The organism is Nonomuraea polychroma (genome assembly GCF_004011505.1).
Lineage (GTDB): Bacteria > Actinomycetota > Actinomycetes > Streptosporangiales > Streptosporangiaceae > Nonomuraea > Nonomuraea polychroma.
The window spans coordinates 2,570,373-2,626,341 of record NZ_SAUN01000001.1 but is presented as its reverse complement, the minus strand read 5'-3'; the positions used below and the strand labels follow the sequence as shown (position 1 = coordinate 2,626,341).

At 69.0% G+C, this 55,969-nt stretch carries 52 protein-coding genes and 2 pseudogenes (1 of these 54 running past the window's edge); 22 read left to right on the top strand and 32 right to left on the bottom strand.

Features of this window, described 5'->3' with window-relative positions; translation table 11 throughout:
• The 12 genes from chrA to EDD27_RS11535 form a co-directional block, all read right to left on the bottom strand.
• Positions 1–793: the 5' portion of a chromate efflux transporter gene (gene chrA, locus EDD27_RS11590; protein ID WP_127932416.1), read on the bottom strand. 563 nt of this gene lie to the left of the window's left edge; only the first 793 of its 1,356 coding nucleotides appear in the window; the start codon lies at positions 791–793; its stop codon lies off the left edge, out of view.
• A gap of 43 nt (positions 794–836) precedes the next feature.
• Positions 837–1,268 carry a chromate resistance protein ChrB domain-containing protein gene (locus EDD27_RS11585; RefSeq protein WP_127932415.1) on the bottom strand — a complete coding sequence of 144 codons (432 nt, stop codon included), beginning with the start codon at positions 1,266–1,268 and terminating at the stop codon, positions 837–839.
• Positions 1,265–1,762, bottom strand: a complete 498-nt coding sequence (locus EDD27_RS11580; RefSeq protein WP_206641363.1) for a Chromate resistance protein ChrB — start codon at positions 1,760–1,762, stop codon at positions 1,265–1,267. Before EDD27_RS11580 ends, EDD27_RS11585 begins: the two co-directional genes overlap by 4 nt.
• An 86-nt stretch (positions 1,763–1,848) precedes the next feature.
• A complete protein-coding gene (locus tag EDD27_RS11575; RefSeq protein WP_127932414.1) occupies positions 1,849–3,384 on the bottom strand; it encodes an amylo-alpha-1,6-glucosidase in 1,536 nt (511 codons plus the stop codon).
• A complete protein-coding gene (locus EDD27_RS11570; protein WP_127932413.1) occupies positions 3,384–4,205 on the bottom strand; it encodes a carbohydrate ABC transporter permease in 822 nt (273 codons plus the stop codon). The genes EDD27_RS11575 and EDD27_RS11570 overlap by 1 nt, the downstream gene beginning before the upstream one ends.
• Positions 4,206–4,215: 10 nt before the next feature.
• Positions 4,216–5,142, bottom strand: coding sequence for a carbohydrate ABC transporter permease (locus EDD27_RS11565; RefSeq protein WP_127932412.1), 927 nt, complete (start codon positions 5,140–5,142; stop codon positions 4,216–4,218).
• 2 nt (positions 5,143–5,144) lie between these two features.
• On the bottom strand, positions 5,145–6,428 hold the full coding sequence (locus EDD27_RS11560) for an ABC transporter substrate-binding protein (RefSeq protein WP_127932411.1): 1,284 nt from the start codon (positions 6,426–6,428) through the stop codon (positions 5,145–5,147).
• 57 nt (positions 6,429–6,485) lie between these two features.
• Entirely contained in the window at positions 6,486–7,247 is a 762-nt protein-coding gene (locus EDD27_RS11555) for an SDR family NAD(P)-dependent oxidoreductase (RefSeq protein ID WP_127932410.1), read from the bottom strand.
• Positions 7,244–8,473 carry an ATP-NAD kinase family protein gene (locus tag EDD27_RS11550; RefSeq protein ID WP_127932409.1) on the bottom strand — a complete coding sequence of 410 codons (1,230 nt, stop codon included), beginning with the start codon at positions 8,471–8,473 and terminating at the stop codon, positions 7,244–7,246. Before EDD27_RS11550 ends, EDD27_RS11555 begins: the two co-directional genes overlap by 4 nt.
• Positions 8,470–10,011: an aminomethyl-transferring glycine dehydrogenase subunit GcvPB gene (gcvPB, locus tag EDD27_RS11545; RefSeq protein ID WP_127932408.1), complete on the bottom strand. Its 1,542-nt coding sequence runs from the start codon at positions 10,009–10,011 to the stop codon at positions 8,470–8,472. The genes EDD27_RS11550 and gcvPB overlap by 4 nt, the downstream gene beginning before the upstream one ends.
• A complete protein-coding gene (gene gcvPA, locus EDD27_RS11540; RefSeq protein WP_127932407.1) occupies positions 10,008–11,333 on the bottom strand; it encodes an aminomethyl-transferring glycine dehydrogenase subunit GcvPA in 1,326 nt (441 codons plus the stop codon). The genes gcvPB and gcvPA overlap by 4 nt, the downstream gene beginning before the upstream one ends.
• Positions 11,330–13,300, bottom strand: a complete 1,971-nt coding sequence (locus EDD27_RS11535) for a beta-galactosidase (RefSeq protein WP_127932406.1) — start codon at positions 13,298–13,300, stop codon at positions 11,330–11,332. The genes gcvPA and EDD27_RS11535 overlap by 4 nt, the downstream gene beginning before the upstream one ends.
• Positions 13,301–13,407: 107 nt before the next feature.
• Between EDD27_RS11535 and EDD27_RS11530 the strand changes: the two genes are divergently transcribed.
• Entirely contained in the window at positions 13,408–14,055 is a 648-nt protein-coding gene (locus EDD27_RS11530) for a GntR family transcriptional regulator (RefSeq protein ID WP_127932405.1), read from the top strand.
• A 911-nt stretch (positions 14,056–14,966) separates the two neighbouring features.
• On the opposite strand, the gene EDD27_RS11525 is transcribed toward EDD27_RS11530, so the two are convergent.
• Positions 14,967–15,185 carry an EF-hand domain-containing protein gene (locus EDD27_RS11525; RefSeq protein ID WP_127932404.1) on the bottom strand — a complete coding sequence of 73 codons (219 nt, stop codon included), beginning with the start codon at positions 15,183–15,185 and terminating at the stop codon, positions 14,967–14,969.
• 27 nt (positions 15,186–15,212) lie between these two features.
• Complete coding sequence (locus EDD27_RS11520) at positions 15,213–16,427, bottom strand: MFS transporter (RefSeq protein WP_127932403.1); 1,215 nt, start codon at positions 16,425–16,427, stop codon at positions 15,213–15,215.
• A gap of 459 nt (positions 16,428–16,886) precedes the next feature.
• On the opposite strand from EDD27_RS11520, the gene EDD27_RS56430 reads away from it, so the two are divergent.
• Positions 16,887–17,081, top strand: a complete 195-nt coding sequence (locus EDD27_RS56430) for a hypothetical protein (protein ID WP_241563977.1) — start codon at positions 16,887–16,889, stop codon at positions 17,079–17,081.
• On the opposite strand, the gene EDD27_RS58610 is transcribed toward EDD27_RS56430, so the two are convergent.
• Positions 17,044–17,481: a hypothetical protein gene (locus EDD27_RS58610; RefSeq protein ID WP_421917273.1), complete on the bottom strand. Its 438-nt coding sequence runs from the start codon at positions 17,479–17,481 to the stop codon at positions 17,044–17,046. The genes EDD27_RS56430 and EDD27_RS58610 overlap by 38 nt on opposite strands.
• 65 nt (positions 17,482–17,546) lie before the next feature.
• Here EDD27_RS58610 and EDD27_RS58605 point away from each other — a divergent pair.
• Positions 17,547–17,873, top strand: a pseudogene (locus EDD27_RS58605) (hypothetical protein); the annotation flags it as partial.
• 12 nt (positions 17,874–17,885) lie between these two features.
• Positions 17,886–18,314: a YybH family protein gene (locus tag EDD27_RS11495; protein ID WP_127932401.1), complete on the top strand. Its 429-nt coding sequence runs from the start codon at positions 17,886–17,888 to the stop codon at positions 18,312–18,314.
• A 382-nt stretch (positions 18,315–18,696) separates the two neighbouring features.
• On the opposite strand, the gene EDD27_RS11490 is transcribed toward EDD27_RS11495, so the two are convergent.
• Positions 18,697–19,431, bottom strand: a complete 735-nt coding sequence (locus EDD27_RS11490; RefSeq protein WP_127932400.1) for a TetR family transcriptional regulator — start codon at positions 19,429–19,431, stop codon at positions 18,697–18,699.
• 83 nt (positions 19,432–19,514) lie between these two features.
• Between EDD27_RS11490 and EDD27_RS11485 the strand changes: the two genes are divergently transcribed.
• Positions 19,515–20,414: an alpha/beta hydrolase gene (locus EDD27_RS11485; RefSeq protein ID WP_127932399.1), complete on the top strand. Its 900-nt coding sequence runs from the start codon at positions 19,515–19,517 to the stop codon at positions 20,412–20,414.
• 229 nt (positions 20,415–20,643) lie between these two features.
• Positions 20,644–23,334, top strand: coding sequence for an ATP-binding protein (locus tag EDD27_RS11480; protein WP_127932398.1), 2,691 nt, complete (start codon positions 20,644–20,646; stop codon positions 23,332–23,334).
• A 102-nt stretch (positions 23,335–23,436) separates the two neighbouring features.
• On the opposite strand, the gene EDD27_RS11475 is transcribed toward EDD27_RS11480, so the two are convergent.
• Both EDD27_RS11475 and EDD27_RS11470 read right to left on the bottom strand, forming a co-directional pair.
• On the bottom strand, positions 23,437–24,930 hold the full coding sequence (locus EDD27_RS11475) for an FAD-dependent monooxygenase (RefSeq protein ID WP_164903576.1): 1,494 nt from the start codon (positions 24,928–24,930) through the stop codon (positions 23,437–23,439).
• 15 nt (positions 24,931–24,945) lie between these two features.
• Positions 24,946–25,409: pseudogene (locus tag EDD27_RS11470) on the bottom strand (TrmO family methyltransferase domain-containing protein).
• 98 nt (positions 25,410–25,507) lie between these two features.
• Here EDD27_RS11470 and EDD27_RS11465 point away from each other — a divergent pair.
• The 6 genes from EDD27_RS11465 to EDD27_RS11440 all read left to right on the top strand — a co-directional run bounded on the left by EDD27_RS11465 (position 25,508) and on the right by EDD27_RS11440 (position 29,087).
• Positions 25,508–26,062, top strand: a complete 555-nt coding sequence (locus EDD27_RS11465; RefSeq protein ID WP_127932397.1) for an AAA family ATPase — start codon at positions 25,508–25,510, stop codon at positions 26,060–26,062.
• A 40-nt stretch (positions 26,063–26,102) separates the two neighbouring features.
• Positions 26,103–26,699 carry an HXXEE domain-containing protein gene (locus tag EDD27_RS11460; RefSeq protein ID WP_127932396.1) on the top strand — a complete coding sequence of 199 codons (597 nt, stop codon included), beginning with the start codon at positions 26,103–26,105 and terminating at the stop codon, positions 26,697–26,699.
• Positions 26,700–26,831: 132 nt separating this feature from the next.
• The gene (locus EDD27_RS11455; protein ID WP_241563975.1) at positions 26,832–27,296 is read left to right on the top strand and encodes an SAM-dependent methyltransferase; all 465 of its coding nucleotides are present in this window, start codon (positions 26,832–26,834) and stop codon (positions 27,294–27,296) included.
• A gap of 22 nt (positions 27,297–27,318) precedes the next feature.
• Positions 27,319–28,137: an SDR family oxidoreductase gene (locus EDD27_RS11450; RefSeq protein ID WP_127932394.1), complete on the top strand. Its 819-nt coding sequence runs from the start codon at positions 27,319–27,321 to the stop codon at positions 28,135–28,137.
• A 12-nt stretch (positions 28,138–28,149) separates the two neighbouring features.
• Complete coding sequence (locus tag EDD27_RS11445; protein WP_127932393.1) at positions 28,150–28,827, top strand: carboxymuconolactone decarboxylase family protein; 678 nt, start codon at positions 28,150–28,152, stop codon at positions 28,825–28,827.
• Positions 28,824–29,087, top strand: coding sequence for a hypothetical protein (locus EDD27_RS11440; RefSeq protein WP_127932392.1), 264 nt, complete (start codon positions 28,824–28,826; stop codon positions 29,085–29,087). Before EDD27_RS11445 ends, EDD27_RS11440 begins: the two co-directional genes overlap by 4 nt.
• A 36-nt stretch (positions 29,088–29,123) precedes the next feature.
• On the opposite strand, the gene EDD27_RS11435 is transcribed toward EDD27_RS11440, so the two are convergent.
• From EDD27_RS11435 to EDD27_RS11420, 5 genes are all read right to left on the bottom strand, one after another.
• Positions 29,124–29,942: an amidohydrolase family protein gene (locus tag EDD27_RS11435; RefSeq protein WP_127932391.1), complete on the bottom strand. Its 819-nt coding sequence runs from the start codon at positions 29,940–29,942 to the stop codon at positions 29,124–29,126.
• A 118-nt stretch (positions 29,943–30,060) separates the two neighbouring features.
• Complete coding sequence (locus EDD27_RS11430) at positions 30,061–30,834, bottom strand: enoyl-CoA hydratase/isomerase family protein (protein ID WP_127932390.1); 774 nt, start codon at positions 30,832–30,834, stop codon at positions 30,061–30,063.
• Positions 30,835–30,976: 142 nt separating this feature from the next.
• A complete protein-coding gene (locus tag EDD27_RS57680) occupies positions 30,977–31,099 on the bottom strand; it encodes a hypothetical protein (RefSeq protein ID WP_277750703.1) in 123 nt (40 codons plus the stop codon).
• Positions 31,096–31,854, bottom strand: a complete 759-nt coding sequence (locus tag EDD27_RS11425) for a class I SAM-dependent methyltransferase (protein WP_206641362.1) — start codon at positions 31,852–31,854, stop codon at positions 31,096–31,098. The genes EDD27_RS57680 and EDD27_RS11425 overlap by 4 nt, the downstream gene beginning before the upstream one ends.
• Entirely contained in the window at positions 31,851–33,071 is a 1,221-nt protein-coding gene (locus EDD27_RS11420; RefSeq protein ID WP_127932388.1) for a riboflavin synthase, read from the bottom strand. The genes EDD27_RS11425 and EDD27_RS11420 overlap by 4 nt, the downstream gene beginning before the upstream one ends.
• 220 nt (positions 33,072–33,291) lie before the next feature.
• Between EDD27_RS11420 and EDD27_RS11415 the strand changes: the two genes are divergently transcribed.
• The 3 genes from EDD27_RS11415 (at position 33,292) to EDD27_RS11405 (ending at position 35,307) form a co-directional block, all read left to right on the top strand.
• Positions 33,292–33,792 (top strand): HAD family hydrolase, encoded by a 501-nt coding sequence (locus EDD27_RS11415; protein ID WP_206641361.1) that lies wholly within the window; start codon positions 33,292–33,294, stop codon positions 33,790–33,792.
• Between the two features lie 185 nt (positions 33,793–33,977).
• On the top strand, positions 33,978–34,955 hold the full coding sequence (locus EDD27_RS11410) for an alpha/beta fold hydrolase (RefSeq protein WP_127932386.1): 978 nt from the start codon (positions 33,978–33,980) through the stop codon (positions 34,953–34,955).
• Between the two features lie 154 nt (positions 34,956–35,109).
• Complete coding sequence (locus EDD27_RS11405; protein WP_127932385.1) at positions 35,110–35,307, top strand: hypothetical protein; 198 nt, start codon at positions 35,110–35,112, stop codon at positions 35,305–35,307.
• A 350-nt stretch (positions 35,308–35,657) separates the two neighbouring features.
• On the opposite strand, the gene EDD27_RS11400 is transcribed toward EDD27_RS11405, so the two are convergent.
• From EDD27_RS11400 to EDD27_RS11380, 5 genes are all read right to left on the bottom strand, one after another.
• Entirely contained in the window at positions 35,658–39,464 is a 3,807-nt protein-coding gene (locus EDD27_RS11400) for a type I polyketide synthase (RefSeq protein ID WP_127932384.1), read from the bottom strand.
• A 23-nt stretch (positions 39,465–39,487) separates the two neighbouring features.
• Positions 39,488–40,531 (bottom strand): ketoacyl-ACP synthase III family protein, encoded by a 1,044-nt coding sequence (locus EDD27_RS11395; protein ID WP_127932383.1) that lies wholly within the window; start codon positions 40,529–40,531, stop codon positions 39,488–39,490.
• A 13-nt stretch (positions 40,532–40,544) separates the two neighbouring features.
• The gene (locus EDD27_RS11390; protein WP_127932382.1) at positions 40,545–40,805 is read right to left on the bottom strand and encodes an acyl carrier protein; all 261 of its coding nucleotides are present in this window, start codon (positions 40,803–40,805) and stop codon (positions 40,545–40,547) included.
• 64 nt (positions 40,806–40,869) lie between these two features.
• Positions 40,870–41,907, bottom strand: a complete 1,038-nt coding sequence (locus EDD27_RS11385) for a ketoacyl-ACP synthase III family protein (protein WP_127932381.1) — start codon at positions 41,905–41,907, stop codon at positions 40,870–40,872.
• Positions 41,908–42,283: 376 nt separating this feature from the next.
• Positions 42,284–43,606, bottom strand: a complete 1,323-nt coding sequence (locus EDD27_RS11380; protein ID WP_164903575.1) for a cellulose binding domain-containing protein — start codon at positions 43,604–43,606, stop codon at positions 42,284–42,286.
• A 547-nt stretch (positions 43,607–44,153) separates the two neighbouring features.
• On the opposite strand from EDD27_RS11380, the gene EDD27_RS11375 reads away from it, so the two are divergent.
• Positions 44,154–44,372: a hypothetical protein gene (locus EDD27_RS11375; RefSeq protein ID WP_127932379.1), complete on the top strand. Its 219-nt coding sequence runs from the start codon at positions 44,154–44,156 to the stop codon at positions 44,370–44,372.
• A gap of 173 nt (positions 44,373–44,545) precedes the next feature.
• Here the strand turns inward: EDD27_RS11375 and EDD27_RS11370 are convergent, their stop codons facing one another.
• Complete coding sequence (locus EDD27_RS11370) at positions 44,546–45,544, bottom strand: pectinesterase family protein (protein ID WP_127932378.1); 999 nt, start codon at positions 45,542–45,544, stop codon at positions 44,546–44,548.
• 186 nt (positions 45,545–45,730) lie between these two features.
• Positions 45,731–46,957, bottom strand: coding sequence for a pectate lyase family protein (locus EDD27_RS11365; RefSeq protein WP_206641360.1), 1,227 nt, complete (start codon positions 46,955–46,957; stop codon positions 45,731–45,733).
• Positions 46,958–47,164: 207 nt separating this feature from the next.
• Between EDD27_RS11365 and EDD27_RS11360 the strand changes: the two genes are divergently transcribed.
• From EDD27_RS11360 to EDD27_RS11335, 6 genes are read left to right on the top strand one after another with little or no spacing between them, the layout of a single operon-like run.
• A complete protein-coding gene (locus EDD27_RS11360; RefSeq protein ID WP_127932376.1) occupies positions 47,165–48,466 on the top strand; it encodes an ABC transporter substrate-binding protein in 1,302 nt (433 codons plus the stop codon).
• Between the two features lie 11 nt (positions 48,467–48,477).
• Complete coding sequence (locus EDD27_RS11355; RefSeq protein WP_127932375.1) at positions 48,478–49,398, top strand: carbohydrate ABC transporter permease; 921 nt, start codon at positions 48,478–48,480, stop codon at positions 49,396–49,398.
• A complete protein-coding gene (locus EDD27_RS11350) occupies positions 49,388–50,251 on the top strand; it encodes a carbohydrate ABC transporter permease (protein WP_127932374.1) in 864 nt (287 codons plus the stop codon). Before EDD27_RS11355 ends, EDD27_RS11350 begins: the two co-directional genes overlap by 11 nt.
• On the top strand, positions 50,252–51,625 hold the full coding sequence (locus EDD27_RS11345; protein ID WP_127932373.1) for a Gfo/Idh/MocA family protein: 1,374 nt from the start codon (positions 50,252–50,254) through the stop codon (positions 51,623–51,625).
• 53 nt (positions 51,626–51,678) lie between these two features.
• Positions 51,679–52,530, top strand: a complete 852-nt coding sequence (locus EDD27_RS11340) for a DUF6807 domain-containing protein (RefSeq protein ID WP_206641359.1) — start codon at positions 51,679–51,681, stop codon at positions 52,528–52,530.
• Complete coding sequence (locus EDD27_RS11335) at positions 52,527–53,741, top strand: ROK family transcriptional regulator (RefSeq protein ID WP_127932371.1); 1,215 nt, start codon at positions 52,527–52,529, stop codon at positions 53,739–53,741. The genes EDD27_RS11340 and EDD27_RS11335 overlap by 4 nt, the downstream gene beginning before the upstream one ends.
• 352 nt (positions 53,742–54,093) lie before the next feature.
• On the opposite strand, the gene EDD27_RS11330 is transcribed toward EDD27_RS11335, so the two are convergent.
• Together EDD27_RS11330 and EDD27_RS11325 are read right to left on the bottom strand one after the other, a co-directional pair.
• Positions 54,094–54,975, bottom strand: coding sequence for a carbohydrate ABC transporter permease (locus tag EDD27_RS11330; RefSeq protein WP_127932370.1), 882 nt, complete (start codon positions 54,973–54,975; stop codon positions 54,094–54,096).
• A complete protein-coding gene (locus tag EDD27_RS11325; protein ID WP_127932369.1) occupies positions 54,975–55,907 on the bottom strand; it encodes a carbohydrate ABC transporter permease in 933 nt (310 codons plus the stop codon). The genes EDD27_RS11330 and EDD27_RS11325 overlap by 1 nt, the downstream gene beginning before the upstream one ends.
• Positions 55,908–55,969 lie beyond the last annotated feature (62 nt).

Below are 55,969 nucleotides of genomic sequence, written 5' to 3'. Positions count from 1 at the left end.
CGCCGCCGAAGGTGACCAGGGCGGTGCCGGAGAAGAACAGGCCTTGGGTGGTGAAGACGCTGTCGGTTCCCAGCAGCAGGGCGACGGCGGCCACCGGCAGCCACCACGCGGCCAGACCGACCGCGAGGATCTTGCCCGCGGAGCGCCGGCTCGGCGGGGCGTGGTGCAGGGCGTCATCGGAGATCAGCGGAGCGGGCCCGCCCTCGCCGCCGTGCCCGTTGCCTTTCGTGAAGATGTGGGGAGCCAGCCTGTGCACGGTCCAGCCAACGACCGCGGCGACGGCGATGACGACGGGGAACGGCACGCCGAACAGCGCCAGCGCGGCGAAGGCGACCACCGCGACGGCGACGAACAGCGGGTGAGTGAGCGAACGTTTCGCGACCCGGATGACGGCCTGCGCGACAATGGCCAGGACCGCCGGGGCGATCCCGGCGAACAGCGCCGTCACCACGGCGGTGTCCCGCCAGATGACGTAGACGGCCGACAGGGCCAGCAGCGCAAGCATGCCGGGCAGGACGAACAGGGTGCCCGCCACCAGGCCGCCGCGGGTGCCGTTCAGCAGCCAGCCCACGTAGATGGCCAGTTGCTGGGCCTCTGGGCCGGGCAGCAGCATGCAGTAGTTCAAGGCGTGGTTGAAGCGCTGCTGACCGATCCAGCGCTTCTCTTCCACGAGCGTGCGCTGCATGACGGCGATCTGCCCGGCCGGGCCGCCGAAGGTCTGCAGCGAGATCAGAAACCAGGCGCGTACGGCTTGCCGGAACGGGATCACATCGCGTGACACGTCAGTCGTCATCTGGGCCTCATCAGGGGAATGGTGGCCAGTGGGCCGGTCTGGGTCATGCCGGCTCTCGCCCCAGCAGCAGCGCCCGCCGGTGGAACTCATACAGCCCGTCGAAGATGGGCCCGGAGATCTCCAGGACGCGCTCGTCGCCGCAGATCATCGACAGGCCCCGCAGCACCACGTCCAGGCCGCGCGCCTCGGGCGCGTCATAGCGCTCATCGTCGATGTCGGCCTCGTGCACGATCTCGGCGAGCTTCCACAGCACCGGATCGTCAAGCTCGTAGCGGCGCAGGATCGTCTCGAAGCTGCAGTCGTCACCGTGGTGCGACAGCTCAGCCCCGCGCATGTCGAACGCGGTCGCATCGGCGGGCACCAATGCCGGGTCGTCGACGAACACGAACTCGGGCTCAGGGTCGATGTGGCGGCGGATCAGCCAGGCACAGGCCGCCCGGTCGATGTGTACGCCGGCGCGGGTGGCCCACCTCATCGCACGGCCTCCGATGCGACAGCGTCGGCCAGGGCCCGCACCGCCCGCTGCGCCGCGTCCCGTTCGGCGGGCGGGAAGTAGTCGCGGCGGCCGATCCTGCGCAGCTCGGCCTGCAGCCGCTTGACCACCCGGCTGCGCTCACCGGGGCGGGCCTGAGCGGCGTCCTCGGCCTGTTCGATCACGGACCGGTACTCGGCGGCGCGCGCCCGCCGCATCTCGGCCGCGAGGGCCTTCTCCTGCGCGACGTTGCCGGCCGTGGCCAGCCAGACGGTCGAGGAGCCGCCGACCTCGCCGATCTCCTCGGCGATCCACTCCAGCTGCTCCCGGGTACGGGCGTCGGCCGGCAGCGCCACCAGCCCATCACCGAGCCGCGCCACGCCGAGCCGGTCCAGCTTGCGCCAGATCGTGATGCGCAACGTCGACGGCTGGCGCGGAATCCGGTAGGCCAGCAGCACCCACTGCCCTGCCGTGTCTCTCGCTGCGGTGTCCTCCACGACGACCCCTCCTTCATGCAACCCTGGTTACAGTAACTGTGGTTGCATTGATATGGCAATCGCCGACGCCCTGTGGTGGGATCCGGTCAGCCCTCCTGGGCGAGGTCCAGGAAGAGGGCGGCCGACCAGCCGAAGGCGGTCGTCGCACGGCCCGCGCGGCGGCCGGTCAGCGAGTTCCAGTATTCGTGGAGACCGCCACCGTCGCGGACCATGGCCAGCGTGCGCTCGCGTAATTCGGCGGCCGTCCCCTGATGCCCCGAGCGGCGCAGGCCGTCGATGAGCAGGTAGTTGACGTTCAGCCAGACCGGTCCGCGCCACATGGCCTCGGGGTCGAATCTCGGGTCGTCGAAGGCGACGGTCGGTACCGGGTGCTCGGCCCAGAAGCTGGGCGAGCGTAGGTCGGCGACGAGCCGGTCCGCGATCCCTGCGGGGAGCCTCCCGGTGAAGAGCGGCATCAACTCCAGCGGGGTGCGCACGCCCGCCTCGCGCCCGCCGACCACGGTGGCGAACCTCGTGCCGTTCCACCGGCGCGCGATCACGCGGTCCACCAGCGCCTGCGCCCTGGCTCGCCACGGTACGGCATCCTTGCCGAGCGCCTGCGCGATATCGCCCAGGCGGTCGTACTGGAGAGCGAGGTAGGCGTTCAGGTCGGGCGGCTCGGCGCGGGGGCCGGCGTCCCAGATGGGGCTGTCGTCCAGGCCGGACGAGTACGGGTGCAGGTACTCGGCCAGGCCGTCGCCGTCCGGGTCGGAGTGCCTGAACCACCACTCCTGGGAGCGGGCCAGCGGCTCGTAGACCTCGGCGAGGAAGGCGGGGTCGGGGTTCACCTCGTGGATCTTCCACACCGCCCAGGCGGTGAGCGGCGGCTTGGTGACGGGGACGACGTCCCCGATCGGCTCGCCGCCCACGTGGGCGGCCAACCTGACGAGGTCGGAGCGGGGCAGGTCGGTGGTCTCGGCCAGTACGCCGTGGTCGTGGACCACGTCGGGGATCAGACCGTCGGGGCGCTGGTTGTCGAGCAGGATGCGGATCTGCTCCCTGGCCAAAACGGGGTCGGCGTGCCGGAGCGCGATGGCGTGGAAGTAGGAGTCCCAGTTCCACAGGCCGACGTAGCCGTTCTTGGAGGGGACGAGTGCCTCTCGGTCCTGGATCCGCACCACGTTCACCGCCAGCGTCCACCACGCGTCCTCCGCTCGTTCGCGCAGGTCCGCGGGCACGGCGGGCATGCGGGAGAACCAGTCACGCCACCGTGCGGCGGCCGCGCCGAGCACCGCCGCCGCGTCGTGCGTCGCCCGATCCGGGCCGACGAGGGTGACGCAGCCGTCGATGTCGGCCTCGCCGCCGTCCCACACGGCCCGCGCGCCCGCACCGGTCAGGACGAGCGTGTCCGGTCCCGCGAAGGCCATGGCCACGCCGGCCGCGAACTCCACGCGGTCCGGCAGCACCCGCAGCACCGGCAGCTCGCCGCTCCCCGACAGGATCCGCAGGCCGGTGAGCACGGTCGCGTCGGCGAGCCTGGTCTCGTACAGGGCTCTGGCGATCCAGAGCGAGCCGTCGTCCGCCGCCATCACCAGCAGCCGCGAGCCGCAGTCGGTGAACGGGCGTTCGCGAAGGTCCGGCATCAGCGACCTCCCAGGCCGGAAGCGGCCATCGAGTTGATGATCTTCCGCTGGCCGACGAGGAAGGCGATGAGCGTCGGCACGACGGCGATCGCGGAGGCGGCCAGGATGAGCCCGTAGTCCACGGCCGTGCGCTGGCCCGAGAACTGGCTGAGCAGCAGCGGCACCGTGGCCAGCTCGGGCGAGTTCAGGAAGATCAGCGGGAAGAAGAAGGCGTTCCAGGACGCCAGGAAGGCGATGATGCCGAGTGCGCCAAGGCCGGGGCGGATGTTCGGCAGCACGACGTGCCAGAAGCAGCGCCAGCGGCTCGCCCCGTCGATCCTGGCGGCCTCCTCCAGTTCCACGGGGACGGCCCTGATGAACTGGCGCAGCAGGAACACCGCGAACGGGTTCGCGATGGTCGGCACGATGAGCGACAGGTGCGAGTCGATCCAGCCGAACCTGGCCAGCATCAGGTAGAGCGGCACGACCGTCACCTGCGCGGGCACCATTTGGGTGGCCAGGAACACCACGAACAGCGCACCTGAGCCGCGGAACCTGATCCGGGCGAAGGCGTAGGCGGCCATGGCCGAGGTCAGCAGCGTGAGCGTGACGTTCAGCACGGCGATGTAGAAGCTGTTCCAGTACGCGGTTCCGAACGGCATCGCCCCGAGCGCGTCGGGGTAGTTCTCCCAGCGCCACGGGTGGGGCAGCCAGTCGAGCGGGTTGTTCAGCATCTGCCGCACGCCCTTGAACGACGTCAGCAGCATCCAGACGAACGGGAACAGCATCGCCAGCCCGCCGAGAGAGAGCGCGGCGTGCAGGGCTACCTGCCTGGGTCGCATCCCGGCCCCCTCACGAGTCGTAGTGGACGAGGCGCTTTTGCGCCGCGAACTGGACGAGCGTCACGAGCAGCGTCAGGACCAGGAGGATCAGCGCGGCCGCGCTGCTCATGCCGAACCGGAAGTCCTTGAAGCCCAGCTCGTAGACCTGGTAGACGATCGTCCTCGCGCCCTCGTTGTCCGCCGGGTCCACCAGCACGTAGATCTGGTCGAAGGCCTGGAACGAGCTGATCACCGCGACGACAGTGGAGAAGAAGATCGTCGGCGAGAGCAGCGGCAGCGTGACCGAGCGGAAGATCCGCAGGCTGCCCGCGCCGTCCATGCGGGCGGCCTCGACGATCTGCGGCGGGATGGTCTGGAGCCCGGCCAGGAAGATCACCACGTTGAGGCCGAGCGACGACCAGATCGTCACGACGGCGACGGCCACGATCACCCAGCCGGGGCCGCCGAGCCAGTCGGGGGCGCTGATGCCGAACCAGCGCTCCAGCGACGCGTTCAGCACGCCGTAGTCGTCGCCGGCCAGGATGATCTGCCACATCAGCGCGACGGCCACCGAACTGGTGACCACCGGGAGGAAGTACAGCACCCGGTAGAAGCCACCGCCCTTGACGTTGTTCAGCGCGACCGCGATGAGCAGCGCGAGGCCGAGCCCGAAGGGCACGGTCAGCAGCGCCAGCTTGACCGTGTTCCAGACCGCCAGCCCGAACTCGGGATCGGAGAGCTGGGCGGCGAAGTTGTCGAAGCCGACCCATTCCTTCTGCCCGAGCCCGTCCCAGCGCATGAACGCCAGCACAACGGCGAAGCCGAGTGGGAAGGCGAGGAACACCAGCAGCGCGGCGACCTGCGGCGCGAGGAAGAACGCGGCCCACCAGCCGTCGCGGTTGCGCACGGACCGCGCCCGGTGGACCGTGCGGGGCCGGGCCCGCGTGAGGACGGTCACGGCTAGCCCAGCTTGCCGTCGACGAGCTTCTGGAGCTGGGTCATGCCCTCGTCGAAGCCAACCTTACCGGTCCACACCTTCATCAGGTGCTCGTTGATGTCGGCGGTGAGGCCGGGCACGGCGACCTCCTCGGGGTAGTTCGCGAAGCCGGTGTCGCGCACGTCGAGGAAGGTCTGGGCGTGGGCGGGGTAGCCGCCGGCGAGGACGATCTGCTCGGCGCCCTTCACGGACGGCACGGCACCGCCGTCCTTGAGCCTGATGAGCTGGCCATCCTTGCTGACGAACTCGGTGAGGAAGGTGTACGCCTGCTCGGGCAGCTTGGTGTCCTTGTTGAGCGCCAGGTAGGAGGCGGCCACCGCGCCGGGCATGGGTTGGCCGGTCTGCGAGGGGAACGGCACGATGTCGTAGTCGTCCAGCTCGCCGCCCTTCTTCAGGGAGTCGATCATCCACCGGCCGCCGGCGTAGAAGCCGGCCTTGTGCTTGAGGAACTGCGTGCTCGGGCCGTTGCTGTCGGGCAGCAGGTCTGCGCTGAGGAAGGTCTTGTCCTGGTAGCCCTTGGCCAGAGCCTGCAGGGCCGCGCGTGCCTTGAGGTCAGTGGTGGCGACGAACTTGCCGCCGTCCCAGACCTTCCCGCCGAAGCCGTTGATCATGGAGTACGTGGAGCCGTACCAGTTCCAGAAGATCGACCCGGCCTTGCCCGCGGCCTTGAGCTTGGCGTTCATGTCGAGGTACGTGGCCATGGTCCACCGTCCGGCCTCGTTGAGCGCGGCGGGGTCCTCGGTGATCCCGGCGTCCTTGAGCGCCTTCTTGTCGAACCAGAGCACCTCGGGGTTGGTGTCGTTGGGGACACCGTAGATCTGGCCGTCCTTCTTGGCGCCGCCGTAGATGCCCTCGAAGAAGTCCTCGGGCTTGCTCTTGGAGGAGGGGCCGGCCAGCTTGTCGTTGAGCGGTGTGAGCACCCCGGCGGAGACGAACTTGCCGATGTTGTCGTCGCCCACGAAGAACACGTCGGGGGCGGTCTTGCTGGTGAGCTGGGCGAGCAGTTTGGGGTGGTAGTCCTCGTACTTGGCGACCGGCTCCAGCTTGAGCTTGATGTCGGGGTGGCGCTTCTCGAAGTTCTCGGTGAACTTCTCGTAGAGCTTGATGTCCTCGGCCGATCCCCATGTGGACCAGCGGATGGTGACCTGGCCCGATCCGCTGCTCATGCCCGGGACGTTCCCGCCACTGCCGCTGCACGCGGTCGTCGCGACGGCGAGGATGCCCAGGACTGCCAGGGCACGGTTCATGGTCGGCTCCTTCGGGGGTTGCGTGGGGGGTGTGGGTGAGGCGGGTGGATCGGAGTGTCAGGCGAGCCCGCCGCCGTCGACGACGAGGGCGGACCCGGTGATGTAGCTGGCCGCGTCACTGGCCAGGAAGAGCACGGCCTGGGCGATCTCGTCCGGGGTGCCCGCGCGACCCATCGGCCGGTCTGCCGCGTCGGACTTGAAGGCGGCCCAGTCCTCACCTAGCTGGCGGGCCTCGTCGCGCAGCATGGGCGTGTCGGTGTCGCCGGGGTTGACGGAGTTGACCCGGATGCCCGCCTTGGCGTGGTCGATGGCGAGCGCGCGGGTCATGTTGACCACGGCCGCCTTGGAGGCGCAGTACGAGATGGCGTTGCCGCCGCCTTTGAGGCCCCATCCCGACCCTGTGTTCACGATCGAGCCGCCCTGGCTCATCGCGGGGATGGCGTGCTTGCACATGAGGAACACCGAACGGACGTTGACCGCCATGACGCGGTCCCACTCGTCGACGTCGAGGTCGAGCGCGGTAGTGCGGCGGATGATGCCCGCGTTGTTGAACAGGACGTGCAGGCCGCCGAAGGTCTCGACGGCGGCGCCGACGACGCGTCGGCAGTCCTCGGGGTCGGAAACGTCGGCCCGCACCGCCACAGCGGTCGCGTCTCCCGTCTCGGCGACGATCTGCGCCACGGTGGCGTCCGCGCCGGCCGCATCGATGTCAGCGACCACCACCCGGGCGCCCTCCCTGGCGAAGAGCAGGGCGGTGGCCCGCCCGATGCCCGAGGCGCCGCCCGTGACGATCGCAACCTTGCCTTCGAGCGTCTTCATCCGTCGAACTCCTCACTTGCCGCACAAATGCGATAAATCGTGCTTTCGCGGTATCCAGTGATCACCTGGACGTGCCCGCCGAGCTTCTTGTCGAGGTCCTCGTCGCCGCTGTCGGCCAGCAGCGGCCGTCCCTTCAGCGCCGCGAGCTTCTGCTGGGTGGCCAGGACGAGCAGCCGCTCGCTCGAGCCGGAGCCGTCCTTCTGGCCCCCATTGAGCACCGCGTCCAGCACCCGGGGCGACACCTGCTGATTCCCGCGCCCCAGCACGAACCCCTGCCCGCCGATGACCGACAGAACCAGCACCGACTCCTTGCCGCTGACCAGGCCGAACAGCTCGGTCTCCGCGACGTCCGCCGCCACCAGACGGCCGCCACGACCGCCCTCGGGCGCGCGTTCGACCACGTCCACGCCGAGCAGCGTGGTGGCGAGGCCCAGCGCACGGCCGACGGCCCGCGTGGTCGCGCCCGGCCCGAGAACGTAACGGACGCCGGGCCACATCCTGGCCACGACCTCCCGTGCGACGCCCTCGGCTGTGGCGGGCGCCACGCCGGACGACCCGGCCTTGCGCCCCGACAGCGCGGCGCGGACGGCGGGGACGCGCAGGCTGCCGTACAGCCGGGGGCTGACCAGGCCGCGGCGGTAGGCGTCCTCGTCGAGATCCACCACCTCGGCCTCGGCCGTGCGCGCCGGGTCGAACTCCGCCGCGACGAATCCGGCGGCGGCCGGGCTGACGGCAAAGCAGCCGGAGTACACCTTCACCCCGGCCGGGACGCCCAACACGGGCGGCGCCTGGCCACCGAGCGCGCGGACCGCGTCGAGCACGTCGCGTGCCGTCCCGTCGCCGCCCGCGAACAGCAGCAGGTCCACCCCTGCCAGCGCGGCCACGGCGCGCCGCGTGTCCTCCGCGCTCGTCCCGGCGGCGGACCAGCCGGAAGACGCCCCGGCAGATCTGTCAACGGACAGTGTCCGGACCAGGCCGCACGGGACCCCGGAGGCGCGCGCGCTGTCCTCGCCCATCGGGCCCGGCGCCGTGACCACCCGGGTGCCGGGACAGCGGGCCATCAGCGTGCGGACAGCACGCGCCGCCCGCTCGCCGGCCCGGGGCGTGGCACCCCTGGCCAGGGCCGCGCGCTGCACCTCCACGCCGTCGCTGCCTTTGAGCCCGGCCGCGCCGCCGAGACCGGCGACGGGGTTGACGACCAGCCCGACCACCGCCGCGCCCGTCATGACAGGTGCTTGCGGACGTAGGCGCGCCAGGTGGGAGCCCACTCCTTGGGGTCGTCGAGCGGTGTCATGTCGATCTTGTGGACGGTCTGGTTGTACGGCGCCCCCTTGACGAACTCGGGATCGCGCCGCGCCTCTTCGGCCACGTGCGCCAGGATGAGCGCGTACTCGTCGAGGTCCTCCTTCGAGTACGACTCCGTGGGCTCCAGCGTGAACGGCTCGGGCACCACGTACGGGTGGTGGCTGGTCCAGTAGTGCACCCCGAAGTCGGCGGCTCTGACGCCGATCTCCTCCGAATGCACCCCGGTCTGCTCCGACAGCTCCTGCCACGAGTAGCGCACCTGCTCGACCCTGCGCCTGTCCCACGGTGCGGACGCGCCCGGGATCTGCAGGATCTTGTGCATCAGGTAGTTGTTGTTGAGTACGGCCGTCTCGGCGACCTGCCGCAGGCCCTCGGCGCCGAGGGCCATGATCCAGGCGTAGGCGCGCACGATGTTCGGGGTGACGCCGAGGAACGGCCGCACCTTGCCGATGGAGGCGGGCGGCGTCTCCAGGCGGTAGGACTCGCCGTCGAAGGCGACGACCGGGCCGGGCAGGAACGGCGCCAGGTCCTCCGAGACGCCGCACGCCCCCGCCGCGGGGCCGCCGCAGGCGTGCGGCGTGGAGAACGTCTTGTGCAGGTTGAAGTGGCACAGGTCGAATCCGGCGTCGCGAGCGCGGGTGATGCCGAGGATGCCGTTGGCGTTCGCCTGGTCGTAGCAGGCCAGGCCGCCTGCCGCGTGCACCAGGTCCACGAACTCCCTGATCCGGGGGTTGAAGATCCCGGTGTCCTCCGGGTTGGTGATCATCAGTGCGGCGGTGCGCGGGCCGACGGCGGCGCGCAACGCCTCGATGTCGGGCAGGCCTTCGGCGTCCGGCATCAGGGTGATGACCTCGTAGCCCGCGGTCTTGGCGCAGGCCGCGTTCGAGGGGTGGGAGAACATCGTGGTGATCACCTGGTCACGGCGCGCCTCGCCGCGGGCCGCGTGGTACGCGCGGATCATGGCGATGTTGGCGTAGATGGCTGCCGACCCGGAGCCCGGCTGGAGTGAGACCCGCGCCATGCCGGAGATCTCCCCCAGCATGCGCTCGAGCCGCCAGTAGATCTCCAGCACGCCTTGCACGGTGTCCTCGTGCTGGAGCGGGTGCAGCTCGGCGATGGCGGCGGCGAACCTGTCGTTGACCTTGGGGCTGTACTTCATCGTGCAGGTGCCCTGCCCGACGTCGATGTTGAGGTCGACGCCCAGGTTCTCCTGCGACAGCCGCAGGTAGTGTCGCAGCACGTGCAGCTGGGACATCTCGGGCAGCTTCGGCGGCTGGGCGCGGCTCACGGAGTCGGGCAGCTCGACGCGGGGCGCGCCGGGCTCGGGCACGGCGATGCCTCGGCGGCCGGGCGCGGACAGCTCGAAGATGATCGGCTCGTCCCAGCGCGCCTGGTGGAAGCGGCGCAGCGGCGGCTTCGGCGTGACGGGGAGCTCCCCGAAGGACTCCGTGGTGTTCACAGCGTCTCCTGTACGGCTGCGGCGAGCAGGTCGATGTCGGCGATGGAGTGGCGTTCGGTCACACAGACCAGGACCGTACGGTCGTCGAGTGCGACTCCGCCGTAGATGCCGCGCTCGCGCAGCCCGTCAAGCAGGGCAGCGCTGGAGGGCACCTCGATGGCGAACTCGCGGAAGTGGATCGCGTCGCGGTGCAGCACCGTGACCGACGCGGCCAGGGCGTCCATGGCGTATCGGGTGCGGGCCAGGATCGTCTCGCCCAGATCCCGGATGCCTTGTGGGCCCATGAGCGCCAGATAGACCCCGGCCGTGATGCCCCAAAGGGCGGCGGCTGTACCGACCCACTCCTTGCCCTCCTCGCGGTGCGCGAAGGAGGTGCGGTCGTAGTAGACGTCGCCGAAGCCGTACTCGCCGGGCACCTTCGTGGGTGCGATGCCGAACAGCCGGGACGGGAACTCCGCGACCAGCGGCTCGTGGTCTTGGGTGGCGATGTAGCCGGCGTGGCCGCCGCCGTGGCTTTGATGCATACCGAGCGACTGGATGTCGCCGCAGGCGATGTCCGCGCGGTAGGAGGCGGGCGGTGCCAGCACGCCGAGGGAGATCGGGTCGGCACCGACCACGAGCAGCGCGCCGTGCGCGTGCGCCAGGTCGGCCAGCTCGCGGCCGCGCGTCTCGACGACGCCGTAGACGTTCGGGGTCTCCAGGTAGATCGCGGCGTAGGAGTCATCGAACGCCTCGACCGTGATCTCGCCGCCCTCCCCCACTGGAGCCAGGACGATCTCGATGTCGGGGGCGAGGAAGTCGCGCAGCTTGCTCATTTTGTCGGCGCTGACGGCGGCGCTGAGGAGGACCTTCGAGCGCTCGGTGTAGCGGCACGCCATGCGCAGGGCGGTGCCGGCCGCCTGGAAGCCGTCGTAGGTCGGGACGTTGACGACATCCATCTCCAGCAGTTCGCCCATCATGCTGACGTACTCGAACAGGGCCTGGAAGCGGCCGTGGTCCTCGTACGGCTCGCCGGCGTACGCGGTGAGGAACTCGCTCCTCGCGTTCACCTCGTCACACACCGCCGGGACGTGGTGCGGGTAGCAGCCGTGGCCGAGGAAGCTCAGCGCCTGCTCCGTGTCGGTGACGCGGTCCAGCAGACCTTTCATGTGGCGTACCAGGTCGTGTTCCGCCGTGAGCGGCGCGGGCAGATCTAGCGGCCGGGCCAGGCGCAGCTCCGCGGGAATGTCGGCGTAGAAGTCCTCTACGCTCGACGCGCCGATCGCGGCGAGCATCTCGGCCCGCACGCCGGATTCGGCGTTCGGTATGTACGGGTGCGTCACGTGTCTCCTTCGATCCTGAGCACTACGGCGTCACGCGGGGCGAGTTCGATGTCGCCGCGCAGGCGGGTCTGGGTGAGCAGGTCCGTGCCGGGGTGCGGCAGCATGACCCGCTGCCGGGTGGTCGTGTGGTTGAGCAGGAAGAGGTGGCGCCGGCGGCGGACGGCCTCCACGCCCGCGGGCACCTCAACGGCCGCGACGCCCCCGAGCACCTCGCCGAGCACGGGCGTCACGTCGTCGAGCAGGCAGCTGACGTAGGTGGCGTTGCCCTTGCGGGTGATCGCGGGCAGGCCGTCGAGGTCGCCGCCCTCGTACGTGGCCAGCACCGCCGCGGGATCGTCGCCGTCGAGGCGCACCCACTCCGTCCAGGTCCTGGCCACGCCGGTGGCGCCGCCCGCGTACCGCACCGGCTGGATCGCGTCGTCGGTGAGCGGCCAGAACTCGTCGATCGAGACGCCGAGCAGGTCGCGCAGCGGGCCGGGCGCGCCGCCGTCGTGGACGCGGTCGGCGGCGTCCACGACGCCGCTGAACGGGCCGACCACCAGATCGCCGGTGACGGACGCCAGCCTCCCGGCCTGCTCCTGCGTGCACAGGTAGAGATTCGGGACGATCACCACGCGGTAGCCGGACAGGTCGCGGTCTGGCGGCGCGAGATCGACCGTGATGCCGCGGGCGCGCAGCGGCGCGTACCAGGCGAGCAGCAGGTCCTTGAGCTTGAGCCGGTTGGACGGCATCGACTCCGGCGCCTCCAGGCCCCACCAGCTGTCCCAGCCAATGACGAGTGCCACCTCGGCGTGCGTGCCCGTGCCCGCGACCTCCGCGAGCCGCCGCAGGTCGGAGCCGAGGCGGAGGGTGTCCTGCCAGCCGCGCGTGCGCGTGCCGCCGTGCGGGAGGAGGGCCGAGTGGAACTTCTCCGGGCCGTACTTGGCCTGACGCCACTGGAAGAACATCACGCCGTCGGCGCCGTGCGCCACCGCCTGAAGGCTGTGCAGCCGCATCATGCCGGGCGGTTTGGGGACGTTCACCTCGCGCCACGACACCGCCGACGGTGCCGACTCCAGCAGCAGCCAGGGGCGCCCCTTGAGCGAGCGCATCAGGTCGTAGCTGAGCGCGACCGCCACGTGCGACTGCCCGTCGGCCGGGTCGGGATAGGCGTCGTCGCTCACCAGATCCTCGGCCGCGGCCCACGCCCAGTAGTCGAGGCCGTGCAGGATGCTCATGAAATTCGTGGTGACGGGAACGTCCGGGGTCATCACGCGCAGCACGTCACGCTCGGCCGAGAACAGCTCCAGGAGCGCGTCGCTGCAGAAGCGGCGCCAGTCGAGGAGCTGGGCCGGGTTGATCGGGCCTGGCGCCTTGCGCGGCGGCTCGATGTGGCCGAACGCGGTGTAGTGCTGGCCCCAGCAGGACGTGCCCCAGGCGGCGTTCAGCGACTCGATCGTGCCGTAGCGGGCCTCCAGCCAGGCGCCGAAGTGCCGGGCCGACTCCGGGCAGAAGCACTCCAGCGTATGGTCGGCGTACTCGTTGCCGACGTGCCACATGGCCAGGGCGGGATGGCCGCCATACCGCTCGGCCATGGCCGTGGCCAGCCGCACGGCGTTCTCGCGGAAGACCGGCGAACTGGGGCAGTAGCCCTGGCGCGAGCCGAACTCCAGCCGCACCCCCTGCGCGTCGACCGGCATGACCTCTGGGTGGTCGCGGACCAGCCACGGAGGTGGGGTCGCGGTCGCGGTGGCGAGGTCGGCCGCGATGCCATGCTCGTGCAGCAGGTCGAGGACGCGGTCGAGCCAGCCGAAGTCGTACGCGCCCGGCCGCGGCTCCAGCCGCGACCACGAGAAGACCGCGACGGTGACCATGGTGACCCCGGCCTCGGACATGAGCCGCATGTCCTCGGCCCAGACCTCCTCGGGCCACTGCTCGGGGTTGTAGTCGCCGCCGAACAGCAGCCCGGGCACGCGGGTCAGGCTCACTCCTGCTCCCTTGTCAGACGGTGTATTATGTATTCAGAATTCATAGTGCAGTATTTTGTATCGCGTCAAGCGGTAGGCTTGGCCCGGCCGAACAGCGAAGGAGCGTCATGCCCATCGAGCGGCGACCGCTGCGCGAGCAGATCAGGGAAGAGCTACTGACCAGGCTCGACCGGGGCGACTTCGCCGCGGGCACCGACATCAACGAGGCCGCACTCGCGGCGGAGTTGGGCGTCAGCCGCACACCCCTGCGCGAGGCGCTCATCACCCTCGCGGGCGAGGGCGTGCTGGAGAGCAACCAGGGTCGCGGCTTCAGGTTCGCGCCAGTGACCCGCAAGGAGTTCCGCGAGCTGTGCGAGATCGTCGCGGCGCTGGAGTCGCTGGCACTCGACTGCTCCGACCCCGCCCACCTGCGCCGCATCGCGCCCAAGCTGCTGACGATGGCCCAGGAGTTCCCCGACCGGATCGCGGAGCAGCAGGAGATAGAGCGTCACGACGACGAGTGGCACGACCTGCTGCTGAGCGGCTGCCGCAACGAGCGGCTGCTCGACCTCATCACCAGCGTCAAGGCGGGGATGCGGCGCTACGCCCACCTGCTGGCGGGCGACGACACCCCACTGGAGCGGGAGGCGACCGAGCATCGCCGGGTGGCCGAACTGCTCATCGCCGGAGACCTTCCCAAGGCCGCACAGGCCCTGCGCGACAATTGGGTCAATGGCATGGCGCGCATGATGTCCCGCATCCCCTCGGCCGATTAGCCCAGCAGGCCCACGGGAACCTCCTCGGGCCGTCCTTCCTCACCTTTGCACCGGCAGCTCGACGAGCCGGCCGACGCGGCCCGAGAGCGGTCCGACGTGATCGCGGAACGGGCGCTCACCATCGGCGGCGTCCCGGACGGGCGCGCGGCCACCGTGGCCACCAGCGACCGCCTGCCTGTCGTGCCGCTCGGCCCGCTCAACGATCGGGATGTCGTCAAGTTCTTCTGTGACACCCTGGCCGCCGTCATGCCACGCCGCGCAGCGCGATCTCCGCCACGGCCGACGCCGGCCCGGTTCGCAGGACGCGCTGTTGGCGGCGGCCCGCGGTCTTCGAAAAGCACTACTGGATGTTCCAAGCGGAACTCGCCTGACTGATCACCCCCACCCTCCACCGCATAGGTAAGGAGCAGCACCAGTGCCGCGATCGCTGACGGGAGCAGCGGCATCCCGACCAAGTCGGCCGTCATCCGGTGCGGTGTCCGTCCGGGGAGAGGACCGCGACCAGCAGCAACAGCGCCGTGGCGGCCAGTCCGAGGGCAGATACAGCACTCGCCAGCCATAGGCGTCCACCATCAGTCCACCCAAGGCATGCATGACCAGTCCACCCGCACCAGTGGCCGATCCCACAGCGCCACGGCACGGCGACGGCGCCGCTCATCATCGTGGCTCAGCAGTAGCGCCAGTGCTGACGGAATCATCAGAGCCGCTCCGAGGCCCTCGGCCCAGCCGTCAGGCCACCAGCATCGACCAGAGCGGCCCGAGGGCCATCATCAGGGCTGCACCGCTGAACGTGGCTAGACCCCGCCGCGCCCTGCCGGCCCGGGTTCCGTAGGTCGACGGGCCGCCTTTACGTGGCCAAAGGCTAGGGCCCGCCCCGGGAGTTTCGGGGTAACGAGCGCGCACGCGCGCCGTCACTTCTTCCAGGCCACCAGGAACTCCGTCAGCGAGATGCGCCCGTCCACATCCCCATCGTGCTCGTCCGAGGCCTTGAAGATCGAGTCGAGCTCGGCGGCGGTGACTTCCTCGCCGCGCGCGTTCATGGCGAGCGCGAACTCCTCGCGCGTGATGTATCCGTCCCCGTCGCGGTCGAACTCCTGGAACGTGGCGGTCGGGCCGTCAAGATCCGGCATGGGTGACCTCTCGGGGACGGTACCTGGCTATGACGAGGGTGCTCTGCGGGTCCGATGTTCACGCTGCGGGGATGCAAGGCTGGATGACCATAGGGAGGCGGCCATGAGCAGCGCGGCCAGCCCTCCGCAGATCATCACGGTGGAGACCGAGAAAGCGTCGACGACGCGGCCGCCGAGGAACGCGCCGAGAGCGAAGGTCGCCTGGAAGGAGGAGGTGAAGACGACCGTGGCGGCTTCGGGCGCGTGAGGGGCGGCGGTGATGAACGATGCCTGCGAGCAGACGGGCACGCCTCCATAGGCCAGGCCCCAGACCACGAGCAACACCAAGGCCCCGATGGTTGTGCCGCCGACCGAGGGCAGCAGCAGGGTGGTGGCCGCGATCAGGCCGCCGCAGGTAGCGAAGACGGCTCGCAGGCGCGTGGCAGCGGCCTTGCCGGCCAGGAAGTTGCCGGCGATTCCTGCGATGCCGTACGCCAGCAGGACGGCGCTGACGGCGGCGGGATGCAGGCCGGTGACGTCCTGGAGGAAGGGCGTGACGTAGGTGTAGGTGCCGAAATGGGCCAAGACGATGAGAAAGGTAGCCAGCAGGGCGGTTTTGGCGCCCCGGGTACGCAGCAGGCCGAGCAGGACGCGAGGGCTGGTGACCTGGTGAGCGGGCAGCGGCGGCAACAGCATCAGCAGAGCTACCAGGACCAGGGCGGCCAGCGCGGCGAGGACCAGGAAGGCGGTTCGCCAGCCGGCGAGCTGGCCGATGAGGGTTCCGGCCGGTACGCCGAGCACGGAGCCCAGCGGCACGGCGGAGAAGATCACAGCGGTGGCGGTGCCGACGGCGTGCGGCGGCATGAGACGGCCGGCCAGCCCGGCCCCGATGGACCAGAAGCCGCCGATCGTGAGGCCGACCAGCACCCTGGAGATCAGCATGACCCAGTAGGAGGTCGCCACGGCAGCCAGCACGTCGGCCACGGCGAGCACCGCCATGAGGACGCCCAGCATCACGCGGCGGTCCAGGCGCGCGGTGGTCAGTGTGACGGCGGGTGCGGCGATCGCGGCGACGATGCCGGGCAGGGTCATGGTCAGCCCTGTGATGCCGTCGGAGATTCCGAAGTCGGCGCCGATGGCCGTCAGCAGGCCGATGGGCAGGATTTCGCTGGTGACGATGGCGAAGATGCCCAGCATGAGCGACGTGACCGCGAGCCAGTTGATGAGGGGCGAGCGTGGCCGGGTGAGCGTGGTGGCTGACATGGTTTCCGTTCGGGCAGGTGCGCGTGGCGTGCAGGCACTCAGCCAAGCAGGGATGAAGCAGCAGGCACTGGCACGTTTCAGACGCAACCGTCGCCGTGACGACGTCTGGTGAGCCCGCGAGGTCTCCGGTTCAGCCGTCGCTTGGACTCGGCGAGTATGGAAAGGCCGGTCTCCCTGGGCTTCCACCCAAGACGACCGGCCCCATGCCACCGTCGGGACTACGTGGGCGTGTGAGCACGAGGCTCAGGAGGAAGCGCGTTCACGGACGACCACGGGCCGGACCGCTCGTCCAGCGCCGTCTCGGGAGCGCTGGGCCTGATCCTGATGATCTTCTCGGACAACGCCGTGCCGGCCGGAGCGGCTGTTCTGGTCTGAGGACTCGGTGCATCACTGGGCTTCCCCGTCGCGCTGCCGGCCGCGGGAGAAACCGGACCGGAACAGACCGCCCGCGTCAGCCTGGTGGCCACCATCGGCTACGTCGCCTTCCTCGTCGGCCCACCCGGCCTCGGCTTCCTCGGCGAGCACTGGGGCCTGCGCTCAGCCATGCTGGTGGTGCTCGCCTTCGTCGCCTCCGTCGCCTTCCTGGCACCTGCGGTCGACACACGCCGCCGTTCCGCTACGGCAGCAGCCGTACACGCTGACGACACTGCCTGAACCACGCGAGGCGTTGGCGTGGGCAGGTGAGCGGACCGTGCCCAAAACTGCTCCGTCCCATGATCGCCCCGCGCTTGCGAGCTCGAGCTGGCGGTGACCTCGACCGCCGAGCTGGGCAGTGCGGGCGGTGCCGAGGACGGGATCGAGTGTGCGGCCCAGCAGATACTTGATCGTCGCGTTCATGTTCACGCCGATGCCGCGGCGGGGCCATCGTCCGCAACGTCGCCTCGGGAGTGAGGTCACCGTGGATGACGGCGTGGCGCGGGTCCCCGCCACGCCGTCCCATCGCCTTCACGTATCCCGCGACGACCGCGTCGATGGTGACGTCCCCGGTGGCGTGCGTACCGACCTGGAACCCCTTGGCGTGCGCGATGGCGATGAGTTCGTGCAGGTTCGCCACCTGCTCCTGCACAGTGGAGCCGGCGATGACCAGGCTCCCGTAACTGCCGGCCGAAGCGACCTGGACGTCCACCCACGGTCCGTTCCATCCGCGCTCTCATCCTGCACCTGCTCCGGGAGAACCCGGGCTGGGGATATCGGCGGGTGCACGAAGAGCTCGCCACGCTCGGCATCACAGTCGCGCCCTCCACTGTCTGGAAGATCCTCAAGCAGGAAGGGCTCGACGGTGACCTGGGCGGCGGCACGTCACCAGGCCCGCCGCGTCGTCGACATCGCGGCCGCCCTCAAGGCCGGCCGCACCGCCTGATCCAGCGTGGCACCTCACATTCTGCAGGGCTGCGTCGTCGGGACTACTGGAACCACAAAGGCCGCTCTGCGGTCAGAAATTGTTGAATGGAGGATGCAATGACTTCGAACGATTCCGAAGTTAGAGCGCTCTTGGAGAGTCGAGTCGATGCCAGCCAGGAAAAGGACATCAATGCACTCATGTCACTCTATTCTTCCGACATCGTTTACTACGATGTCGTACCCCCTCTCCAGTTCATCGGGACCGAAGAAGTCCGCCGCAACTTTGTGCGGTGGTTCGATGGATACGACGGGCCCATCAGCCTGAAAACGCACGACCTCGCCATTGCGATAAGCGAAGATGTCGCCTTCGCGCACATGCTTCACCTGGACACCGGGAAGCGCACAAACGGGGTTAAGAGCGCGATATGGGCACGATCGACCGTTTGCTGCCGACGGATGAGCGGCACGTGGCTGATCACCCACGAACACATCTCTCTGCCGATTAATCCGGAGAACCTTCAAGCTTGGTTCCCGCCAGACATGTGAGCAAGTGTGCTCGTTTATCCGAGACAGCCGGTTGGATGAGGACAGCAGCCGTCCTCATCCAACCAGTCACAGAAAGCACGTTTCCGATGTGCGATCCTGCCCGCTGCGCCGCTGGCCTGGTTTTCAGCGGTGCTCCCGCCGACTGTCGGCCTCTCCCCCGCCGGGACGGACCAGGGAGGTGCCTTACGTTCACTCCTACCCTCTGACGGCAGGAACGCCGCGATGAGGGGCCTGGATGAGGGACCGGGTGTCCATCTCGGGAACGCCGAGGGTGATGCGGACGAAGGTCCACTCCGGTCAGCGGGGAGCTGAGGGGCGTCGAGTTGCTCGTCGGTGGCGGCCCGAGGCGTTCGCCGATCACCTAGTTTCGAAATCAAAATCTCTAAATCTCGTTTTTGAGACAGCGATAGATCGTCGCGCGGGAGACGTCGAAGCGGCGGGCGATCTCCTCGACGCCATGCCCTGACGCGTACATGCGCCTGGCATGGGCCGCTTGCTCCTCACTGAGGGCGGCAGGGCGGCCGCCGCTCCGTCCGCGCGCTCGCCCGCGGGAGGGGGGCGGGAGTGCCCCGGATCCGAGGAGGGCCCTGGCTCCGTCAAGGATGAGCTGCTTGAGCCGGTCGGCGGGCACGTCGCGGAAGAGCACGACAGGGTCGGCCAGGCCCGCCACCACCTGCGAGGCGCGCACACGATGTTCGAGGCCGCGCTCCGGGCCGGCGACCAGGTCGTTCGCCAGCGCGATCGCAGCGCGGAACCGATCCGCCACCGGCGCTTGGACCAGCAGCGTCATGTCCTTGACCAGCATGGTGAGCGTCTCCCGGTGGCGTAGGTGGACGTCGACGTAGCCCTCGATCGCCCGCCAGCGCACGGTCTCCGGATCGCCGTGCGACTCCGCCTCGGAGAGCGCCCCTTCGAGCTCGTCCAGCAGGGGCAGGGTAAGGCGGTGCAGGATCTCGTCCTTGGAGGCGAAGTGGTAGTAGAGGGCAGCCTTGGTGATGCCCACCCGATCCGCGATGGCCTGCATGGACGTGGCGCGGTAGCCGCCGGTGGCGAACAGCGTGCGAGCGGCCGCGAGGATCCGCTGGGGGGTCGCCTCGGCGGAGTCAGTAGCGCTCATAACACTCCTCTAGGACTTACCTTTGGTCAGGTGATCGGCTACGCTACTTACCCAGGGTCAATTTATGCCTTGGGGTGATCGGGATGTTTGAACGAGTCAAGGTGTCCTTCTCTTCGGCAGGCACCCGCTGCGCAGGCTATCTTTACCTGCCCGCCGGCCGTCCAGGACGGATGCCGTGCGTGGTGCTCTGCCACGGGTTCAGCGGGACGATGGACCGCCTGTTCCCGTACGCCGAGCGGTTCGCCGCTGAAGGGATTGCGGCCTTGGTGTTCGACTATCGCAATTTCGGCGAGAGCGACGGTGAGCCGCGGCAGCTCGTCGACATCGAGGGCCAGCAGGACGACCTGCGCGCCGCTGTCGCCTTCGCCCGCGGCCATGAGCACGTCGACCCCGGCCAGGTGATGATCTGGGGCAATTCACTCGGTGGAGGCCACGCCGTGTCCGTGGCAGCCGACGATCCCGCGATCGTCGCCGTGGTCGCGCAGATCCCGTTCAACGGATTCCCCAAAAGAGTCGAGGGCCGCTCCGTGGGGCAGACCCTCCGCCTCCAGGCCGCCATCCTCTGGGACGCCGTACGCGGCAAGCTCGGCCTGTCGCCCTACTACATCCCCATGGTGGGAAAGCCGGGCGAGCTCGCCGTCACCGCCACCGCAGAAGCGGACCAGCACATCAGGACCCTCACCGGCGAGCACGGCACCACCCTCTGGCGCAACAGCGTGGCTCCCAGGGCGTTCCTCGACATGGCGCGCTACCGGCCAGGCGATGCGGCCGAGCGGCTGAGCATGCCGCTACTCGTCTGCATAGCCGCCGATGACCGGGAGACGCCGCAAGAAACGACACGAGCACTGGCCGATCGCGCGCCGCACGGTGAGCTGCGGATCTACCCTGGCACTCATTTCAGCTTCTACAACGACCCCGAGACCAGGGAACACGTGCTCACCGACCAAATCGCCTTCCTTCGGCGCCACCTTCCCGCGAGTTGACATCCGCCGTCCGCGAGGGCGCGCGCCGGATCGCCGGCGGTTGCCGACCCGGCTGAAGCTGATCCGGATGATCCTGCTCGCGCGGGCTGCTTCGAGCTGCTCCTGCCGCCCTGCCCGCACGACCGACCGACGGCGGATCGTGAGGTTTCCGGCTCGCGGCGCGTAGCCATCGGCAGGCGCTACGTACCTCATACGTCACAATTACGGACAACCGTTTTCTTGGAGTGCCATGTTGTACGGGCGTCAGGCGGAGCAGTCGGTCATCGGCGAGTTGCTGGAGGGCCGGTGCGGCGCTCTGGTGGTGCGCGGCGAGGCGGGCATCGGCAAGTCGGCCCTTCTGGAGTGCGCCGCGGCGAACGCGCGGGTGCGGGTGCTGCGGGTGTCCGGGGTCGAGTCCGAGGCGGATCTGCCGTTCGCTGCCTTGCACCTGCTGCTGCGCCCGGTCGTCGATCACATCGAGGCGCTTCCGCCGCAGCAGGCGGAGGCGTTACGTGGCGCGCTCGGCCTCGGCGGCGCCACCCGGGGAGACCGCTTCCTTGTCGGGCTGGCGACGCTCAGCCTGCTTGTGGAGCTGTCGGCGACAGGCCCGGTAGTGTGCCTGGTCGACGACGCGCAGTGGCTGGACGGTGAGTCGGCCGACGCGCTGCTGTTCGCCGCACGCCGCCTGCATGACGAGCCCGTCGTCGTCCTGTTCGCCGCGCGTGAGGGCGAGTTCCCCACGCGGGGTCTGCCCGAGCTGCGGCTGAGCAAGCTGGACATCAAGGCCGCTCAGAAGCTTCTCGCCGAGCAGGCGGCGGATCTGCCGCCTGTCGTACGCGACCAGCTGGTGGCCGAAGCCGGGGGCAACCCGCTGGCGCTGGTCGAGCTGCCCCGCATGCTCACCCCGGAGCAGCGCAAGGGCGCCTTCGTCCCGCTTTCCTTCTCCCTCGGTACAGCGCAGCCGGTGACCGACAGGGTGCTGACCGGTTTCCGCGACCGGATCGCGGCGCTGCCCGACGCCACCCGCTCCTGCTTGCTGGTGGCGGCCCTCGATCACCACGACGAGCTCGACGTGCTCGCGCGCGCCGTCGGCCTGCTCGGAGCATCGCTGGCCGACTTCGCCGAAGCCGAGCGAGCCGGCCTGGTCCGGGTGGGCTTAGGGGGCGTGGCCTTCCATCACCCGCTGGTGCGTACCGCTGTGCTGCTGGTCTGTGACATCGCCGCCCGGATGGCCGCGCACCGGTCGCTGGCCGAGACCGTCGGCGACGACCGGCGAGCCTGGCACCTGGCGGCCGTCACCCTGCAGCCCGACGAGGAGGTGGCCGGGAGGATGGAGAGCCTGGCGCTGCGCGCCCGGCAGCGCGGTGGGCAGACGACGGTGTCGGCGGCCTACGCACGCGCGGCAGAGCTGTCCGCCGATCCTGCCGAGGCCGCACGCAGGTGGACGGCCGCAGCCGAGGCGGCGGCCGAGGCAGGCCTGTGGCAGCGTGCTCGTGAGCTGGTCGACAGGGCGCGGCGCCTGGGAGCCGAGTCTGCGCTGCACGGCCTGGCCCAGGTGAGAGCGAAGCTGGAAATCGAGGCGGGCCGGCCTCTGGAGGGCGTCCGCCTGCTGCTCGAGGGCGCCGAGGCGATCGATGACCTGCCCGCCAAGCTCTCGCTGCTCAGCCTGGCGGGCTTCTACACCTGGGCCAGCGCGTCCCACCCCGACCAGCTCGCGCTGGCCCGCCGTACCGAGGAACTGTGCCCGGACGGCGACGGGCTGGCCGCTGTGGTGCGCACGTTCACCCACGCCTTCCGCCTGATCCTCGAGGGTGACGCCGTGACCACGCTCACCTACCGGATGCCGGACCGGGCCGAGCGCATACCGTTCGAGCTGCGCTTCATCATCGCCTACCAGAGCATCGTCCGCGCCGACATCGAGGGCATGCTGAATGACTCAGCCCAGATCGTCGAGGAGTGCCGGGCCGAGGGACGTCTGGGCCGCATGCCCCAGGCCATGACGATCTTCACCATCGCGCAGCTCCTCAGCGGACACCACCGGTCCGCACGGTCCGCGGTGGCCGCGGGTCTGGCCCTGGCCGCCGACGTCGGCCAGCCGCAGTGGGGCAGCTACCTGGCGGGTGTGCACGCCTGGCTGTCCGCGATCGCCGGGGCGGAGGAGGAATGTGTGGCGATGGCCGCGCAAGCCATCCGGGACGCCGGCCACCGCAGGTGGATGCCGGGAGCGTGCTGGGCCGAGTTCGCCCTCGTGGCTCTGGACTTCGGGCTGGGCCGCTACGACGCGGTGCTCGACCGGGTGGATCGGGCCATGTCCGGTCCCACGCGCCATGCCTTCCTGTGGCGGTATTCCTGGCCGGACTACATCGAGGCCGCCGTACGGGTCGGAGATCCGCGGCGTGCCCGGGACCATCTGCGCCGCTACACGGAGTGGGCCGAGGCCACCGGCCGGTCCAGGCCGCTTGCCGTACTGCATCGGGTCCGTGCGCTGCTGGCCACGGACAGCGCGGCCGTGGGCCTGTACGAGCGGGCGCTGGCCCTGCACGCCGAGGGCGAGCAGCCCTTCGACGAGGCACGCACCCGCCTGGCCTATGGAGAGCGGCTGCGCCGAACCAGGCGGCGCGCCGAGGCGCGCGGCCAGCTCCAGGCCGCCATGGAGGCCTTCGACCGGCTCGGCGCGGTTCCGTGGTCTGACCGTGCGGCCGCCGAGCTGCGCGCCACCGGGATCTCCCTGCCGGACCGCTCCCGTGCCGGAGATCCACTGGACGTGCTGACACCGCAGGAGCTCCAGGTGGTACGGCTGGCCGTCACCGGCGCATCCAACCGCGAGATCGGCGCGCAACTCTTCCTGAGCCCGCGCACGGTCGCTTCCCACCTGTACAAGGCCTTTCCCAAGCTAGGGGTCTCCTCGCGCGCCGAGCTGGCCAGGCTGGAGCTGGCGTAGGTCAAATCCGCGCCTGGCCGGCCCCTGAGGTACGCCGTCGATCTTGCTGGTGCTTTCCTGAGCAAGCGGGCTGTGGTCAACCGCAGGGTCGGCAGGTCACCGCTACCGCCGGCGGGATGCACGCAGGCTGGGGGGAGGGCCCGCCCAGGTGGTCAGTGCGGCTTGGAGCGCGGCCTCGGCGTTCGGCTTGTCTGTTGCCCAGCAGAAGTAGCCGTCGGGGCGGACGAGGGCTGTGGTGCGGCGGTCGCCGGTCCAGTGGGCGCGTACGACCTGGTCGGGAACGGGCGCGTCCGCGTGCTGCCCGGCGGGAGTGATCAGCACGAACCTGCCGCCGCGCTGCAGCTCGTTGAGCCGTCCTTCCGCAAGCTGCAGGTCGGGGGCGCGTCGTCCGGTGAGCTTGTGGGCGCCGCGCGGGGCTTTGTAGGCGATGCCGATGCCGGAGATCATGGAGGCTGCTTTGTCGGCGAGTGGGCGGACGTTGCTGAGGATGGTTCCGGCGGTGGCGCGGAGCAGCCGGGCGGCGGACCCGTGCAGCAGTGCTGCGCGTACCAGCATTCCGCTCATCCGTAGCACGATCTTGCCTACGGCGTGCCGTTCGGTTTGGTAGGTGTCCAGGAGGTGGTCGTCTGCTCCGTCGCGCAGTACGGCCACGAGTTTCCAGCTGAGGTTGGCGGCGTCTTGCAGGCCGGTGTTCATGCCCATGGCGCCTGCCGGGGAATGCACGTGCGCGGCGTCGCCGGCCAGGAAGACCCGGCCGACGCGGTAGGCGGGCGCCTGCCGTTCGTCGCTGTGGAAGCGAGACTTCCAGCGGACTTCGGTGATGCGGTAGTCGGTGCCGAAGTTGAGCCTCAGCAGTTCCTTGATTTCTTCGACGTCCAGTGGCGCGTCGTCGGGCAGCTGGTGGTGCCGGTTCCATCCGGTGAGCCGGTGGAAGCCGTCGCCCATTTCGGTGAGCAACGCGAACCCGTCGGGGACGGCGTTCACCGTGAACGGCTGATCCGGCGCCTGCTCGAGCTTGAGGTCGGCCAGGATCAGCGAGCTCAGAATCGACTTGCCGGGGAAGGGCAGGCCGATCGCCTGCCGGATGGAGCTGTGCACGCCGTCTGTCCCGACGAGGTAGGAGGCGTGGTAGGTGGTGGACGGGCCGTTCGGATCCGCGTCCTTGCCGGGGACCGCGCGGGCCGTGACACCGTTCGGGTCCTGCTCCAAGCCGACGACCTTGGTGTCGTAGGCGAAGGTGACGCCGGCCGCGCGGGCTCGCCGTTCCAGCACGCGCTCGACCTCGTACTGCGGGATGAACAGGACGAACGGGTAGCGGCTGGGGAGGCGGGAGGGATTGAGCTGTCCCCGCTCGAACAGCTGCAGCCGGTTGATGGGGTGCCCGAGCTTGACGACCTCGTCCGCGATCCCGCGGGCGTCGAACTGCTCCAGCACGCGGGCGTGGACGACCAAGGCCCGGGACAGGTTGCTGATCTTGTGGGGGCGGGCCTCGAGGAGAGTGACGGACAGGCCTGCTTCGGCGAGGTCGCCGGCGAGCAGCAGCCCGGTCGGGCCTGCGCCCACGACCAGCACATCGGTGGTGTGTTCGGCGATCATATGGGACCCCTTGTCTCAGTAGTGGTTGCGCATCAACTCGGTCGCCCGATCCGGCTGCACGGCCTCGCCCTGCGGACCGAACTCGGCCATGTACGGCTTGAGGTCGAGGACCGGGCTGCCGTCGATGGCGTCCAGGCCTCGTACGCGCACGTCGAGGCCGTCGACGGCGAGCAACTGGCAGCGGGAGACGCCCAGCCTGTTCGGCGGTTCTTGGCTCGCTGCGCGAGAATGCCCACCCGCGGCCACTCCGGCTTGCCCCTGGGGCGCCGGGCCGAGGTGTGCACCGAAGCCGGCTCCACGAGGTGAAAGAGGAACACCACCTCCAGGTGCGAGAACGCGTCCAGCCCGGCGAGGGCGTCAGGCTTGAAGCGGGTCTCGTAGAGCCGGATCAACGCCTCGACGGTGTTCCAGTCGTCGTCGCACGCCTCGCTCCGCCCGCCGACGACGGTTCCCGCCGGCTGTGTCTCCACGATCTCCATACGACCGACCGTACGAGAGCGCAGCCGCTGCCGAATAGGTCACGATGACTGAAGTCGCACGCAGCCCTGGGGAGCCGGTTAGGTAAGGTCAGGGCATCATGATCGGCCGGAATGCGGAGATCGCCTTTCTGCAGAGGATGATCGCTGAGGCCGGCAGCGGCCGGGGCGGCACCGTTGTCGTGCGTGGAGAGGCGGGCATCGGCAAATCGGCGCTGCTGGAGGAGGCCGCGCGTACGGCTGGAGATGATCTGCTGGTGCTGCGGATCACCGGCGTCGAGGCCGAGGCGGAGCTGCCCTTCGCGACCCTGCACATATGGCCGTCCGACCTCGGCGATGGGCGCCGCGCCTTCCGGCTGGGCCGCGGGCAGGTACGGCCGCAGCAGCATCACGACGACCGCGACCGCCGCGGATGCGCTCGCGGCGCCCACGACGGGCCTGGACAGGCGGCCGGTGAGCACGCCACCACCAGCAGCCCGGCCGGCAGGAACGCGCCGTCGGTCAGCGAACGCAGCTCCAGGCGCACGTTCGCGGGATGGACGGCCTGCGCGCTCACCCGCAGCGGTGCCGGCACCTGCGAGACCCCGGCGATGACGAGTGTGACCTCGCCCGTCCCGAAGGTCTGTGTCACCCGACGGCGCACATCAGTCACGTGACGGAGGCGACTGATGGCGCCATCTTCCTACGGTTTCGGCCATGACCAAACGACCTGAACCCTACTCGGCGACCGTGATGGCGATGCTGGCCGCCGCCTTCTGCACCTGGGCACTGCTCACCCTCCCCATACAAGGTGCCGTCATCCTGGTGATCGCCAGCGTGCTGGGCTGGAGTGGGTGGATGACCTTCAGCTACACCCGCCCGGTGAAGTCCAGGAAAGTGATCGCCATCTACCTGTGCGCGGTGGGCTTCCAGCTCATCCACATGGCCGAGGAGTACACCGGCGGCTTCCCGCACGAGATCGTCGAGCTGTTCGACTCGCCACGGGACTGGCCGGAGAAGGAATTCCTGCTCGTCTTCGTCTTCGGCTTCGGCGCGCTCTACTTCTTCGCCGGCGCGGGCGCCCTCTACCGGATCCGGGTGGCCAACTTCTTCCTGTGGTGGTACGCCCTGGGCGCGGGCCTGCTCAACGGCATCGCCCACTTCGTCTTCCCGATCATCAAGGGCGGCTACTTCCCCGGCCTGTACACCGCCGGCGGCCACTTCATCATGAGCGGACTGCTGATCTACTTCCTCATCAAGGAGAACCGCCAGCTCAAGACCGAGGAGCAGCAGGCTCAGTCGCTGGTCAGATAGCGGGCCACGCGATCAGCTCCCTACCTAATCAGCCGGTGGGAGCCTCGCAAGCCTTCAGCAACCATGACTGATGCGGCCGGAACCGGCGGGCCGTACGGTCGTGATCAGCCATCTGACCATGGGAGGAACGCTGTGCGGACCATTGTGGTGGAGCCTGTCGGAACGGTCGTCGGCGGGCGCGTCGAGGCTGTCGACGACGACTGGAACACCGAACAGGCGCTGATCCGCCTCGACGGGACCCGTTTCGGGCCGGAGGCGCTCGCTGGGCTGGATGCCTTCTCGCACCTGGAGGTGGTGTTCCAGTTCCATCTTGTGGACCCGTCCTCGGTCAACACCTCTGCCCGTCACCCTCGGGGCAACCCCGACTGGCCCAAGGTCGGCATCTTCGCCCAGCGCGGCAAGAACCGCCCGAACCTACTGGGCGTCTCCCGCTGCCGCCTGCTCGCCGTCGAAGGTCTCGACATCCACGTGCGCGGCCTGGACGCCATCGACGGCACCCCGATTCTGGACGTCAAGCCCTACATGGCCGAATTCGGCCCGCAAGGCCCGACGGTGCAACCGGAATGGGCGACCGAGCTGATGCGCGCCTACTACTGACCCGGACCCGGAAGGACCACTCATGTCGAAAACCGTCCTCGTGACCGGCGCTTCTACCGGAATCGGCCGTGCCACCGCCCTTCTGTTGGCCCGCGAGGGCTTCACCGTCTACGCCGGAGTCCGCAAAGAGGCCGACGGCGAGGCGCTCGGCCCGACCGTCACCCCGATCAAACTGGATGTCACCGACGCCAGGCAGATCGCCGATGCCGCCGAGCGCATCGGTCATCTCGACGCCCTGGTCAACAACGCCGGCATCGGCGTCACCGGACCCCTGGAGTTCGTCTCCCTGGACGCGCTGCGCCGGCAGTACGAGGTCAACGTCTTCGGCCAGGTGGCCGTCACCCAGGCCATGTTGCCGAAGCTGCGCGCGTCGAAAGGCCGAGTCGTCACCGTCGGCTCGGTCGGCAGCTGGATCACCCTGCCCTTCGGCGGCCCGCTGTGCTCCTCCAAGCACGCCATCCGCTCCCTCAACGACGCGCTGCGCATGGAGGTCAAGCCCTGGGGCATCCGCGCGGTCCTCATCGAACCCGGATCCATCCACACCGCCGCCGTCGACAAGCTCGAAGGCGAGGTCGAACCGCGGCTGGCCGCCATCGGCGAGGAGGGCAGGCTTCTGTACGGCGCCGCCTACCGGACCATGGTCACCAGCGGGCTGAAGGAGGAGCGCTCGGGCTCCAGCCCCGACGTGGTCGCCCATGCCGTGCTGCACGCGCTTACCGCGCGCAAGCCGCGCTCCCGTTACCCGGTCGGCAAGAAGTCACGGCTGATGAGCACGCTCGGCCGCGTCGTCCCCCAGTACACCCTCGATGCCCTGCGGCTGCGCGCGCTGGGCCTGTCCTGAACGGAGCACACCATGACGCAGCTCGCCGGAGCCGACGCCCTCGTCGCGCTCGACCCCGTCTTCGCCCAGCTCGCGGTCGGCGCGGGCCACAACCTGTGGGGCCTGACCCACCTGACCATGCGGGAGAAGGCCTTCGTCTGCCTGACCGCCGACCTGTGCCACCCGCATCTGGACCTGCCCCTGGCCATGCACGTCCAGATGGCCCTGGCCAACGGGGTGGACCCGGAGTCGATCCGGGAGCTCTACCGCCACCTGGCCCCCTACGTGGGCTACCCCATCCTCGTCCCAGCCTTCCAGCGCCTGACCGAACTCGGCCTGCCCCCGGCGCAGGACACCGACCCGATCAAGCCGGTGCCGCTGACCGGAGCGCTGGCCCGCGCCATCCACGGTCTCGAGGCCGTGGACCCAGGGCTGGCCGCCTTCACCGAAGACCAGCTCGCCCAGCGCTGGGCCCGCCCGCATCTCAGCATCCGGGAGCGGGCGATCGCCTGCCTGACCGTGGACGTCTTCTACCAAACCCTGGGCGAATCCCTGCGCCTGCACGCCGAGCTCGCCAGGTCGGCCGGGGCCACCGACGACACCCTTCGCGACCTGCTCCGCGGCCTGGCGGAGTTCGGGCTCGCCCGAGCTTGGACGGCCGCGGAGACCCTGCTCCCTCAGCGAGACTCTGGCACGGAGAACGCAACATGAACGTCGCCATGACCGGCGGTGGCTTGGGCCGGATCACCGCCAGGACGCTCATCGTCTGGGAGTCCGACCGGGACCCGGCGGGAATGGACGGCGGCGAGGTCATGGAAGCTTTCCGCCGAGGGGTACGGCGCGACCTCCACGGCCTCCCGGGCACCGTTGACGTGGTTGAGCTGGCCGCAAGCCACAACATGGTCGCGGAGCAGCCCGGCGATCTCACCGAGCTGATCAACCGGTTCCTCGCGAGCTCAGGGAACGGATGAGCAGGAGCAGGGCCAGACCGCTCGCTCCTGTACGCCTCAGTGAAGCGTCTGGAACACGCGCCGGGCGTTCCCGTGGAGGAACATGGCACGGGTCTCCTCATCCAGCCCGAGTTGATCCAGCTCATCCAGTGCCTTGAGCGGTGTGATCATCGGGTAGTTGGTGCCGAACAGCACCTTGCCGCGGCCGTGGCTCTTCAGGTACGCGACCAGCTCGGCGGGATAGCGGCGAACGGTGTGGGCGGAGGTGTCGATGTAGACGTTGGGGTGCTTGGTGGCCACCGCGATCATCTCGGTGGTCCACGGATAGCCGATGTGCCCGGCCACGATCGTCAGCTCGGGAAAGTCCAGCGCCACCTGGTCGAGATATGGGATGGGCCGGCCGGGCTCGGAGGGGTGCAACGGGCCGGTGTGGCCCGCCTGAGTGCAGAACGGAATGCCGAGCTCGACGCATTCGGCGTAGAGCGGGTAGTAGCGGCGGTCGGTGGGCGGCAGCTCCCACACCCAAGGCACGATGCGCAACGCCTTGAAGCCGAGTTCGGTGACCGCCCGCCGGAGCTCGCGGATGGCCGCCATCGGCTTGCGCAGGTCGACGGAGGCGACCCCGGCCAGGCGACCGCCTGACTCGGCGACGAAGGCGGCCACCTCGTCGTTGGAGATCAGCGCGCCTTCTGGCCCGTACCAAGCGCTGATCAGGGCCAGGTCGACGGCGGCCGCGTCCATGGCTGCCACGGTGACGGAGAGCGGCGGCTGGTCGGGTGGCAGGGAGGTGCCGGACCAGTTGCGCAGGGAGTCGAACATGTCGTGTTGGATGAAGCGCCGCGTCGGGTGTTGTGCCCAGACATCAATGATCGGCAAGGCGATGTCTCCTCCTCATGGTGCCGCCGGTAGGGCCGACGAGGCCGGTCACGGCCAGTGACCTGCCGGCTGTCCGGCTATGGTGCGGGTTCGCACGCTTCCGCCCCATTCGATCCTGTCAGGACTCACGGAGGGTCGATCCGGAACCTACCGTCCGGTCCATGAAGGCCCGGATCCGGCCGTCGGTTGCCGCCGTCGTCCACAGTTCCACGGTGGCCGGCTCGGTGACACGGTCGAGCCGCTCGTTCACCTCCTGCCGGAGTTGCGTCTTGGTGCAGCGGAAGGTGTCGGCCGGGATGTCGGTGGCCAGCCGGGCGGCAACGGCCATCGCGTGATCCAGCAGGGCGTCCGGTTCGCTCAGCTCGTCGACCAGGCCCAGGGCCAGGGCCGCCTCCGGCTCGTGGTTGGCACCGTCGAAGATCGCACGGCGGGCGCCGACCGGGCCCAGCGCGAACCGCATGATCTCCAGCGCCGAGTGCGGGAATGGCACCCCGACCCGCAGCTCGGGAACCCCCATCGTGCCGCTCCCGGATGCCATGATCCGGTGGTCGCAGGCCGCGGCGAGCACGCAGCCACCGGCGATGGCGTGCCCGTTGACCGCGGCGACCACCGGCTTGCCCAGGTCGAAGACGGATCGGAAGGCACCGCTGAGCGCGGGCAGGAACTCCGCCACGTACGCGGCGCCGCCGTCCAGGACGCGCTTGAGGTCGACGCCCGCCGAAAACACCCGTCCGGCTCCGGTCACCACCACAGCCCTCACGGGTCCCCGCGGGTCGTCCAGATCGCGCATGGTCTGCTCGATCGTCCGGCACAGCTCCAGATCCAGGGCGTTGACCTTGCCATGGGCCAGTCGTACGACCCCGATGCCGTCCATCACGTCGACCGTGATCATCGCGTTCCCTCCCATGGCAGAACACTGTCATCATCATCACGCAGAGCTACCTTCGCGCTGAGGTCACGTTCGACAGAAGACCGCCTGTCCGGCCCCCAGCGGCTGCGGGGCTCGTAGGAGCCGGTTCCGGCGCCAACGTTGATCACCGTCTGGGCGGATTCCAGGGCCTGGCCGTCTGGTCGGCGATACGGGGGTCGGGGCGCCGGTGGCGGGAGTAGCCGAAGCCGATCGTCTGGTACGGGTTGGCGTTCACGACAATCGTCATTCCTCTCCGTCGGCGGGATCGGCGTGCCCGCGCCGGGCTCCCAGCACCAGCAGCGGCGGGCGTCTGAGATGTGCGGCCAGGTGAGGATGGCTCCGGAGAGCGGCGGGGCCGGGAGCAGGTTCGTCGATGCCGGTCAGTTCCAGGCCGGCGTCGAGCAGGCCGCCGATCAGCGTGGTCAGCCGCCTGTGGTGTTTCTCCACGCCTTCGATGATCCAGTTCTGGGTTCGAGGCCCTTCGGAGGCATAGTCGTCGACCGGCCAGACCATGCCCCCGCCGATCTGGAGCCAGCCGGTCATGGGATCGGCGGCCGTGCAGATGGGGTGTTCGATCGAGAAGACGAACCGTCCACCCGGCCGCAGCCAGTGCGCGACGCGCCGGACCAGCCCCGGGTAGTCGGCGACGTAGTGCAGGACGAGGCTGCTGACCACCAGATCGGCGGAACGGGCGGGCAGCGTGAGCTCGTCCAGGTCAGCGTGCAGGTAGCGGACTCGCGGATGCGGGGTGGCCAGCGCCAGCATCCGCTGGGAGGAGTCCACCGCCAAGACCTGCGCCGCTCCCGCGTCCGCCAGCCGTCGGGCGAGCGCGCCTGCCCCGCAGCCCAGATCGACGACGGCGGCGCCCGCCGCGGGAGGGAGCATCCGGCTCATGGCCGGGATCTCGATGGCGTCGTTGATCCCGGCGCCGGAATCCCTGAGCCGACGGTAGCCCTCCCAGAAGCGGGGATCGTCATAGAGGTCGCGGCCGGCCGTGATCACAGGTGCTTCCTCAAATCGTCCACGTCGAGCAGCGGCAGGCCCCAGCGCAGCGCGGCCACCTCCAGCTCAGCGGCCTTGGCCATGGTTCCGTCGGGGTTCATGACCTCGCAGCACACCCCGACGGGCGGTAGCCCGGCCGCCATGCACATGGCGACGGTGGCCTCGGTGTGACCGGCGCGCTCGGCGAGACCTCCAGGGCGTGCGGCCAGCGGGAAGACATGCCCGGGCCGGAGGAAGTCGGCCGGTCTGGACTCCGGATGGGCCAGGCGGCGTACGGTCGCGGCGCGTTCGGCCGCCGACACCCCGGTGCCGGTCCCGGTGGCCAGGTCCACCGGGACGTGCGGCCGGGTGCCATGCCGATCACCGGGTCCGGGGATGGGCCCGATCTCCAGACGGTCGAGAACCTCAGGCGCGCACGGCACTGTCGGATGGCCACAGACCTGGGTGAGCAGAAAGGTGAACGCCTCCGGGCGCAACCGCGCCCCCGCGAACACCACGTCGCCCTCACCTTCCCGGTCGGGATCCCAGATCACCACGGCTCCTCCGGACGCGAGCTGCGTCACCGCCTTCTGCACGCCTTGCCCGCCCGAGACCCGTCCCGCCCATGGCAGCGCCGCGACCACCTCGGTCACCGCCTGTCCCGGGTCGGACGGCCAGCGCCGCACCAGGCGGGTGAGCAGGTCGGGCTCCAGGTTCACACGATCGCCCGCCGACAGCTCCGACAGCGCGGTGGCCTGCAATGTCGCGGGGATCAGCGCCACCGAGAACCGGTCACGGGACACCTCGGCGACGGTCAGGCTGACGCCGTCGACCGCGATCTGCCCCTTGGGGACGACCAGCGGGAGAAAACGCTCCGGCGGCTTGATCCACACCCGCCGCGCGCCGGCCTCGTCGTCGACTCTTACGACCTTGCCTACGGCATCCACGGCGCCCTGGACCAGGTGACCACCCAGCGGGTCGCCCAGCGCCAACGGCGCCTCCACGTTGACCCGCGTGCCGGGCCGGATCTGGTCGAGGGTCGATCTGCGGCGGGTCTCGGCCGTAAGCCTGGCTTCCAGGACGTCCGTCTCGTGCTCGGTCTGGACGATCATCAGCCCGACGCCGTTCAGGCAGATCGAACTCAGCGCGCTCGCGGCGGCCTTGGGCGCTCTGACCGCGATACGAGCTCGGTCGACGGCCACCACTGTTCCGACTTCTTGGATGTGCCCGGTGAACATCCGACACCACCTCTCGACAGCGGCAAGGACGGTCCTCGCCGCACGAAGGAGTCAGGGGCCGTGAGCACGGCCCGAGAGGTGGCGGGGTGTCACCGCGTGGCCCGGAATCACACCGAGTCGTCCCACCGCTGCCGGCGGAACCGGCGGGCTGTCACCGCCGCACCTTGGAATCGCACCGATCCACCTATATCACCCACCCGTCGGCAAGATCAACGGTTCGGTGAGCCCGATCGGCGCTCCCGCCGACGAAACCCCCGCCGCCCCGGTTCACGCAGGCTCCGAGGTGCGACATGATCACTGGCGCGAGGCGCTGCTGGCGAAGGCACAGGAGCGAGTGCCGGTGGTGCTGGTGACCAACGCCACGGACACCTTGGACGAGCACCTGGACCGAATCGGACTCACCCACTTCGCCGACGCCGTGGTCAGCAGCGCCACGGTCGGGGTGGCCAAGCCCGACCAGCACATCTACGAGATCGCCGCAGAACTCGCCGGCGCCGCTCCAGAGCGCTGCCTGTTCGTGGACGACCGGCTCGAGAACGTAGAGGCGGCCAGAACCGTCGGCAGCCACCTCCCTGACGAGGTCCAGACCGCCGGCGCCAAGTCCGGCCGGCCCAAGCGACTCCAACTCCTGCGCGCAGCCGGGCGAGCTGGGTGCGGCCGCGCGGGACCGTCCGGCCGCGCTCCCCATCCTGACGGGGAGTGCACCTGGGAGCCGCCCTGAACGCCCCCGCGGTAGTGGCTCGCGGCGTACGGAACGCCGCCGACAACGTCCGAACAAGAAACCCCAGTTTGATGAGCGCCCTCCGGACTCGGCGTGAGCCGGATCACTGTCTGCTCCTGTCACAGGCCCTTGCGCCAGCCCGTCCAGACGCGTGAACACTTCCCCCACCAAGGCAAGGGATCACCATGGTTCGACGTGACAACGCAGCCCCATCGGTGCGCAGGCGGCGCTGGCCTCGCTGGTTGGCGGCGGCGGTAGCGATGCTGGTGGCCGCGATGCTGCTCGGCGCGTACGGCTGGCAGCCGGCCGAGGAGGGCCGCGCCTTCCGCTCGCCGTACCTGGCCCAGGTCGGCTCGCGCTACGCCGACACCCCGATCGCGCGCTTCCACTACGTCCAGGCCGGATCCGGCACGCCGGTGATCCTGCTCTCGCCCGGAGGCACGTCGGTCATCGGCTGGAAGGATCAACTCGACGTGCTGGCCCGCGACCACACCGTGTACGTGGTCGACCTTCCCGGCCAGGGCTACACCCAGCTGAAGGATTCCGGCTTCGCCTTCGACCTGGATGCCATGGTCTCCGCCGCCGGCGCGTTCATGGACGGCCTCGGCCTACGGCAGGCCGCCCTGGCGGGCAACTCCTGGAGCGGTGGCTGGGCCCTGGCCTTCGCCCAGCGCCACCCCGACCGCGTCACCAAGCTCGCCCTGCTGGACGCCACCGGACTGGACCTGCCGGGCACCCTGATGTGGGAATCCCTGAAGATCCCTGTCATCGGCGAGCTGGCCGTCAAGCTGTCCACCGGCAAGCCCACCGTCCGCAGCCTGGCCGAGGGCATGATGGTCAACAAGCCGCGCCTCACCGAGCCGCTGCTGGACGAGTGGTGGGCACCGATGACCTTCCATGACAACATCCGCGCCACCTACCTGCTCGAACGCCGTCTGGACTGGGCACAGACCGAACGCGCCCTCCCCGCCACCATGACCCCGACCCTGGTGCTGTGGGGCAAGCAGGACACCATCCAGCCTGTCGAACGGGCCCACCGGTTCGCCGAACTGCTCCCGAACGAGCAGCTCGTGATCCTGGATGGCTGCGGCCACGCCCCCCAGCTGGACTGCCCGGAACCGGTCAACCGCCACCTCCAGACCTTCTTCGCCGACTCACGGTGACCAGTTGCCCGCGCGTTCATCTCCGCAGACTGTCGGTTCACGATGCTTAGCCACTGCCTAACCAGCCGATGAGAGCTTCCGTCGCATGACTGATTCGGCCCGAACCGGCCGACCGTATGGTCGTGATCAGCCATCTGATCATGGGAGGAACGCTGTGCGGACCATTGTGGTGGAGCCTTTCGGAACGGTCGTGGGCGGGCGCGTCAAGGCGGTCGATGACGACTGGAACATCGAACAGGCGCTGATCCGCCCCGACAGGACTCGTTTCGGATCGGAATCCCTCGCCGGGCTAGACGCCTTCTCGCACCTGGAGGTGGTGTTCCGTTCCATCGCGTCGATTCTGCCTCGATGAGGGCACCGCCTGTCATCCCCGGGAGAACCACCACTATTGGCCCGGGGGCTCAGGAGTGGCGCCGAAAGGAGGATCCCGTAGGCCGACGAGTCCCCCGACGGTCAGGCCTCGGCATAGAGAGCTTCCGGCCACCTCGCTCCTTACACCGGTCAGGCCCTAACTGATCGGCCGGTCCCCTCTGGACTTACCCATTCAGGCTCTGCCACAAAGTCCGTGATGATCTCGGAGTTGGGCGCCGCGTTACGTGCGTCCATCGATCACCGACGATCCGCGAGGCAGCCGGCAACCGATCAACGACGACAGCCGGGCAGCCCGAGGGGATCGTCCCTCGGGCTGCCCGGCCGGCGGACTCAACCTCCGATCGCGGGCATGCTCTCGGGAACGGTCTCCGCCGCCGCGTCCGGTCTCGAAGTCGCGAGAAGCTTCACCAGGTGGCCCGCGATCGCGGAGATGGTGGGCTGCTGCCACAGCAGGGTCGCGGGGAGCCGGCAGCCGAAGCGCTTCTCCAGGCGCCGCCGGACCATGACGGTCATGACCGAGTCCAGCCCCTGCTCGACAAGGGGACGCCGGATCGCCAGGTCCTCAGGGGCCAGCCTCATCACGGCCGCGATCTCCGCGCGGACCTCCGGCAGGACGCGCTCGTGCAGGTCCTCGGGCGCCAGGCCGGCAAACGACTCCGCGGGCTGCCCGAGATACTCCTCGGCCGGGGCGGGCGCGTCGATCACCGGGTAGCGGAGTCCCGTGAGGTGTCCCACCACCCGGCCGTCCACGTCGGCCAGGAGCGCCCGCACGGTGTCGTCGGCGGCCGGGTCCACGGCCGCGTCGATGATCATCGTCGAGGGCGGCGTGCCGGTCAGCACCACCTCGTCGATGTGCACGACCATGCGCAGCACCGGATCGCCGGGGAACACGCAGGGCGCCACGGACATCGCCGCGTCCAGCGCCGGAGCCCAGCTCCCCGGTTCCTCGGTGCGGACCGTGGCCCGCAGCACGCCGTCTCCGCTCAGCAGTGTCTCGATCGTCCAGTCGAAGCCCGTCGAGGGCACGCCGACGGTGGCCAGCCGCTTGTGCACGAACCCGGGGTCGATCGGGGCGAGAGCGCCGGCGTCCGGCAGCACGTCGGGCTTCACCTGGCGCGGAGCAGCCACGTCCGCGGTGACGTGCACCAGCCAGGCGGGTTCGGGCTCGTCGGGGCCGGCCGGCGTACGGGCCGCGAGCCGTACCGCTGGAGGCTCGTGCACGACCTGGATCTGCCTGCGTTCCGCGGTCATCAGCGGATGCATCATCTCCACGTCGGTGAGCGTGACGTCCTCGTCCTCGACCGCGTGCAGGAACGTGTTGACCAGCACGGCGGCGGGCACGATCTCGACCCCGTTGAGGGCGTGGCTGCCCGGGTAGGGCCGGTTGGCGTCCTCCAAGCCGGTCCGCCACACCCGGGTCCGGCTGCCCGCGATGCTGGTCCCGGCTCCGAGCAGGGTGTGGGAGTGCACGTCGTGCCCTCGGTTGTCGTCCTCGGTGTAGGACTCGCGCCAGTGGCGGCGGTGCTGCCAGGCATACGGCGGCAGATCGGCCAGGCCGCCGGACGGCTGCAGCCGGCTCCAGTCCACATCGACGCCGTGACAGTGCGCCGTGCCCACCGCGACGAGGAAGGTCGCCGGCTCGGGCTGGTTCCGGCGCAGTGAGGTGCCGACGAACACGTCCTCGAACCCGTTCTCCGAGAGCGTCTCGGTGACAGAGTGCGCGACCACGGGGTGGGGGGAGATCTCCAGGAACAGGCGGTAGCCGTCCTGCGCCGCGGCCGTCGTCGCCGCGACCAGCCGCACGGGGTCCCGGAGGTTCGCCGCCCAGTACGCGCCGTCCAGGACGGAAGTCGACCGGGGGTCCGCCAGCGCGGTCGTGTACATGGGGATGCGGGGCGCGCCGAACGAGAGGTCGGCGACGGCGGCGGCCAGTTCGACGGCCAGAGGCTCCATGTGCGGGCTGTGGAAGGCGACGTCCGACGCCACCCGCCGCACCACGATGCCCTCGGCCGGCCACTCGTTCACCACCGCCTCGACCGCGGCGACGTCGCCGGACAGCACGGTGGAGCCGGGCGCCGACGAGATCGCCGCCACCAGGTCGGTACGGCCGGCCAGCCTCTCGGCCGCCTCCTCGGAGGACAGGTCGACCATCACCATGGCCCCCTTGCCCTCGGCCTGGCGCAGCAGCCGGGAGCGGCGGCAGATCAGGCGGGCGCCGTCGGCGACGGTCATCGCGCCGGCCGTCACGGCCGCCGCGATCTCGCCGACGGAGTGGCCGATGACGGCCTTCGGAGCGACCCCGTACGCGTTCCACAGCCTGGCGAGGCCCAGCTGCATCACGAAGATCATGGTTTGCACGCGGTCGATCGCGTCGAGATCGCCGTCGGCGAGGACCTGCCGGGGAGAGAAGCCGATCTCCTCGGCGAAGATCGGCTCCACCTCGTCGACCAGGGACGCGAACTCCGGCACGGCGAGCAGCTCCCGGCCCATCCCGCGCCACTGGCAGCCCTGCCCGGAGAAGACCCAGACCGGCCCGGGACCGAGCTCGGGCAGCACGTCCCCGGTGAGGACGGCCTCGGCCGGCACGTCCTCCGCGAGCCTGCGCAGGCCGGCCGCCAGTTCGTCCCTGTCCGCCCCGATCACGACGGCGCGACGGGCCAGATGGGTGCGCCGGAGCGCCAGCGTGTGCCCCGCCGACGCCAGGTCGAGCCCCTTCCCGAGGTGATCGGCGAGCTTGCCCGCGTACTGCCGCAGAGCCTTCTCCGACGCGGCCGACAGCGGGAACAGCCGCTCCCCCGTCCCCTCGCCCCGGGGCGACTCCTGAGCCGGAGGAGCCTGCTCGAGCACGATGTGCGCGACCGTGCCGCCGTACCCGAAGCTGGAGACGCCCGCCCGGCGGGGGTGGTCGCGCTCCGGCCAGGCCGATCGTTCGGTCACCACGCGCAGGCCCGAGGCCTCCCACGGGATGGCCGGGTTCAGGGTGGTCAGCACGCTCGGGGGGATCTCACCGCGGTCGAGGGCGAGCACCGCCTTGATGACGCCGGCGATGCCGGCGGCGCCTTCGAGGTGGCCGATGTTGGACTTGACCGAGCCGATGAGGCACGGGTCGCCGGGGGCCCGCCGCGTGCCGTAGACGGAGGAGAGCGCCCCCGCCTCGAGCGGGTCGCCCAGCCGGGTCCCGGTGCCGTGCGCCTCGATGTAGTCGACGGTGGACGGCGCGATGCCCGCCTGCCGGCAGGCCCGGATCATCACGTGTTCCTGGGCCTCCCCGCACGGCGCCATGATGCCGTTGGTGTGCCCGTCCTGGTTCACGGCGCTGCCGATGACGAGCGCGAGGATCCGGTCACCGTCGCGCTGCGCGTCGGACAGCCGCTTGAGCACGACCACGCCGCAGCCCTCGCCGCGTCCGTAGCCGTCGGCCGACGCGTCGAACGACTTGGACCGCCCGTCGGGGGCCAGGGCTCCGGCGGTGCCGAGCGTGAGGGTCTGGCCCGGGGTGACCAGCAGGTTGACGCCGCCGGCGAGGGCGACGTCGCTCTCGCCGAGCCGCAGGCTCTGCGCGGCCAGGTGCAGCGCGACCAGCGACGCCGAGCAGGCGGTGTCGATCGCCATGCTGGGCCCGCGCAGGTCCAGGGAGTAGGAGATGCGATTGGCGACGGCGCAGGTCGCGGCGCCGATCCCGGTCCACGCCTCGATCTGGGGCAGGTCCTCCAGCAGACGGCTGCCGTAGTCGGCGGTGCAGACCCCGACGAACACCCCGGCGTCGGTGCCGGCCAGCTCGTGCGGCGGCAGGCCGGCGTTCTCCAGGGCCTCCCACGCGGTCTCCATCAGGATCCGCTGCTGCGGGTCCATCAGCTCGGCCTCGCGGGGCGACAGGCCGAAGAACTCCGCGTCGAAGCCCTCGATGTCGCTCAGGAAGCTGCCGTGACGCACGGCGTCGTGCAGCGCGGCGGCGTATTCGGGGCTCCGGTTCTCGTACCGGCGCCAGCGCTCGGCCGGCAGCGGCCGCGTCGTGTTCCGGCCGGCGCACAGCAGGTCCCAGAACTCGTCCGGTGAGTGGACCTCGCCGGGAAGACGGCATCCGATCCCGACGACCGCCACTGGTTCCGCACTGGCACCGCGCGGACTGTCGACCATCTGCGTTCGTTTTCCCTTCGATCTCAGGCCCATTGAGGAGTGTCGATGATCTTGATCACGGCGCCGGAGACGGTCACTCCCGGTCCGGTGCCGAGCATCAGCATGTGGTCGCCGGGGCCCAGCTGCCCGGTCATGAGCAGGTGGTCGAGGGAAAGGACCTGGTCGCTGGCCCCGCAGTGGCCGATGGCGCGGCCGTAGTCCCAGGTCGAGCGGGACATGGGCAGGTCGAGCACGGCCATGCACCGCTGTTCGACGATCTCTTCGGAGTAGTTCATGAACGCCACCCGGGCGAGATCGCGGGCCTCGATCCCGCTCTCGTCCAGAGCGCGCTCGACGACCTCCATGAGCGCCCGCTGGATGTTGAACAGCGCCGCGGTGGCCTCGCCCTTGGGCATGACCTGCTGCCGGAACTGCTCGTTCCGGGCCGCGAAGCTCATCCGGCGCCCGACCGTGACGCCCGGCGGGAACAGGGGTTCGCTGCCCCGGTGCAGTTCCTCGGCCTCGGCCACTGTCGTCGTGCAGACCGACATCAGGCGCGCGAAACCTCCGTCCTTGGTGAGCACGAGCGCGCTGGCGGCGTCCCCGCCGATGTATCCGGGGCCCATCCGCCACCGGTCCATCAGCGGGGTGCCGTAATTGTCGGAGGCGACCAACAGGGCGGCCTGCCGGCCGGGAGCGGCGTGCAGGTAGCCGGCCGCGAGTTCCAGGGCGATGAACATCCCGTTGCAGCCCTGCCGGATCTCGGTGGCCAGGACGTCCCCGCCGACGAGATGACGCTGCAGGTAGGAGTGCGGGGGCCAGCCGTCCGGCCCCTGGTGCCAGGTCGAGGCGTACAGGAGGAGATCCAGGTCGGCCGGCGCTCGCCCGCTGCGCTTGAGCGCGCTCTGCGCCGCGTGCAGGGCCATCTCCGGAGCCGGTACGTCACCGGCCACCGCCGTCCCTCCCAGGTTGTGCAGCTCGGCCTCTTCGGCCGGGTACCAGCCTTTGGCGACGGCCTTCTCGACGCTGACGACGGTCCGGGGGAGGAAGGCTCCCACACCGCTGATGTACGTGTCCGCCCACTGCATGACTCTGCCCCCGCTAAACGGATTCGAGTTCTCTGACCATCGTCACGATGGTCACGACGTCCCTGAAGTTCTCGGGGTCGAGCTTCGCGGCGGGGATCGGGACGCCGATGTCCCTCCGGATGAAGTTCAGCAGCCGCGCCGTCCGCAGGGAGTCCAGGAGACCCGACACGAGGAGCGGGGTCGTCTCGTCGACCTTGATGTCGTCGCCGTCCGGGACGAGGTTCTCCTGGATGAAGTCGACCAGCCTCTGCGTGATCTCGACAACCTCGGTCATGAGACCTCCTTCGTCGGCCTCATGACCAAGGTGCTGTGTCCATTGATGACCTCGACAAGCTCGGTCATGTGCGTGCTCCTCTCGTGACGGGAGAGGGAGAGAGGATCCTGAACGCCGCCGCGGCGACGGACGTTCCTGAGCCGAACCCGACCATGAGCAGGTGATCGCCGGCTACGAGCCCGCCGGTCGCGATCAGATGCTCGAAGGCGATGAACTGGTCCACCGCGCCGCAGTGGCCGACGCGCCGCCCGTAGTCCCAGGTCGTCTGATCTTCGTCGATGCCCAGCCAGGACATCTGCCCGTCCAGGTCCTCGCGGCGGCCATGCGGGAACGCCACCCGCGTGATGTCGGCGAGTCCGATCCCGGCCTCGTCCAGGGTCTGTTCGACCTGCTGCATCATCGTTTTCTGGATCGTCAGGTGGATCCCGGTTCCCTGCGCCTTGAGCAGCCGCTGGCGGAATTCCTCGTGCCGGTCTCCGAAGCTCAGGCCCCTGCCGATGGTGGCGTCCGGGGGGAACAGGGGGTAGGCGCCGTCGTTGACCGCGTCGGCCTCCGGGATCACCGTCGCGTTCACCGACAGGAGCTCGGCCATGCCGTACTCCTTGCCGAGGATGAGCGCGGCCGCGGCGTCGCCGATCAGCGCCCCGGGGGTCATCCGCCAGCGGTCCACCAGCGGGGTGCCGTGGTTGTCCGAGGAGACGACCATGGCCGTCTCCCGGTCCGCGTCGGCCTGCAGGTAGCTCGCCGCCAGCTCGAGCGAGCTGATCATCCCTACGCAGCCGCTCCGGATCTCGAACGCCGGCACGTTCCCGCCGAGGAGGTGCATCTGCAGGTAGTGCTGGGGCTGCCAGCCGTTCGGGCCCTGGTGCCAGACCGACGGGTAGAGGAGAAGGTCGAGATCGCGCGGGGAGGACTCACCCCAGCGGTCGTACGCGTCCAGGACCGCGAGCCGCGCCATCTCGGGCGCGGGCATGTCGCCGGCCACCGCCGCGCCGATCTGATGGAACTTCTCGGCCTCCTCAGCCGGGTACCAGCCCTCACGAACCGCCTGCTCGACGCTCACGCTGTCAGGCACATAGACGCCGAGGCTTCTGACGAACATGTTGGATGTACGCACACGTCCCCTAACTCGTCGACGATCCCGGACGACGGCCTTCAGCAGGGAAGGCGGCTTATCCGATTTATTTCGGGCCCCGGGATATCAAGCGACCCCCGGCCGGTCAATGAAAACAACGTGAAATAAGCCGGCGAGCCGTCAGAGGCAAGGATAGGGGCGGCCCGTCGGAGGAAGCAATATCAACATCCGAAACCTGGTCGGCGACATTCCGTGATCAAGGTTCGACGGAACGTGTTGAATTTGGGAAATGCGTCTTTCCGCTTCACGCCGCGGTTTCTCCGAATGTAATGGTCCAGAATGCGGACGACGGGAGAACGGTGCCGGGCCGTTGCCATTCGGCTCAGGCCCGGCGCGCGTCGTCTCAGGCGGGCACTCTCGTGCAGACGATGTTGTTGAGTTTGAACTGGGCCGGAATGTCGTTCGTCCCGGTGGCGGTCGCCGAGAAGCCGAAGCTCTGGCTGGAGCCGGGGCCGATGTAGGAGTTGTGGCCGGCGTCGCGCGCGGTCACCTGGGCGCCGGTCTGGGTCACCGTGGCGTTCCAGGCGTTCGTGATCTGCTGGTTGCCCGGCCAGGTCCACGTCACGGTCCAGCCGCTGATGGGGGTCGTGCCGGTGTTCTTGATGGTCACGCTGCCGTTGAAAGCGCCGTTCCAGGCACCGGTGGAGTAGGCGACCTCGCAGGAGGTGCCCATCTTGAGCCCGCCGCGCAGGAAGGTCGCGAAGTTGGCCCAGGTGGGGTTGAGCGTGCCGGTACTGACGGTCTCGCCGCAGTCGGTGGTGGTGCGGACGGTCTGCATTCCGTACTGGGCGGGGTCCATGACCTGGGACATCATGTGATCCGCGCCGGGCACCGAGACGAACGTGGCGTCACCGCACTGAGCCTTGATCCTGTTGTAGAGCAGGACGCTCTGCCCGTGCGGCACCAGGAAGTCGGCCTGGCCGTGCAGGAACATCAGCGGCGGGTCGTTGCTGTCGACGTAGGTCATCGGATTGGCCTGGGCCACCGTGGCCGGGCAGGTCTGGATCGGGCAGCCGACCAGGAGGGATTCCGGGGAGGCGGGAGAGTCGTGGTCCAGCCCGCCGGTCGGCAGGTTCTGCGCGTTCATCTGCAGGAAGTCGGTCGGGCTGTAGAAGGCGAGTCCCACCTGCACGGCACTGGAGACGCCGGTCGTGCCGACGGCGCCCTCCAGCGCCGTCACGCCGCCGGACAGAGTGGCCATCTCCGTCAGCCAGCCGCCCGAGGAGTCGCCCATGATCGCGAAGCGATTGGGGTCGAGCTGGTATGTGGCGGCGTTCGCGCGCAGCCAGCGGATGGCCGCCTTGATGTCGTGCACCTGGGCCGGGAAGATCGCTTGAGCGCTGGACCGGACGCTGACGCCGGCCACGGCGAAGCCCAGAGGGTTGAAGATGTCCGCGATCGCGTCCGTGCCGGCCTTGCCGTCATCGCTCGTCCACGCCGAGCCGGTGTGCCAGATCAGCAGCGGCCGGGGCGTGATGCCGGTGGACGGCAGGTAAAGGTCCAGCAGATGCCCCCTGCTGCCGGCCGGTTGTGGGGGCGCGTAAGCGATGTCAGTGATCACCTGCGTGGCGTGAGCCGGCGGCGAGAAGGCTGCTGACACACCGACGGCGGCCAGCATGGTCATCGCCATGCCGACGATCATGGCCGTGCGGATTCGAGCTTGCATGGTGCGACTCCGGTTGGTCGGATGATCGCCGCTTCCCCGGTGGCCGTCCGTGTCTCCTCCGGTGCCGAGGCAGCCGCGATCAGCGCGCCGACCGTAGCGCCTGCGAGAACAACGTCCTGTTCGAGTGTCGCGGCTCACATCGATATGGGCGGGGAGACGATATGACACGTAAGTGACGATGGTCAAAGTTTTCTTCGTATCGTGCCAATCGAACAGGAAAAGCAGCATAAATCGTACTTTATGGGCGCAAAGCGCGACGACAGTCTCAGATCATCCGTGGCGTGCACAGGCAGTCGGATACGTACCCACGAGGCCTTTAAGGCCGCCCGCTCTGGAATGGACAGCGGCTGGAACTCCCGAAAACAGGCGACCCGGGAAGTAACACCGGCGTTACCGGCGGTAAACACCCATGAAACATGCGCCGCTCCATCGACAACGCCGATGAAAGTTTCAACGCCTCCGCGTCCGATTCGGACACGACAATCCCCCTGGCGCGTAGTGAGTGATAATGTCCACCGTCATGATCTCGCCAGTCGCAGGAGGACGAATGCGAAAGGTACGCGCTGTTCTCGTCTCGGCCGTTATGGTCCTCGGAGTGTCGTTGACGATCGGCGCCACCCCGGCGCACGCCGAGAGGCTGGTCGGCGTCTTCAGGGACTACTCGGAGTGCCAGCGGATCGGAAGCCACGGCGTCACCCAGGGCTGGTGGGACAGCTATTCATGCAAGTGGGAGGGCCGGTACCGCTACTACTTCCTCTACGCGTGACCCCGTGAAACACACGCGCCCCCGGTCCTGAGGGGTCGAACCGGGGGCGCGTGCACTCTGGTACAACGGCCAGGCTTTGTCACTCAGAGTGTGTGCATATGCCCTCGCCGCGCGGCCCACCCAACCCAGGATTGCGGTACTCGGGCATGGCCGGAGATCCTTCGTCGTGCGGATCAGAGGTCAAACGGGTTCCAGCCGTCCGAGCCGGCGAGGTACTTCTGGGGGGTGTAGTTCTCCGCGTCGGCGTCGGCCAGCTGAGGACGGTTGCCATGGACGGCAGCCCCGGGTCCGGCGTTGCGGTATTCGAAGAACCGGGCGGCGGTCCAGGAGTTCGCGGACATGTTGATCCACGGTTGTGCGGTGGCGATGGTGGATGACAGCCACGATTCCCGGTACAGCACCTGGGCATCCGGGTACCACGGCCGACCCAGTTGGGTGACGTTGTCGGCGGCGCCGGTGATGGTCGACCGGTAGAACAGGAAGCCGTAGGTGCTCTCCGCCGGAGTACTCGCCGCGGTGATCGGACCGCCGGTGAGCCGCCTCTGGTAGATGTCGCAGCGGTCGAAGACGGCGCTGGCCGCGCCGAAGATGAAGTCGACGGTGCCCTCCACGTAGCAGTTCCTGAAGTAGGCACGGCCGGCACGGGCATAGAGGGTGTCCTGGTCGCCGAGCACGCGGATGTCGCGAAAGACGGCGCGGTCCGCCCGGGTGTACAGCGCCACCGCCTGCCCGCCGCTGGTGGCAGTGCTCTCGTCGAAGTCGTTGGCGATGGTCAGGTTGCGGGCGGTGAAGTCGTGGCCGTAGACGAACATGGTCGAGCTGCCCGTTGTGCCGTACTCTCCGGCGTGGCGGTTGTTCACGATGACGGTGCTGTCGGGCGAGCGGCCAAGCCCGCGCAGCGTGATGTATGGCTTGTTCGACGGCACCGTGACGATCTCCCGGTAGGTGCCGGGCGCGACGGTGATGGTGACCGGGCTGGTGTTGCCGCTCGGCACGGCGTCGATGGCGGCCTGGACGGTGGTGTACGTCCCGCTGCCGTCGGCGGCGACCGTCGGCCATTGCGTGGCAGTGGCCGGTGACGTCGCTGCGACCACCACGCCAGCCTGCAGCACTGACGCAGTGGCGGTAAGGACGATCCAGCGACGTGCCTTGCTGAGGTTCTGTGTTCTCATGATGTCCTCGTCATCTGTTTGAGACCGGTCGTGGCAATGCCCTCGACGAGGTGCTTCTGTCCGGCAATGAAGACGAACGACACTGCGAACATCGGCCCCCGTGAACTCCGCAGCGCGATCCGTGGTTCGTGCGAGCCGAGGACTGAACGGATGTCCCTGCCTCTGGCCCGCTTGCTTCACCCCCTGTCAAAGGCCGATAGCGGGCTGCGGACCCGAGAACTCGGCCAGCAACGCGGGAAGGGCGGTGGCGGGGTCGAGGGTGTAGGAATAGAAGCTCGTCGGGTCGAAGGCGGCCCCCTGCTCCTTGATGAGACCGTCGCGCCAGGAGCTCGTGCCGGTGACGACGTTGCCCCGCTGGACCAGCTCGCCGGCGGGATCGACGAAGTAGGGGTCCGCCACGTTGTGGAAGAGGCTGTGCTCGATCACGCCCTTGGTCTCGCCACGCGCCCAGTTGCCGTACGACCTGATGTCCTGCAGGTAGTTGCTGTACATGTGCATGTTGAGCAGGTTGCCGCCGCTGGGGTTGCGCTGGTTGGTGCGGGCGAACCAGTTGTGGTGGAGAGTCATCCGCGTGATGAGGTTGGCCGTCCAGCCGATGCCGAGGGTCTTGTTGTTGTCCAGGAACTGGTTCCACGACACCGTGATGTCGGTGGCGTCCTTGCGGGCGTCGAGCAGCCCGTCGTTCATCCGGGCGAGCCGGTTGTGGTCGATCCAGACCTTCGTCGCGGAATCGATCTGGATGGCGTCGTAGTCGAAGTCCTTGTCATCCGGGTCGTCCTCGGGCATGAGGGTGTCGCGGATCGTCAGGTTCCGGATGATCACGTTGCTCGTGGTGGCGCCGAGGAAGAAGCCGCCGCCGACGATCTCGCCTGCCGTACCGACCCCGATGATGGTCTTGTTGGAGGCCACCTTGAGCTCGGTCCCCTTCGGACTGATCTCGATCGGGCCGGCGACCTTGATGACGTACGGCTCGGCGGCCGTGACGTAGGTGTTCAGCTCTTCCTGGGTGGTCACGGTGACGATCTGGCCGCCCCCGCCTCCCGTGGTACCCGCGGCGAAGCCATCCGCCTGGTCGGACCAGTGGCGGGGCCCGCCCACCGGGCGGAAGGTCCAGAGCCGGTCGGCGATCTGGTACTTGCCGTCGCCCGCGTAGGTCAGGGTGACCTCGGCGGAGCTGCGGTTGGCGCCGTTGACCAAGTGGACCTGACCGCCCGCCGCGGCCTCCAGGCGCAGCTCGGCGGTGCGGCCGCGGCAGGGCTGTTCCCGGAGCTTGATGTCCAGGCACTGGCCGGTCTCGGCGTTGACGATGTGGTAGCCGCCGCCCCCGTGGCCTGCAGCTGAGGCCGGGGTCGCGGTGGCGGCGAGCAAGGTCAGGAGGGCAGCCGCCAGGGCGGCATGACGCGCAGTGGTCACAGGGGGGTTCGCTTTCCTGAGGGAGACCCGGCCGTGGCGGTCTCCGCAGTCGCCACGGCCGAGGAGTCTGGGGCGAGGTGCCCTCACTGTAGGAAGGCCCCGGAATTACCGTCAATGGCTTTCCTTAATATTTCTTTCACGGATTGACGCAATCGGAAACCCGGCCGTAGCCTCCTGGCAACCCCCCGTGCGAAGGGCAAACGATTCATGATTTCCAGACGAGACATGCTGCGCACCGCCGGACTGACCGGACTCGGTCTGGCCGTGGCCGCCTGTGGACGTGGTTTCGGCGGAGGCGGCAGCGAGGCCGCCTCCGGCAAGATCGAGCTCAACATGGTCTGGTGGGGCGACGCTTTCCGCGCCCAGAAGACCCAGGCCGCGCTCGACCTGTTCATGAAGGCCAACCCCGGCATCACTGTCAAGACCGAGTACCAGGACAGCGGCCCCTACAAGGACAAGCTGGCCACCCGCTTCGCCGCCGGCAATCCGCCGGACCTGATGATGATGCGTATGGACAGCCTGCGGGAGTACGCCGACCGCAAGTCGCTCCTCAACCTCAATGACCACCCCGGCATTGTGGAAACCACCAACCTCAGCCAGGCCGCGGTGAACCTCAGCAAGGTCGGCGACGCCGTCTACGGCATCCCCTCCGGCCTCAACGCGATCGGCTACATCGTCAACAAGACGATCACCGACCAGTACGGCGTGACCATCCCCGACGGCGCCACCTGGACCTGGCAGGATCTGGCCACGTTCGCCAAGGAAGTCACCGACAAGAGCGGCAAGAAGGTCTACGGCACCCTGGTGGACCCGGCGACTCTGGCCAACCTGGTCGTCTACGTCTCCCAGCAGGGCGAGGACCTCTTCACCGCCGACGGCAAGTTCGGCGTCAGCGAGGCCACGCTGACCAAGTGGTTCCAGATGTTCGAGGACATGCGGAAGGAGGGAGGCTTCCCGCCCGCGGGGTTCGTCGAAACGATCGGTTCATCGCCCGACCAGTCCTACATCGCCAAGGGCTCCATCGCATCGCAGATCATCCCGAGCAACGGTTTCCTCGGCTACAACAAGGTCTCCGGCGGCAACCTGGTGCTGCTGGGCATCCCCGGCGAGGCCACCGCCAAGCGGCGGGGCACGAACATCGGCACCCCGGCGCTGTGGTCGATCGCAGCCTCCTCCAAGCACCCGAAGGAGGCGCTGCAGCTGCTCAACTTCCTCATCAACGACGTGGAGGCCAACAAGGCCATGGGCACCACCCGTGGCGTTCCCGCCAGCACCGTCGTCGCCGACGCGATCAAGCCGACGCTGGAGAAGGACGACCAGGTGGCTACCGACTATCTGATCGGCCTGCAGAAGCAGACCCTGGTCGCCGTTCCGCCCTACCCCAAGGGTGCCAGCGGCATCCAGGACGAACTCACCGCGGTCGCTCCCGAGGTCGAGCACGGGCGGCTGACCCCGGCCGAGGCCGCCAAGAAGGTCATCGAAGCGGCGACGAAGGCCCTGTCGCAGTGACGCTCACGTCTATGAAGGACCCGGCCGTGTCCGAGGCGCCGGTTTCGCCGCCCAAGGCGGCGAAATCTCCTCAGGACCGGTCGGGCTACCTGTTCATCCTGCCCTGGTTCATCGGGATGGCCTTCACGATCATCCCGTTCTTCGCCTCGCTCTACCTGGCTTTCACCGACTACAACCTGCTGAACGTGCCGAACTGGATCGGCCTGGAGAACTTCGCCGAGATGTTCTCCGATGACACCTGGTGGCAGTCGGTCAAGGTCACGTTCGTCTACACCTTCGTCTCGGTGCCGCTGTCGCTGGCCGCTGCGCTGGGCGTCGCCATGCTCCTCAACCGGGGCGTTCGGGGCCTGCCGGTCTATCGGGCGATCTTCTACCTGCCCTCGCTGCTGGGCGGCAGCGTGGCGCTGGTGCTGCTGTGGCGCTACATCTTCGGCCTCAACGGCATCGTCAACGCCTTTCTCGGCTTCTTCGGCATCGAGAAGATCAGCTGGACGTCCGACCCGGACTACGCCCTCACCACGCTGATCATCCTGCACATCTGGACGTTCGGCTCCCCCATGGTGATCTTCCTGGCCGGCCTGAAGCAGATCCCGGCGATGTACTACGAGGCCGCCGCGATCGACGGGGCGAACAAGTGGCAGCAGTTCCGCAAGATCACGCTGCCGCTGCTCAGCCCGATCATCTTCTTCAACCTGATCCAGTCACTGATCTCCTCGTTCCAGACCTTCACACAGGGGTTCATCTTCAGCGGAGGCAAGGGCGGGCCGGCCAACTCCACGATGTTCTACAACCTCTACCTGTACAAGCAGGGGTTCGAGCAGTTCCACATGGGTTACGCCTCGGCGATGGCCTGGATGCTGCTGATCATCATCGCGGCGTTCACCGGCCTCAACTTCCTCCTGGCCAAGCGGTGGGTGCACTATGACAACTGACGAGAGCTACATCGAGCGCATCGGCAACACCCGGCGTAAGCGCTTCACCAAACACCTGCTGCTCTGCCTGGTCAGCATCGTCATGCTCTACCCGTTGCTGTGGCTGGTGTCCAGCTCGCTCAAGCCGGCCGGGATCGTCTTCAAGGACCTCTCGCTCTGGCCCGCCGAGTGGGACTTCTCCAACTACACCGAGGGCTGGACGGCCCTGGAGTTCCCCTTCGACCTCTACCTGGTCAATTCGGTCGTCATCGTCGTGCTGAGCATCCTGGGCAACCTGCTGTCATGCTCGCTGGCCGCCTACGCGTTCGCCCGGCTCAACTTCCGTGGCCGCAAGCTGTTCTTCGCGCTGACCCTCGGCACGATGATGCTCCCCGGTCACGTGCTGCTGGTCCCGCAGTACATCGTCTTCGCCAAGCTGGGCTGGCTCAACACCTACTTCCCGCTGATCGTGCCGAACTTCCTGGCCACCAGCGCGTTCTACATCTTCCTGATGGTGCAGTTCATCCGCTCTCTGCCCAAGGAGCTGGACGAGGCGGCCCGCATCGACGGCGCGGGCACGTTCCGGATCTTCTGGAGCGTGATCCTGCCGCTGTGCAAGCCCGCCTTCGCCACCACGGCGATCTTCACCTTCATCTCGACCTGGAACGAGTTCTTCTCTCCCCTGCTCTACCTGACCGAGCAGGAGCTCTACACCGTGCCGCTGGCGGTGCGCCAGTTCATCGACTCCGAGGGCCAGTCCCAGTGGGGGCAGATGTTCGCCATGTCGTTCGTGTCCCTCGCCCCGGTCATCGGTTTCTTCATCGCCGGCCAGAAGTACCTGGTCAAGGGCATCGCCACCACTGGATTGAAGTAGATGAGACGCTATTCCTTCGTCGGGACCGGCTCGCGCGCCCAGATGTACCTGGCCGCCCTGCTCGGCCCCTACGCCGACCTCGGCCGTCCGGTGGCCTTCTGCGACACCAACGAGGTGCGCATGGCCTACTACGACCGGATCGCCGGCGCGCCCCTGCCGCACTACTTCCCCGACGCCTACGACGAGATGCTCAAACAGAGCGACGTCGTCTTCGTCACCTCCCGCGACGACACGCACGCCGACTACGTGAGCCGTGCGCTGCTGGCGGGGGTGGACGTGGTGGTGGAGAAGCCCATGACCATCGACCTGGCCGGGGTGCGGCAGATCCACGACGCGCTCCAGGCCGGTACGCCGGAGCTGACGGTCACCTTCAACTACCGCTACTCCCCGCGCAACGCGCTCATGCGGCAGCTCATCGCCGACGGGGAGATCGGCGAGGTCACCTCCGTCACCTTCGAGTGGTGCCTGGACACCGTGCACGGCGCCGACTACTTCCGCCGCTGGCACCGCGACAAGGCCGCCTCCGGCGGGCTGCTGGTGCACAAGGCCACCCACCACTTCGACCTGGTCAACTGGTGGCTGGGCGACCGTCCCGAGGTGGTCTTCGCCCGCGGCGGGCTACGCTTCTACGGCCCTGACAACGCCCGCCGCCGCGGCCTGGGCACCCGGCCCGCGCGCGGCCTCATCGACGGCGACCCGTTCTCCCTGGACCTGGCCTCGGACGAGAAGCTCCGCGAGCTCTACCGGGACGGCGAGCACCTGGACGGCTACATCCGCGACCGCGACGTCTTCTCCGACGGCATCACCATCGAGGACAACCTCAACGTGGTGGTCGGTTATCGGGGCGGCGCGTCGATGTCCTACACCCTGCACGCGCACTGCCCGTGGGAGGGCTACCGCGTCGCGATCAACGGTACGGCGGGGCGCATCGAACTCGACGTGGTCGAGCGGCCCCACGTCTCACCCGCGGGCGCCTCCTCGGCGATCGGCGCGGCCACCGCCGCCTCCAAGGTGGCCGTCGCCCTGGCTGAGCCGGAGGCCGAACCGGCCGAAGTCCTGGACCCGAGCGCCCTGTCCGAGAGCGAAAGTGCCGTCGCTGACGCGGGACACCGGCAACGAGGCTCGCGTCTGCTGCTGCAGCGCCACTGGGAGCCCGCGGTCGAGGTGCCCATCCCCGAAGGCGCGGGCGGCCACGGCGGCGGCGACGCCATGCTCCTGCACGACGTCTTCCGCGGTCCCTCCGGAGACCGGCTGAGCAGGCACGCCGGGTTCGCCGACGGCGCCGCGAGTGTGCTGGTCGGCGTGGCGGGCAACGAGTCGCTGCGCACCGGCACGGCGGTTTATCTGCATGAGCTGGGATTGTCATTGCCATGACCCCCGCCCTGCTCGTGGCGGCACCGCTTGGGGACTACGCTCATAATCCCCGGATGCGAAAAGGCGGCGAGATGGCCACGGAAGTGCTGCGGCTGGATGGACGAGAGGTGGCCTCCTATGTCTGGCAGCCGAAGGCGCCCGCGTCCAGTTCACCGCGCCCCTTCCTGCATCCCGTGCGGACCCTGGCCGGCCGTACCGTGACCGACGCCGTGCCCGACTCCCACCCGCACCAGTTCGGGATCGGCGTTGCCTTCCCCGACCTCGACGGGGTCAACTTCTGGGGCGGGCGCACCTTCGTGACCGGTCACGGGCCCGCCTGGCTCGACAATCACGGCAGCCAGCGGCACGAACGCTGGCTGGGCCGCAGCGAGACCTCGCTCTCGCACGCGCTGCGCTGGCTGGGGCCCGACGACGGGCTGCTGCTCCACGAGCGGCGGACGATCACCTGCACGCCGGTCGACGGGCCATTCAACGGGAGCGTCTGGTCGCTGGCCGTACGGACCCAGCTGACCAACGGCGCCGAGCGGGCCCTGGTGATGCGGAGTTCGGCGGCCAAGGGCCGGGTCGGCGCAGGCTACGGCGGCTTCTTCTGGCGCGGGCCGAACGTCACCGGCGCCACCGTGTTCAGCGCCGCTGGCGAAGGCGTGGAGCCCGTGCACGGCCGGAGCGCCGCCTGGGTCGCCGTCGCCGCCCCGGAGTGGACCCTCGTCTTCCGGCCCGGCGACGAGGACACCGCCCAGGACCGCTGGTTCGTCCGGGCCCGCGACTACCTCGGCGTCGGCTCCTGTGTGGCCTGGGCGGAGCCGCTGGTGCTGGAGCCGGACGAGGCGATCTGCCGTACCGTGGTCGTCCTGGTGGCCGACGGCCGCCTCACGGCCGAAGACGCGGCCCGGCTGGCGACATGACCGCCGCCTTCCGGCCCAGCGCGCCGCGCTCGCCTGAGGGGGCCGTCCGGCAGGAGAACCTGCGCGACCTCAACCTCGGGTTGGTCTTCCAGCGCATCCTCACCGCGGGCGGTCCGATCTCCCGCACGGAGCTTGCCGCCGCCACCGGGCTGACCCGGCCCACCATCACCCGCATCGCCGAGGAACTGCTGGCCGGACAGCTCATCACCGAGAAAGGCGTCACCCACAACGGACGGGCGGGCCGCCCGCGCGTCGGCCTCACGCTGTCGGACCGCGGTCCCGCCGGACTCGGCCTGGACATCCGCGCCGACGGCCTGGCCGCGTGCGTCGTGGACCTGACCGGCACCGTGCGCCACCTGACCTTCGCCCCGGCCCGCTACGCCGGCCGGGACGCCGCCGCCGTCCTGACCGAGCTGGCGCGCATGGCCCGCGAGGCTGTCGACGCCGTCACCGCCAAGGACCTGACCGTGGTCACTACCACCTTGGCCGTGCCCGGACCGGTCGACGGCGGCATCGTTCGCTCGGCCCCTGCGCTCGGCTGGCGCGACGTGCCCGCCGGAACGTTCCTCGGCGACATGGGCCTGACCACCGCCGTCGAAAACGAGGCCAACCTGGCCGCCCTCGGCGAGCTGTACGCCGGCGACAACACCCTCGACAGCTTCGTCTACGTCTCCGGCGGCCTCGGCATCGGCGCCGGGATCGTGCTGGGTGGCCACCTCATGCGCGGCGCCCGCGGCTGGAGCGGCGAGTTCGGCCACGTCACCGTCCACCCCGACGGCGCTGCCTGCCCGTGCGGGTCTCGCGGCTGCCTGCAGACCTACGCCAGCACCGCCGCCATCCTCGGCGACGACCCCGCTCCGGAGTCCGCCAATCCGGACAACGTTGTCACCGAGCGCGCCGAGGCAGGCTCCCCGCCCACGCTCGCCGCCCTGGAGCGGGCCGGCACCGCGCTCGGCATCGCCCTGTCGAGCGTGCTGAACATCCTCGACATCGACACCGTGCTGCTGGGCGGCAGCTTCGCGCTGATGTCGTCCTGGCTCACCGCGACCGCCAAGGCCGAGATCGACCGGCGCGTGCTCACCGCCGCCTGGGCTCCCGTCACCGTCCGTCCCGCGCTGCTCGGCCCGGACGCCGCCGTGATCGGCGCGGCGCTCACCTCCATCGACCAGATCCGCCGGCAGCCCACCGTCTGGCTCGCCCGCCAGGCCTGAACCTCCGGCGGACTCGGCACATGACTGTTGCTCGGCACCCTTTCCGCGCGACCTCTAAAGCGCAGGTAGAGGCGCTGCAGGTGGCGTTGGATGAAGGGCCGGCCGCGTACGGGCGGGGCGAGGATCAGTACTGGACGCAGGGCGGATAGCCGAGCTGGTCTGGGATGAGTTCCGGGTGTCGTACACGCTGTCGGGAAGCCCGGCATTCGTCACCGCCTCACTCCGGCCCTGCAACGCCGGCCAACTGAGGGCGATCAGCCGCAGAAGGTGGAGAGGCACGAGAACCGATCTTGCCAAATCCACCGTCTCAGCCCATCCGTACAGGTTGATTGACTGGAGGACCGACACCGGCCTACCTCAGGCCACCGACGGACAGCCCTCCGCGCCAGTGCCGCTGAAGCGTGAAGAAGGCGATGACGAGGGGAACGACCGACACGAGCGCGCCCATGATGATGAGGCTCCAGAGGGAGGTACTGCCCGCGTTGTTCGCCGAGGCGATTCCCTGCCAGAGGCCGAGCCCGACGGTGACGGGGAATAGGCGGTTGTCGGAAAGCATGGCGAGAGGCAGGAAGTAGTTGTTCCAGGACGCCACGGCGGACAGGAGCAGCACGGTGACCACCGCGGGCCGCATCAGCGGTAATGCGACCTGGAGGAACGTTCGTACCTCACCCGCACCGTCGGCCCGCGCCGCGTCCAGGATCTCGTCGGGAACCGCGTCGCGCGCGTACACGTGCATCAGGTAGACACCGAACGGGTTGAGCAGTGATGGGAGGATCACCGCCCAGATCGTGTTGGTCAGGCCGAACTCGGAGAACATCATGAAGGTGGGGATCACCAGGGCCGTCGCCGGCACCATCAACGCGCCGAGCACGAGCGCGAAGCTGAAGCGCCTGGCGGCGAAGCGGTACTTGGCGAATCCGTAGCCGGCCATGACGGCCAGGACCGTGGCGCCGACGCCGCCCGCGAGTGCGTACAGCGTGGAGTTGAGTATCCACCTCCCGTAGATCCCATTGTCATAGGTGAACAGTTGCTCGAGGTTGCCGAGGTAGTCGATCCGGCCGGCGAACCACAGGGTGTTGCCGCCGCCGAACAGGCCGGGGGCATCCTTGGAGCTGTTGACGATGACCCACCAGAACGGCACGAGGAAGTACACGACCAGGAAGCCGAGGAGCACCTGCAGGGGGAGATGGCGTTGTGGCGGGCGGCGGACGCCGGCGCGGGAACGGTCGCTCATCACAGGAAGCTCCTCCGCTTGCGGGTGAAGAACAGGAAGGCGTAGACGCCGACGAAGACGATCCCGCCGAGTGCGAAGGAGATCGCCGATCCGTAGTTGAAGTTCGCGAGTGCGAATGCCTGCTGATATGCGTACATGTTGGGGGTGAAGTCCGGTCCGATCGTGCCGGCCGCGAGGGATCGCAGAATTTGCGGTTCGTTGAAGAATTGCAGGGTGCCGATGAGCGAGAAGATCAGGATCAGGAGCAGCGCAGGGGCGATCAGCGGGATTTTGATCCGGAGCGCGATCTGCCATTTGCCGGCACCATCCATGCGGGCGGCCTCGTAAAGTGCCGGGTCGATGCCCTGGAGCGCCGCGTACAGGATGATCATGTAATAGCCGGCCCACTGCCAGGTGACGACGTTGACCAGACCGTAGAAGATCAGGTTGCTGCTGAGGAAATCAGGCGGGGCGGCGCCGAACAAACCGAAGATGTCGGAGAGCGGCCCGAAGCTCTTGCTGTACAGAAATCCCCACATGACGGCCCCGATGACCGTGGGGATCGCGTAGGGGAGGAAGATCATGAGGCGGGAGAAGCGGGCGAACAGAGAGGTCACGGCATCCAGGATCAGGGCCATCGCGAGCGCGACGATGATCTGCAGCGGGATGGAGACCAGCGAGAAGCGGATGACGAACCATGACCCGGAAAGAAAGCTCGGGTCGGTGAACGCCTTCACGTAATTGTCGAGGAAGACGAAGCTGGTGCCGCCGATCAGCCTCTTCTGGAAAAGACTGAGGTACAGCGCGTACGCGAGCGGCGCGATGAGCAATGCCAGGAAGACGATCCCGAATGGCCCGACGAAGAGCCACCCCATCAAATGCTCACGGAATCGCACCTTGCCGCGAATTTTGTACGTTCTGTCCTGGGCGCTTGGCGCACTCTTCTCGATCATGAGGGTCAACCTGGACTCCGGGATGTCGATGCTGGGAGATCGTGGGTGGGCCGGCCGGTGGA

What these genes read in the sequence shown, in the direction of transcription:
- EDD27_RS11585 (WP_127932415.1), bottom strand. Translation starts at nt 1,268, where the DNA reads ATGAGGTGGGCCACCCGCGCCGGCGTACACATCGACCGGGCGGCCTGT.
- EDD27_RS11575 (WP_127932414.1), bottom strand. Translation starts at nt 3,384, where the DNA reads ATGCCGGACCTTCGCGAACGCCCGTTCACCGACTGCGGCTCGCGGCTG.
- EDD27_RS11570 (WP_127932413.1), bottom strand. Translation starts at nt 4,205, where the DNA reads ATGCGACCCAGGCAGGTAGCCCTGCACGCCGCGCTCTCTCTCGGCGGG.
- EDD27_RS11560 (WP_127932411.1), bottom strand. Translation starts at nt 6,428, where the DNA reads ATGAACCGTGCCCTGGCAGTCCTGGGCATCCTCGCCGTCGCGACGACC.
- EDD27_RS11555 (WP_127932410.1), bottom strand. Translation starts at nt 7,247, where the DNA reads ATGAAGACGCTCGAAGGCAAGGTTGCGATCGTCACGGGCGGCGCCTCG.
- EDD27_RS11550 (WP_127932409.1), bottom strand. Translation starts at nt 8,473, where the DNA reads ATGACGGGCGCGGCGGTGGTCGGGCTGGTCGTCAACCCCGTCGCCGGT.
- EDD27_RS11530 (WP_127932405.1), top strand. Translation starts at nt 13,408, where the DNA reads ATGCCCATCGAGCGGCGACCGCTGCGCGAGCAGATCAGGGAAGAGCTA.
- EDD27_RS11525 (WP_127932404.1), bottom strand. Translation starts at nt 15,185, where the DNA reads ATGCCGGATCTTGACGGCCCGACCGCCACGTTCCAGGAGTTCGACCGC.
- EDD27_RS11520 (WP_127932403.1), bottom strand. Translation starts at nt 16,427, where the DNA reads ATGTCAGCCACCACGCTCACCCGGCCACGCTCGCCCCTCATCAACTGG.
- EDD27_RS11495 (WP_127932401.1), top strand. Translation starts at nt 17,886, where the DNA reads ATGACTTCGAACGATTCCGAAGTTAGAGCGCTCTTGGAGAGTCGAGTC.
- EDD27_RS11490 (WP_127932400.1), bottom strand. Translation starts at nt 19,431, where the DNA reads ATGAGCGCTACTGACTCCGCCGAGGCGACCCCCCAGCGGATCCTCGCG.
- EDD27_RS11485 (WP_127932399.1), top strand. Translation starts at nt 19,515, where the DNA reads ATGTTTGAACGAGTCAAGGTGTCCTTCTCTTCGGCAGGCACCCGCTGC.
- EDD27_RS11480 (WP_127932398.1), top strand. Translation starts at nt 20,644, where the DNA reads ATGTTGTACGGGCGTCAGGCGGAGCAGTCGGTCATCGGCGAGTTGCTG.
- EDD27_RS11475 (WP_164903576.1), bottom strand. Translation starts at nt 24,930, where the DNA reads ATGATCGCCGAACACACCACCGATGTGCTGGTCGTGGGCGCAGGCCCG.
- EDD27_RS11465 (WP_127932397.1), top strand. Translation starts at nt 25,508, where the DNA reads ATGATCGGCCGGAATGCGGAGATCGCCTTTCTGCAGAGGATGATCGCT.
- EDD27_RS11460 (WP_127932396.1), top strand. Translation starts at nt 26,103, where the DNA reads ATGACCAAACGACCTGAACCCTACTCGGCGACCGTGATGGCGATGCTG.
- EDD27_RS11450 (WP_127932394.1), top strand. Translation starts at nt 27,319, where the DNA reads ATGTCGAAAACCGTCCTCGTGACCGGCGCTTCTACCGGAATCGGCCGT.
- EDD27_RS11445 (WP_127932393.1), top strand. Translation starts at nt 28,150, where the DNA reads ATGACGCAGCTCGCCGGAGCCGACGCCCTCGTCGCGCTCGACCCCGTC.
- EDD27_RS11440 (WP_127932392.1), top strand. Translation starts at nt 28,824, where the DNA reads ATGAACGTCGCCATGACCGGCGGTGGCTTGGGCCGGATCACCGCCAGG.
- EDD27_RS11430 (WP_127932390.1), bottom strand. Translation starts at nt 30,834, where the DNA reads ATGATCACGGTCGACGTGATGGACGGCATCGGGGTCGTACGACTGGCC.
- EDD27_RS57680 (WP_277750703.1), bottom strand. Translation starts at nt 31,099, where the DNA reads ATGACGATTGTCGTGAACGCCAACCCGTACCAGACGATCGGCTTCGGC.
- EDD27_RS11420 (WP_127932388.1), bottom strand. Translation starts at nt 33,071, where the DNA reads ATGTTCACCGGGCACATCCAAGAAGTCGGAACAGTGGTGGCCGTCGAC.
- EDD27_RS11410 (WP_127932386.1), top strand. Translation starts at nt 33,978, where the DNA reads ATGGTTCGACGTGACAACGCAGCCCCATCGGTGCGCAGGCGGCGCTGG.
- EDD27_RS11400 (WP_127932384.1), bottom strand. Translation starts at nt 39,464, where the DNA reads ATGGTCGACAGTCCGCGCGGTGCCAGTGCGGAACCAGTGGCGGTCGTC.
- EDD27_RS11395 (WP_127932383.1), bottom strand. Translation starts at nt 40,531, where the DNA reads ATGCAGTGGGCGGACACGTACATCAGCGGTGTGGGAGCCTTCCTCCCC.
- EDD27_RS11390 (WP_127932382.1), bottom strand. Translation starts at nt 40,805, where the DNA reads ATGACCGAGGTTGTCGAGATCACGCAGAGGCTGGTCGACTTCATCCAG.
- EDD27_RS11385 (WP_127932381.1), bottom strand. Translation starts at nt 41,907, where the DNA reads ATGTTCGTCAGAAGCCTCGGCGTCTATGTGCCTGACAGCGTGAGCGTC.
- EDD27_RS11380 (WP_164903575.1), bottom strand. Translation starts at nt 43,606, where the DNA reads ATGCAAGCTCGAATCCGCACGGCCATGATCGTCGGCATGGCGATGACC.
- EDD27_RS11375 (WP_127932379.1), top strand. Translation starts at nt 44,154, where the DNA reads ATGCGAAAGGTACGCGCTGTTCTCGTCTCGGCCGTTATGGTCCTCGGA.
- EDD27_RS11370 (WP_127932378.1), bottom strand. Translation starts at nt 45,544, where the DNA reads ATGAGAACACAGAACCTCAGCAAGGCACGTCGCTGGATCGTCCTTACC.
- EDD27_RS11360 (WP_127932376.1), top strand. Translation starts at nt 47,165, where the DNA reads ATGATTTCCAGACGAGACATGCTGCGCACCGCCGGACTGACCGGACTC.
- EDD27_RS11355 (WP_127932375.1), top strand. Translation starts at nt 48,478, where the DNA reads ATGAAGGACCCGGCCGTGTCCGAGGCGCCGGTTTCGCCGCCCAAGGCG.
- EDD27_RS11350 (WP_127932374.1), top strand. Translation starts at nt 49,388, where the DNA reads ATGACAACTGACGAGAGCTACATCGAGCGCATCGGCAACACCCGGCGT.
- EDD27_RS11345 (WP_127932373.1), top strand. Translation starts at nt 50,252, where the DNA reads ATGAGACGCTATTCCTTCGTCGGGACCGGCTCGCGCGCCCAGATGTAC.
- EDD27_RS11340 (WP_206641359.1), top strand. Translation starts at nt 51,679, where the DNA reads ATGCGAAAAGGCGGCGAGATGGCCACGGAAGTGCTGCGGCTGGATGGA.
- EDD27_RS11335 (WP_127932371.1), top strand. Translation starts at nt 52,527, where the DNA reads ATGACCGCCGCCTTCCGGCCCAGCGCGCCGCGCTCGCCTGAGGGGGCC.
- EDD27_RS11330 (WP_127932370.1), bottom strand. Translation starts at nt 54,975, where the DNA reads ATGAGCGACCGTTCCCGCGCCGGCGTCCGCCGCCCGCCACAACGCCAT.
- EDD27_RS11325 (WP_127932369.1), bottom strand. Translation starts at nt 55,907, where the DNA reads ATGATCGAGAAGAGTGCGCCAAGCGCCCAGGACAGAACGTACAAAATT.